General features: G+C 66.5%; 48 protein-coding genes (1 of these 48 running past the window's edge). 13 read left to right on the forward strand and 35 right to left on the reverse strand.

Annotation, left to right across the window (positions count from 1 at the left end; translation table 11 throughout):
- The 10 genes from QW881_RS27840 to QW881_RS27885 all read right to left on the reverse strand — a co-directional run.
- Positions 1-1,252 (reverse strand): flagellar protein (locus tag QW881_RS27840; protein ID WP_316173021.1); only part of this gene is annotated, 1,252 nt, incomplete at its 3' end.
- A 347-nt stretch (positions 1,253-1,599) separates the two neighbouring features.
- The gene (locus QW881_RS27845; RefSeq protein ID WP_315758421.1) at positions 1,600-3,036 is read right to left on the reverse strand and encodes an aspartate aminotransferase family protein; all 1,437 of its coding nucleotides are present in this window, start codon (positions 3,034-3,036) and stop codon (positions 1,600-1,602) included.
- A gap of 68 nt (positions 3,037-3,104) precedes the next feature.
- Positions 3,105-4,295 carry a hypothetical protein gene (locus tag QW881_RS27850; protein WP_315758423.1) on the reverse strand — a complete coding sequence of 397 codons (1,191 nt, stop codon included), beginning with the start codon at positions 4,293-4,295 and terminating at the stop codon, positions 3,105-3,107.
- 52 nt (positions 4,296-4,347) lie between these two features.
- Positions 4,348-5,976, reverse strand: coding sequence for a hypothetical protein (locus QW881_RS27855; RefSeq protein WP_315758319.1), 1,629 nt, complete (start codon positions 5,974-5,976; stop codon positions 4,348-4,350).
- An 11-nt stretch (positions 5,977-5,987) separates the two neighbouring features.
- Complete coding sequence (locus QW881_RS27860) at positions 5,988-6,794, reverse strand: hypothetical protein (protein ID WP_315738799.1); 807 nt, start codon at positions 6,792-6,794, stop codon at positions 5,988-5,990.
- Between the two features lie 92 nt (positions 6,795-6,886).
- The gene (locus QW881_RS27865) at positions 6,887-8,758 is read right to left on the reverse strand and encodes a flagellar protein (RefSeq protein WP_315758321.1); all 1,872 of its coding nucleotides are present in this window, start codon (positions 8,756-8,758) and stop codon (positions 6,887-6,889) included.
- A gap of 15 nt (positions 8,759-8,773) precedes the next feature.
- Complete coding sequence (flgK, locus tag QW881_RS27870) at positions 8,774-10,636, reverse strand: flagellar hook-associated protein FlgK (RefSeq protein WP_315758322.1); 1,863 nt, start codon at positions 10,634-10,636, stop codon at positions 8,774-8,776.
- A gap of 44 nt (positions 10,637-10,680) precedes the next feature.
- Positions 10,681-12,483: a flagellar hook-basal body complex protein gene (locus QW881_RS27875; protein WP_315758323.1), complete on the reverse strand. Its 1,803-nt coding sequence runs from the start codon at positions 12,481-12,483 to the stop codon at positions 10,681-10,683.
- A gap of 296 nt (positions 12,484-12,779) precedes the next feature.
- Positions 12,780-13,283: a peptide-methionine (R)-S-oxide reductase MsrB gene (gene msrB, locus QW881_RS27880; RefSeq protein ID WP_315758324.1), complete on the reverse strand. Its 504-nt coding sequence runs from the start codon at positions 13,281-13,283 to the stop codon at positions 12,780-12,782.
- 97 nt (positions 13,284-13,380) lie between these two features.
- The gene (locus QW881_RS27885) at positions 13,381-14,811 is read right to left on the reverse strand and encodes an FAD-binding oxidoreductase (protein ID WP_315758325.1); all 1,431 of its coding nucleotides are present in this window, start codon (positions 14,809-14,811) and stop codon (positions 13,381-13,383) included.
- A gap of 105 nt (positions 14,812-14,916) precedes the next feature.
- On the opposite strand from QW881_RS27885, the gene QW881_RS27890 reads away from it, so the two are divergent.
- Together QW881_RS27890 and QW881_RS27895 are read left to right on the forward strand one after the other, a co-directional pair.
- Positions 14,917-15,459 carry a histidine phosphatase family protein gene (locus tag QW881_RS27890; RefSeq protein ID WP_315738806.1) on the forward strand — a complete coding sequence of 181 codons (543 nt, stop codon included), beginning with the start codon at positions 14,917-14,919 and terminating at the stop codon, positions 15,457-15,459.
- 53 nt (positions 15,460-15,512) lie between these two features.
- Entirely contained in the window at positions 15,513-15,938 is a 426-nt protein-coding gene (locus QW881_RS27895; RefSeq protein ID WP_315712676.1) for a universal stress protein, read from the forward strand.
- A gap of 53 nt (positions 15,939-15,991) precedes the next feature.
- Here the strand turns inward: QW881_RS27895 and QW881_RS27900 are convergent, their stop codons facing one another.
- The 3 genes from QW881_RS27900 to QW881_RS27910 form a co-directional block, all read right to left on the reverse strand.
- Positions 15,992-16,615 (reverse strand): class I SAM-dependent methyltransferase, encoded by a 624-nt coding sequence (locus QW881_RS27900; protein ID WP_315758326.1) that lies wholly within the window; start codon positions 16,613-16,615, stop codon positions 15,992-15,994.
- Between the two features lie 109 nt (positions 16,616-16,724).
- The gene (locus QW881_RS27905) at positions 16,725-17,312 is read right to left on the reverse strand and encodes a YdcF family protein (protein WP_315758327.1); all 588 of its coding nucleotides are present in this window, start codon (positions 17,310-17,312) and stop codon (positions 16,725-16,727) included.
- Positions 17,313-17,398: 86 nt separating this feature from the next.
- Complete coding sequence (locus QW881_RS27910; protein ID WP_409999031.1) at positions 17,399-17,989, reverse strand: hypothetical protein; 591 nt, start codon at positions 17,987-17,989, stop codon at positions 17,399-17,401.
- A 48-nt stretch (positions 17,990-18,037) separates the two neighbouring features.
- Here QW881_RS27910 and QW881_RS27915 point away from each other — a divergent pair, with 48 nt between their 5' ends.
- Positions 18,038-18,472, forward strand: a complete 435-nt coding sequence (locus QW881_RS27915) for a hypothetical protein (RefSeq protein WP_315738812.1) — start codon at positions 18,038-18,040, stop codon at positions 18,470-18,472.
- 74 nt (positions 18,473-18,546) lie between these two features.
- Here the strand turns inward: QW881_RS27915 and QW881_RS27920 are convergent, their stop codons facing one another.
- A complete protein-coding gene (locus QW881_RS27920; protein ID WP_315758328.1) occupies positions 18,547-19,053 on the reverse strand; it encodes a ferritin-like domain-containing protein in 507 nt (168 codons plus the stop codon).
- Between the two features lie 384 nt (positions 19,054-19,437).
- Between QW881_RS27920 and QW881_RS27925 the strand changes: the two genes are divergently transcribed.
- Both QW881_RS27925 and QW881_RS27930 read left to right on the forward strand, forming a co-directional pair.
- Positions 19,438-20,529, forward strand: a complete 1,092-nt coding sequence (locus tag QW881_RS27925; protein ID WP_315758329.1) for a YbhN family protein — start codon at positions 19,438-19,440, stop codon at positions 20,527-20,529.
- A gap of 103 nt (positions 20,530-20,632) precedes the next feature.
- Positions 20,633-22,579, forward strand: a complete 1,947-nt coding sequence (locus tag QW881_RS27930; RefSeq protein ID WP_315758330.1) for a hypothetical protein — start codon at positions 20,633-20,635, stop codon at positions 22,577-22,579.
- Between the two features lie 667 nt (positions 22,580-23,246).
- On the opposite strand, the gene QW881_RS27935 is transcribed toward QW881_RS27930, so the two are convergent.
- Both QW881_RS27935 and QW881_RS27940 read right to left on the reverse strand, forming a co-directional pair.
- Entirely contained in the window at positions 23,247-23,858 is a 612-nt protein-coding gene (locus QW881_RS27935; RefSeq protein WP_315758331.1) for a DUF2147 domain-containing protein, read from the reverse strand.
- A 171-nt stretch (positions 23,859-24,029) separates the two neighbouring features.
- Positions 24,030-25,058, reverse strand: a complete 1,029-nt coding sequence (locus QW881_RS27940; RefSeq protein ID WP_315758332.1) for an NAD(P)/FAD-dependent oxidoreductase — start codon at positions 25,056-25,058, stop codon at positions 24,030-24,032.
- 174 nt (positions 25,059-25,232) lie between these two features.
- On the opposite strand from QW881_RS27940, the gene QW881_RS27945 reads away from it, so the two are divergent.
- Positions 25,233-25,697: a thioesterase family protein gene (locus QW881_RS27945; RefSeq protein ID WP_315738818.1), complete on the forward strand. Its 465-nt coding sequence runs from the start codon at positions 25,233-25,235 to the stop codon at positions 25,695-25,697.
- Positions 25,698-25,747: 50 nt separating this feature from the next.
- On the opposite strand, the gene QW881_RS27950 is transcribed toward QW881_RS27945, so the two are convergent.
- Positions 25,748-26,068 (reverse strand): 2Fe-2S iron-sulfur cluster-binding protein, encoded by a 321-nt coding sequence (locus QW881_RS27950; protein WP_315707114.1) that lies wholly within the window; start codon positions 26,066-26,068, stop codon positions 25,748-25,750.
- 83 nt (positions 26,069-26,151) lie between these two features.
- Positions 26,152-26,526, reverse strand: a complete 375-nt coding sequence (locus tag QW881_RS27955; RefSeq protein ID WP_315738819.1) for an Hpt domain-containing protein — start codon at positions 26,524-26,526, stop codon at positions 26,152-26,154.
- A gap of 384 nt (positions 26,527-26,910) precedes the next feature.
- On the opposite strand from QW881_RS27955, the gene QW881_RS27960 reads away from it, so the two are divergent.
- Entirely contained in the window at positions 26,911-32,523 is a 5,613-nt protein-coding gene (locus QW881_RS27960; RefSeq protein WP_315758333.1) for a methyl-accepting chemotaxis protein, read from the forward strand.
- A 267-nt stretch (positions 32,524-32,790) separates the two neighbouring features.
- On the opposite strand, the gene QW881_RS27965 is transcribed toward QW881_RS27960, so the two are convergent.
- The 3 genes from QW881_RS27965 to QW881_RS27975 all read right to left on the reverse strand — a co-directional run bounded on the left by QW881_RS27965 (position 32,791) and on the right by QW881_RS27975 (position 35,734).
- Positions 32,791-33,672: an MlaD family protein gene (locus QW881_RS27965; RefSeq protein WP_315758334.1), complete on the reverse strand. Its 882-nt coding sequence runs from the start codon at positions 33,670-33,672 to the stop codon at positions 32,791-32,793.
- Between the two features lie 156 nt (positions 33,673-33,828).
- The gene (locus QW881_RS27970; protein WP_315738822.1) at positions 33,829-34,599 is read right to left on the reverse strand and encodes an ABC transporter ATP-binding protein; all 771 of its coding nucleotides are present in this window, start codon (positions 34,597-34,599) and stop codon (positions 33,829-33,831) included.
- A 1-nt stretch (position 34,600) separates the two neighbouring features.
- Positions 34,601-35,734: an ABC transporter permease gene (locus QW881_RS27975; RefSeq protein ID WP_315758425.1), complete on the reverse strand. Its 1,134-nt coding sequence runs from the start codon at positions 35,732-35,734 to the stop codon at positions 34,601-34,603.
- 158 nt (positions 35,735-35,892) lie between these two features.
- Between QW881_RS27975 and dgcA the strand changes: the two genes are divergently transcribed.
- Complete coding sequence (dgcA, locus tag QW881_RS27980) at positions 35,893-36,888, forward strand: N-acetyl-D-Glu racemase DgcA (RefSeq protein WP_315758336.1); 996 nt, start codon at positions 35,893-35,895, stop codon at positions 36,886-36,888.
- Here the strand turns inward: dgcA and QW881_RS27985 are convergent.
- Positions 36,870-38,057: an MFS transporter gene (locus tag QW881_RS27985; RefSeq protein ID WP_315758338.1), complete on the reverse strand. Its 1,188-nt coding sequence runs from the start codon at positions 38,055-38,057 to the stop codon at positions 36,870-36,872. The genes dgcA and QW881_RS27985 overlap by 19 nt on opposite strands.
- Positions 38,058-38,132: 75 nt before the next feature.
- On the opposite strand from QW881_RS27985, the gene QW881_RS27990 reads away from it, so the two are divergent.
- Positions 38,133-39,743 (forward strand): hypothetical protein, encoded by a 1,611-nt coding sequence (locus QW881_RS27990; RefSeq protein WP_315758339.1) that lies wholly within the window; start codon positions 38,133-38,135, stop codon positions 39,741-39,743.
- 154 nt (positions 39,744-39,897) lie between these two features.
- Positions 39,898-41,631, forward strand: a complete 1,734-nt coding sequence (locus QW881_RS27995) for a caspase family protein (RefSeq protein ID WP_409999030.1) — start codon at positions 39,898-39,900, stop codon at positions 41,629-41,631.
- Positions 41,632-41,641: 10 nt separating this feature from the next.
- On the opposite strand, the gene QW881_RS28000 is transcribed toward QW881_RS27995, so the two are convergent.
- The 5 genes from QW881_RS28000 to QW881_RS28020 all read right to left on the reverse strand — a co-directional run bounded on the left by QW881_RS28000 (position 41,642) and on the right by QW881_RS28020 (position 47,648).
- Positions 41,642-42,631 carry a threonine/serine dehydratase gene (locus tag QW881_RS28000; RefSeq protein ID WP_315758341.1) on the reverse strand — a complete coding sequence of 330 codons (990 nt, stop codon included), beginning with the start codon at positions 42,629-42,631 and terminating at the stop codon, positions 41,642-41,644.
- Between the two features lie 47 nt (positions 42,632-42,678).
- Positions 42,679-43,491, reverse strand: a complete 813-nt coding sequence (locus QW881_RS28005; protein WP_315738828.1) for a UDP-2,3-diacylglucosamine diphosphatase — start codon at positions 43,489-43,491, stop codon at positions 42,679-42,681.
- 192 nt (positions 43,492-43,683) lie between these two features.
- Entirely contained in the window at positions 43,684-45,102 is a 1,419-nt protein-coding gene (gene pyk / locus QW881_RS28010) for a pyruvate kinase (RefSeq protein ID WP_315738829.1), read from the reverse strand.
- Between the two features lie 155 nt (positions 45,103-45,257).
- Positions 45,258-46,331, reverse strand: coding sequence for a tartrate dehydrogenase (locus tag QW881_RS28015; RefSeq protein ID WP_315758342.1), 1,074 nt, complete (start codon positions 46,329-46,331; stop codon positions 45,258-45,260).
- Positions 46,332-46,352: 21 nt separating this feature from the next.
- The gene (locus tag QW881_RS28020; RefSeq protein WP_315758343.1) at positions 46,353-47,648 is read right to left on the reverse strand and encodes an MFS transporter; all 1,296 of its coding nucleotides are present in this window, start codon (positions 47,646-47,648) and stop codon (positions 46,353-46,355) included.
- 129 nt (positions 47,649-47,777) lie between these two features.
- Here QW881_RS28020 and QW881_RS28025 point away from each other — a divergent pair, with 129 nt between their 5' ends.
- The gene (locus tag QW881_RS28025; protein WP_315758344.1) at positions 47,778-48,695 is read left to right on the forward strand and encodes a LysR family transcriptional regulator; all 918 of its coding nucleotides are present in this window, start codon (positions 47,778-47,780) and stop codon (positions 48,693-48,695) included.
- Positions 48,696-48,716: 21 nt separating this feature from the next.
- Here QW881_RS28025 and glgX read toward each other — a convergent pair whose 3' ends face one another.
- The 3 genes from glgX to QW881_RS28040 form a co-directional block, all read right to left on the reverse strand.
- A complete protein-coding gene (glgX, locus tag QW881_RS28030) occupies positions 48,717-50,951 on the reverse strand; it encodes a glycogen debranching protein GlgX (protein WP_315758345.1) in 2,235 nt (744 codons plus the stop codon).
- A 65-nt stretch (positions 50,952-51,016) separates the two neighbouring features.
- A complete protein-coding gene (locus tag QW881_RS28035; protein WP_315758346.1) occupies positions 51,017-51,289 on the reverse strand; it encodes a DUF3606 domain-containing protein in 273 nt (90 codons plus the stop codon).
- Positions 51,290-51,938: 649 nt separating this feature from the next.
- Positions 51,939-52,193, reverse strand: a complete 255-nt coding sequence (locus QW881_RS28040) for a DUF3551 domain-containing protein (protein ID WP_315758347.1) — start codon at positions 52,191-52,193, stop codon at positions 51,939-51,941.
- Positions 52,194-52,524: 331 nt separating this feature from the next.
- On the opposite strand from QW881_RS28040, the gene QW881_RS28045 reads away from it, so the two are divergent.
- Positions 52,525-53,007, forward strand: a complete 483-nt coding sequence (locus tag QW881_RS28045) for a hypothetical protein (protein ID WP_315758348.1) — start codon at positions 52,525-52,527, stop codon at positions 53,005-53,007.
- A gap of 399 nt (positions 53,008-53,406) precedes the next feature.
- Here the strand turns inward: QW881_RS28045 and QW881_RS28050 are convergent, their stop codons facing one another.
- From QW881_RS28050 to QW881_RS28070, 5 genes are all read right to left on the reverse strand, one after another.
- Positions 53,407-54,102, reverse strand: a complete 696-nt coding sequence (locus QW881_RS28050; RefSeq protein WP_315758349.1) for a VIT1/CCC1 transporter family protein — start codon at positions 54,100-54,102, stop codon at positions 53,407-53,409.
- Between the two features lie 60 nt (positions 54,103-54,162).
- The gene (locus tag QW881_RS28055) at positions 54,163-54,711 is read right to left on the reverse strand and encodes a cytochrome b (RefSeq protein WP_315758350.1); all 549 of its coding nucleotides are present in this window, start codon (positions 54,709-54,711) and stop codon (positions 54,163-54,165) included.
- A gap of 107 nt (positions 54,712-54,818) precedes the next feature.
- Positions 54,819-56,237: a HAMP domain-containing sensor histidine kinase gene (locus QW881_RS28060; protein WP_315758351.1), complete on the reverse strand. Its 1,419-nt coding sequence runs from the start codon at positions 56,235-56,237 to the stop codon at positions 54,819-54,821.
- A complete protein-coding gene (locus QW881_RS28065) occupies positions 56,234-56,899 on the reverse strand; it encodes a response regulator transcription factor (RefSeq protein WP_315758352.1) in 666 nt (221 codons plus the stop codon). Before QW881_RS28065 ends, QW881_RS28060 begins: the two co-directional genes overlap by 4 nt.
- Positions 56,900-57,205, reverse strand: a complete 306-nt coding sequence (locus tag QW881_RS28070; RefSeq protein ID WP_315738841.1) for a PepSY domain-containing protein — start codon at positions 57,203-57,205, stop codon at positions 56,900-56,902.
- 344 nt (positions 57,206-57,549) lie between these two features.
- Here QW881_RS28070 and QW881_RS28075 point away from each other — a divergent pair, with 344 nt between their 5' ends.
- Positions 57,550-57,671, forward strand: partial view of a hypothetical protein gene (locus QW881_RS28075; protein ID WP_315758353.1) — the 5' end (the start) only. The gene runs 148 nt beyond the window's last position; the window shows 122 of its 270 coding nt (coding positions 1-122); the start codon lies at positions 57,550-57,552; its stop codon lies beyond the right edge, outside the window.

Below are 57,671 nucleotides of genomic sequence, written 5' to 3' on the forward strand. Positions count from 1 at the left end.
TGCCCGAGGTCAACGTCGAGAGGCCGAGGCCCGCCGAGTTGAACGTGACACCAGTGATCGACAGCGTCGACTTGCCGTTCTCGTTGAAGGTCAGCTTCAGCGTGTCGCCGTTGAGCAGGTTGACGCCGTTGAACGACGCATCGCTCGCGGTCGTGTTGATCTGCGCCAACACGTTGTTGTACTGCGAGACCAGGCTCGCGCGCTGCGTCTGCGCGGTCGCGTCCGCCACCGGAGCCGCCGCCGTCAGGCCGTTGAAGGCCTGGCTGGATGCGGCCGACGTACCACCGATCGCGCCGATCGTCGCCGAAGCCGCGTCGTTGGTCGTGCTGAGGGTGATCTTGCCGGTCGATGAATCGATCGAGGCCTGCAGGTTGTTGGCTGCGAGCTTGGCGTTGAGATCGTTCAGCGACTTGACCTGCCCTGTCCCTAGACCGAACGTGATGCTGGTCGCGGTGCCACCTCCTGTGGCGCCGACCGTCAAGGTCTGACCCGACAAGCCGTCGCCGACAGCAGTTAGCCCGAGCTTGCCCAAGGTGCCGGTGCTGCCCGAGAGCGTCAATCCCGCCGCCGGAGGCGTCAGGGTGATCGCACCCGCGGTGATCGACGCGGTCACGCCGGTCTGGGTCTGGATCGCCGACAGCAGGTTGCTGACGCTGTCGCCGATGCCGATGTTGGTGCCGGACGAGGACGTGCCGGTGACGAAGGTGAAGGTGGTGCCGTTGACGACCAGCGTCTCACCCGAGGTGATGCCGGTGGCGAGGTTGTTCGACGCGGTGCCCGCCGTGCCCGACAGCTTGGTCGAGCCGGTGATCGCCACAGCGCTCGAGGTATTGTCGTTGTTCACAACCGAGCCGGTCACAGCCGTCGAGCTGCAGCCGAGCAGGTCGGTCGCGCTCGCCCCGGTCAGAGCCGCCGAGGTGACATTCGACTTGGTGGAGTAACCCACCGCGCTCTGCAGCACCTGGTTGGCGATCGACTTGGCACTGTCGACGAGCTTCTGCAGCGAGGTGATGCCGGTGTTGGCGGCCTGCAGCACCTGCACGCCGTTGCCGATGCCGTCGAGCAGATTGGAGATGTCGGAAGCGCGGTTGTCGAGACCCTGGGCGGTGAAGAAGTTGGTCGGATTGTCGAGCGCCGAGTTGACCTTCTTGCCCGTGGAGAGGTTGTTCTGCGTGGTGGCGAGGAGCTGAGCCGTCGACTGAAGCGACAGCAAATTCTGGCGCACCGACGCCGAGAGGACGATACCTGACATTTTCATACCCTTCTGGTGTGAAATAAACCCCGATCCCTTCGAGATCAGGGTGCAGCCCAGGTCGATTTGAACGACCCCGGACGACGGGCGTCACGGTGAATGGCAGTGGCTAACAAACGCTGAAGGGTTGTGGTGCGCAGCCGCCTCAATCAGCGGAACAGGCGCATCGGCGCGGCTCATTGCCGCGTCATCGCGCAAGAACGCCCTTTGAAAAGGCTCGTTGATTCAACAAACGCGCCCGTCGTTCACAACGCGTCAACCACCTTTGGAAAGGTTTCGACACGCGCGGCGACATTCTGCCGGCGGTCGTCATCGACCAGCGGACGACGCCGAGATGCGGCTTGCGCTCAGAGCGCCAGCGGCGGCGCATCGACCTCGATCAACGGCGCGAGACCGGCCGCGCGCTGGCGGCCGAACATGAGGACCGCCGCAATCAGCCGGTCGATGTCGCTCGTCCCGGTGCGATGATTGACGATCGCGGCACGGATCGCCAGCCGTCCGTCGAGCATCGTGGTCGACGGCGCGGCCAGGCCGGATTCGTGGATGTCGGCGACGATCTCGCCGTTGAGCGCATCGGCATCGTCGGCACGATAGCGGAAGCAGACGATGTTGAGATTGACCGGCGCCAGCAGCTCGAGCTCGGGCTCGGCGCGCACCCGCGCCTCCAGATGGCGCGCGAGTTCGCAGCTTCGCGCGATCACGGCGCCGAGCGCGTCCGCGCCGAACGTCCTCAGCGTGAACCAGGTCTTCAACGCCCGGAAGCCGCGCGACAGATCAGGACCGAGATCGCAGGGCCACTCGGCGCCCGCCGCGAGACCACGGGTTTCCCGGCGCAGATAGGCGGCCGGCGAGGCGAAGGCGTCGCGATGCCTGGTGCCATCGCGCACCAGCAGGAAGCCCGCATCGTAGGGCACCTGCCCCCATTTGTGAAAATCCAGCGCAATCGAATCCGCCTGCTCGATGCCGGCGAGCTTCGGTGCGAGCTCCGCTGACAGCATCGCGAGCGCACCGAAGGCGCCGTCGACGTGAAACCAGAGCCCCTCGGCACGGCAGAGCTCGGCAATATCAGCGAGGTCGTCGATGGCGCCGATATCGACGGTGCCCGCCGAGGCGACGACGAGAAACGGATGCAGTCCCGCGGCGCGATCGCGCGCGATCGCGGTCCGCAGCTCGCCGACGTTGACGCGATGTGCGGCATCCACCGCGATGCAGCCGAGCGCGTCGCTGCCCAGTCCGCAGATGTCCATCGCCTTGGCGATGCAGCCATGCGCGGCCCTCGAGGTGTAGGCGCGCAAGCGCCGGCCGTCGTCACCGAGGCCCAGCGTGCGAACCGACGCGCCGAGCGTGGAGCGGCGCGCCACCAGCACCGCCATCAGGTTCGCCATCGACGTGCCGGTGACGAAGATGCCGCTCGCGCTTGCCGGAAAGCCGAACAGCTGGCGCATCCAATCGACGACCTGCCGCTCGATCTCGATCGGCGCGTGGTCGCGGCCGCCGAGATTGGCGTTCAGTCCGGCAGCCAGCATCTCGGCGAGCATGCCGACCACGGTGCCGCCGCCATGCACCCAGCCCATGAAGCCGGGATGCACGTTGCCGGTCGCGTAGGGAACGACGAGCTCGCCGAAATCCCGATAGACCTCGGCGAGATCCGTCGGTGCATGCGGCAGCGCGCTGCGAAAGCTCTGCCGCGTCGCAGGCGACATCGGCTGCCACACCGGCCGGTCGCGGATATCGGCGACATAGTCGATCATGTCATCGAGCATGCGATGACCGAGCGCGCGCATCTCGTCCCAATGTTGCGGATCGAGCGTCTCCGCCGTCCGCGATGCTGGATCGATGCGCAGCCCGGCGGTCACGCCGCCTGCTCCGCCCGCGACGCGGCGCGCTTCTCGATCATGGCCGCGAAGGCCGCGAAGATCTTCTGCATCTGCGGCGGCTTGTAGGGGAAGACCTCCGGCGAATCCATGTTGTGGACGACGGCCGTGTTGTCGGCCTCGAACACCAGCAGCGCGCCGTCCCTGGTCTCGGCGCAGTCGATGATGAAATAATCGAGGCCGACGCGCGCCGCGATCGCATCGAGCACGCTGCGGTGACGGCGGCCGAAGCCGATATCGAAGGTCTGCATGAAGGTCGCCTCTTCGAGGCGCTTGCTCTCGCTGCCGGCCATGTTGGCGTTGAGGTACCAGATGTCCCAGCGCCGCGCGATCGCCATGTGGCAGGCGTAGGCCGTGCCGTCGACGAACACGATGCGGTACTTGCGGAACTGGCCGTCCTCGCTGGCATAGTCGACGAAGCGCGAGACGAAGAATTCCTGCTCGTCGCGCTCGTCGAGATAGAGCGACAGCTCGAGCGGCTCGTCGATCTTCTCAAGGCCGACGCCGGCATGCGAGCCGCGCGGCCGGACAATGACCGGGAAGGCGAGCGAGTGGTCGACGTCCGTGATCCATTCGCGCTCGTCGGCGATCTCGATCAGACGCTCGCGGTCGACGGGGATGGTCGCCGGAATGGTGAGCCCGTCGATGCCGGCCAGCAGCGCATGCAGCTTGTCGCGATCGAGATGCCAGATCCGCTCCGGCGGATTCAGCAGCGGACGCGGCCAGCGCGCCGCGACGGCATCGATCTCGCGCAGCGCGTGCTGACAATCCTCGGAATCGGAGGCGATGACGATGGCGACGTCATGAGCGGGCAAAGGCGCCAGCAGGTCCGCGCCCGGAACGACATAGAGCAGCAGCAGCTCGATGTCGGTATCCTCGAGCAGGAACTCGATCGGCGTGTTGCTGCCCATGTCGGTGGCCGCAGCGAGCGCGAGCACGCGCAGCCGCGGCGTCGCACTGTTGCAGGCAACGCGGTAGAGCTGCTGCGACTGCAGAACGTCGTACTGGATCGCGAGCCCGGACGATTTCTCGCCGATGAGCTGCGCGATCAGCGCGAGATCGAGCCCCTCGCCCGGCTGCGCGCGGCCGTCGAGCAGCTTGGCGAGCAAGGCGGCCCACATCGGTTTCAGGTCCTGGCCGTCGAAGGCGGCCTTGGCGAGCTTGGCCATACCGACCCGGTCGGCATATCCTGCGCCGCTGGCCTCGGCCAGCGCGAGCAAATCAGTCGGCATTGCAGATGTCCCTGAGATCCTGGCTGCTCAGATCCGATACGAGCAGCTCTGTTTTGGCGACGATGTCGGCGACGCGGTCGATGTCGGAATCGAGATTGACCCGGGCGACGGTGACGTCGGCGCACCACGCGTCCGTCACCTGGCGCGCGCCGATGCACAGCCGCAGCGCGGCCGTCGGCGCCTCGCCCGCGCGTTCGATCCGCACCGGCTGGCCGATCAGGCACTGGCGCGCGGCAACCTCGGCCGCGCGTCCGCTGAAGCCGTTGCCGAGGTCGCGCTGCAGCGCGCGATACACCGCCTGCGTCTCACCGAGGCCGAGCGGTCCGCCATCGCGCTGGAGCGCGAACGGGAAGATGGTGGGAAAGCCGAATTCGCCATCGCTCCCACCCTGCGCGGGGGCGCGGGTGGTGATCGGACGCAGCACCGGCGACAGCATCAGCAGGCTTTCGATCGACTCGCCGAGCTGCCGGATCGCCATCCGACGGAACGTCTCGGGCACGGCGTGATACGCCGCGATCTCCGCCAGCGCGGCTTCCCAGCGCAGCCATTGGCCGATATTGGCGCGCGGCGCGGTGCGCGCGCGCAGATCCGTCCAGGCGAACGGCCAATCGCTGCGATTGACGTAGTCGAACAGGCCGGGCGCGATCGGATGCCCGCTGCGCAGCGCAGCCGCTGCGGCCGCGGGCACCAGCAGCGCGCCGCTGAAGGCGGGGCCGCCGAAGAACTTCGAGCCCGTGACGAGCACCAAGTGGCCGCGCTCGAGATGATCGCGCAGCCGCGCCGCGCCGAGCCGCATCTGGCAGGCATCGACGACGACCTGGACGCGCCCCGGCCAGCGCCGCGCCACCTCGTCCAGGCAGGCCATGTCCGGCGCGCGCCAGCCGAGCTTGGAGGAATCCATGACCTGCAGCAGGACGCTACGGCCGTTGCGCACCAACGCCTCGACGCTGTCGAGCACCTCGGCGTCGATATCAGCGCGCGGCTGCATCGATGCGCCGTCGAGCAGCGGCAGCGACACGGCGTCGCCCGAAAGCCCTTCGATCGGAGTGTTCATTCGCACCGTCAGGCCGTTGGCCGTCCGCGTGCTGAAATGGTGTCCCCGGGCGCTCGTGGCGGTGCCGCTGCCGGTCTGGTCGCCGCCGACGACGATGCTCGTGACGGCCTCACCCAGCACCGCCCGCACCAGCGCCAGCGCATGCAGTTGCGAGTCGGTGCCGGACGGCGAGAACACGATGTCGACCTCGTCGGCAAGGCCGAGATATCCACGCAATTCGCAGCGCATCTCCTCGGTGCGCCGGTCGAGCGCCGCGTCGAGGCCGAGCGAGATCGCCGCATGCATCAGTTGCTCGCGCGCCAGCTCGACACGCGCATAGGCGCGTTCCGAAATCGGCGAGGCCGTGCTCGATGCGAAGCACAGCACATCGGGTTCGGGCGACGGCCCGCAGCCATAGACGTTGCGGCCCCAGGGGCGATCGAGCGCCAGGCGGGTGTCGCCGCCGTCGATCAGGAGATCGCCGAGCAAGGCAAACAGATCACGCAGTCCGGTCGCGGCGCCCTGCTCGCGCCGGTTGATCGGGGATGGCTGAGAGATGTGCGACTGGGTTGCCGCCGGGGTCATCGCGCGGATCATCAGGCTGCGTCGGCCGCGGCAGCGGTGGGAACCGCCACCGCCGACGCGAATTGCGAGGCGACATTGCCGTGGAACACGGACGGACCAACATGATCGAGCCGGCTGTCGAGATCGGCCCAGATCTCGCCGCCGAGATCGGTCCATCGCCTGCAGAACGCAAAATCCTCGCTGAGATAGGTGCCCGTCTCAGGATCGATCATGCATTCGAACAGCGCGAAGCGGTTCGGGCAGCCGGCCAGCGCGTCCTGCGAATGCTCGCGGAAGAACTGCAGCGGCGCGTAGGCCGGGTGCGCGATCATTGCCTCGACGACGCGGCGGCGGATCATCAGGAAGCCGGTGCCGGCATAGCGCACGCGGGTGAAGCCGTTGACCACCGCGACGTGGTCCGGATTGTCGATCTCCAGCACGTAATCGAGCGACGCCGCCGGCACGTCCATCCGGTTGTCGTTGATGGCGCGGCGTGCCTTGTTCCAATTGACCTTCTTGACCGGATAGACACCGGCGACCATGTCGCCGCCGGACTCGATCAGCCGGAACACCTGCCTTGGCGTGAAGCCGATGTCCGCATCGACGAACAACAGATGCGTGGCCGAGGGATCATTGAGGAACAGGGTGACCAGATTCGCCCTCGCCCGGGTGATCAGCGCATCACCGTCGCGCATGTGGACGGTCAGGTCGACGTTCGAGGTGGCGCGCAACTCGCGCTGCAGGGCGAAGATCGAGCTCGCATAGATGCTCGACACCTGGCCGCCGAAGCATGGTGTCGCGATCACCAGGTGAATGCGCTCGTCGGTTCCGTCACTCACGTCCGCCTCCAGACAAAGAGGCTCTCGCCCCAGATCTGAACAAAAGCTAAAGAGACGTGGTTAACGAAAACCTAACCGCCGCCCCCGGGGCGCTACAGATATTTCACGAGCGTGAGCTGGGCCAGCATCGCCGTCGTCTGGTAGGACGCCTGGAGGTTGGTCTGCAGCTGCAGGATCTGGCTCGCCACCTCCTGCTGCGAGATGCCCTCGGTCTGGTCGACCATGCTCTGCATCGCGGCCTTGGCCTGGGTCTGACGCGCCGTGGCGTCTTTCATCGTGGTCTGGGCGTTGGCGAAATCGGTCTGGATGTCCGAGATCGACTGCTGACCGAGCTGCGCCGTCAGGTTGGCGGCGATGCGCTGGCTGAGCGCGCCGATCTGCTGCGGCGCATTCGCTCCCGCCGGCGGCGTGTTGACGGCGGCGTAGACCGCGGTCTGCTGCACGAGGTTGCGGATCGCGAACTCGTTGCCCTGGGCACCGAACTGAATGCTCTGCGCGGTGTCGATGCGGATGGTCGCGCTCGACCGCGCCGAGCCGGGACCGCTGTTGCCGGTGTACCAGGCCACGGTGTTGGCCGAACCGTTGACGAGGCTGGTCGCCGACCCCAGCGGCGAGCCGGAGACACGCAAGGGCGGCGTCGCCGCCGTCACCGTGCCCGAGAAGCCCAGCGCCGCGAAGGCACCCGCGTTCGAGCTCGACACCGAGAAGCTGGCGGCGTCGTCGGTGCGCAAGGTGATCACGCCGCCGCTGACCGTCGACGGCTTCGACGTGCCACTGAGCGTGTCGATCTTAGACAGCAGCGTCTGCACGCTGTCGCCGACGTTGATCTGGTTGTTGCCGTTGGCACCGGAGGCGACGAAGGTCAGCGTCTGCCCGTTCACGGTGATGGTATCGCCGGCGGTGAAATTGGTCGCGATCGAATCGCTGCTGAGCGGTCCCGACAGCAGCGTCGCACCGGTGATCGGCGCGGGCGTCCCCGCCTTGTTGTTGACGACCGTTCCCGACACGGAGCTCGCCGTGTTGAAGAAGTTGTCACCGGCGACGACCGCTGAGGCAGCGGTCAGCGAGGTGTTGGCCAGCGTCGACAGCGCCGTGTTGAGCGCCGCGTTGAGATTGGCGGAGGTGGCCGCCGGCGTCGCACCGATGGCGAACGTATTGGTCGGCGCCGGCGTCGTGGTGGACGCCGTCAGCTTGATCGATTCCGAGGTGCCGTCGGGCAGCTTGAAGGTGAAGCTGATCTGGTCGCCCGCATTCGGATTGCCGGCGGTGAGATCGACCGAGATGCCCGCGGGCGAGCCGGACGGACCGGTCACCGTGGCATTGGTCAGCGACGAGGTGACGCCGCTCAGCTTGAAGCCGAACGGCGAGCCGGCGACGTCCTCCGCCAGCGTGATCGGCACGGTGGCCGACGCCGAAAGGTTGAGACGCCCGAGACCGTTGAGCCCGAGATCCGCCTGCTGCCGCTCGGCGATGACCTGCTTCAGGCCAGCCTGCGTCGTGGTGCCGTTCAGGATGTCGTCGGCGGACGCGATCGCCGGCCGGTCGGTGGCGCTGCCGGAGAAGATGTAGCGATCGCCGACCTGGGTGTTGAGGATGCCGGTGATGGCCGACAGGTTGGACAGCGCCGTCAACTGGCCCGTGGTCTGGCCGGTGCTGGTCAGGTTCTGCGGCGTCGCCGAGGCGCCACTCTGGACCTGGTCATGAATCTTGGACAGCGACTGCAGCGAGGTATTGACCGCGCCGATCACGGTATTGACGTGGGTCATCGTCAGCGTGAAGGCCGAGATGTTCGAGAGCTGCGCCCGCGCCGCGATCGCGAACCCCTCGTCGGGCCCCATGCCGGCGTAGTTGTTCGCCTTGACGCCGCTCGAGAGCTGCGTGGAAAGGTCCGCGAGCTGGTTCGAGATGTTCCGCACGGACAGGCCGAGCAGGGAATTTCCGTAATTGACACTGCTGATCGACATCTTACACGCGCCTCACTAAAATGCCTGGAGCAGGCTCTGCATCATGCTTTGCACGACCGACATGATATGGGCGTTGGCCGCATAGGTGTTCTGGACCTGGATCAGGTTGGACATCTCGCTGTCCATGTTGACCCCCGCCGTGCTCTGGAACTTCTCCTTCAGCGTGCTGACCACGACGCTCTGGCCCTGGCTGAGCTGGGTCGCCAGCGTCGAGGCACTGCCCTGCTGGCTGACGAACTGCTGCAGATAGCCGGACACCGTGCCCTGGAACGGCTGCGCCGCCGAGCCGAGGCCGGTGGTCGGCGAGTAGCTGAAGGTCGCCGAGGTGAGCTGCGCGAACAGGAAGTCCGGCCGCGTCGAGTCGCCGGCTGCGGTCTGCGGCGAGGTCGAATAGGTCGACAGCTTGGTCGGATCGTTCAGCAGCGCCGGATTGACGTTGAGCCGCCCGGCGAGACCCGTCATCTGCGAGCCGGTCGAGGTGATCGCACCGGTGTAGAGCGCGCCGCCGTCGGTGAAGACCGGCAGTTGCGCGTTGCCGCTGGCGAGCGTCTGCACCGTGGTGGTGGCCGAGGCCGCCTTGACCGTCGCCTGGCTTGTGCCGTCATCGGTGATGCGCAGCGTGGTGCCGGATGGATTGGCAAACTGCAGATGCGCGCCACCGAGCGCGCTGTTGAGCTGCGACACCACCGAGGCCATGCCGAGCGAGAAGTCGACGCCGACATAGGACGGGTTGGCACCGGTGGCATTCCGCAGCGGCAGCGCCGCGGGATCGTTGACGTTGACGATCTTGACCTGGCGCTGGACGTTGCTCGAATCCGTATAGGTCAGGTTGATGGTGTTGCCCGCCAGCAGCCCGCTGGTCGAGACGTCGAAGCCGGCCGGCGGACCGGTCACCGCGGTGCCCGCCGTGGTCTTGTCGGACAGCGCCGAGGCCATCGTTGCCGCGAGCTGGTCGACCTGGGTCTGCGCCTGCACCAGGGTCTGGTCGCGCAGCTTGAGATCGGCCGCGATCTGCCCCGAGTTCAGGAGATTGTTCGACACGACGTCGAGCGATACGCCGTTCGACAGCTTGATGTTGAGCTGCCCGACGCCGGTCTTGGTCGGATCGCTGCTGTAGAGCGAGGTGGCGTCGAGCGTCCCCGGCGACGAGAAGGTGAACTCCGAGCTGAGGCCTGCGCCGACCAGCTGGATGCCGGAATTGGTGAACACGCTGGTGCCGTTGGTCGCATCCGAGACGACACGGATGTCGACGTATTTGGACAGCGTGTCGATGGCGTTGTCACGCTGGTCCTGCAACGTCGCCGACAGCGGGTCGGATGGGCTGAGCCCCTGCAGCTGCATGTTCAACGTCGCGATCTGCTTGATCGCGGCATTCGCCTGCGTGACCGAATTGCCGATGTCCTGCTCCACATTGGTGCGCAGGGTCTGGATGCCCTTGGTGGTCGCGTTGAGCTGCAGCGCCACGCCCTGCGCCGCCGACAGCGCCACCGACTGCGCCGACTGGTTGCTCGGATTGTTCGACAGCGACTGCAGCGCCGTGGTGAAATTGTTCAGCGCCGTCTCGAGCGTGCCGCTGCCGCCGGGCGTACCGTACACTGTCTGCAGCTGGCCCAGGATGTTGGCCATCTGATTGGCATAAGTCCCACCCGAGGTCTCGGTGCGGAGCTGGTTCTGGACGAACAAATCGAGCTGACGGTTGACGCCCGTCGTCGTCACCGTCGAGCCGAAGCCGCCGCTGGCGACCTCGATCTGGTTCGGGTTCTGCGCGACATAGCCGGGCGTGTTCGCGTTGGCGACGTTCGAGGAGATGATCGAGAGCGCGGCCTGCGTCGAACGCAGGCCGGACATCGCGGTGGCGAGGGCAGAACTCAAACCCATGTTCGGTAGCCTTGTGTCAATTCAACTGCCACGTCTCAGCGCGATCAGCGCAGCACGTTCAGAAGATCCTGCACCATCGAATTGGCCGTCGTGATCACCTTGGTGTTGGCCGAATAGGCCTGCTGGGTCACGATCAGCTTGGTGAACTCGTCGGCGATGTCGGTGTTGGAGCCTTCCAGCGAGCCGCCCGAGATCTTGCCGGTCGCGCCGATGATGGCCTGGCCGGACTGGTCGGTCGCCTCATAGGCGCCGCCGTCGAGCGCCTTCAGGTAGTTGGTGCCGTTGAAGTGCGACAGCGTGACCTGCGCCAGGTTGATGGTCTGGCCGTTGGAGAAGGTGCCTGTGACGACGCCGCTGTTGTTGACGGCGACCGACTGCAGCTGGCCGGCGGCGAAGCCGTTCTGATTGATCTGGTTGATGGTCGCCGAGCCGATCGTGCTCGCATATTGCGTCAGCGCGCCCGAGGAGATGTTGAGGCTGACGGTGCCGAGCGTGGTGCCGTCGACCACGACGTTGGGAATGGAGATGTTGGAGGTCGTCGGCGACACCAGCGAGCCGTCGGAGGCGAACACGAAATTGGTGCCGACGTTCTGCCACGCCACCGTCGAGCCGGTCGCGTTCGAGTCGGTCTGGTAGAACAGGTTCCAGGTGTCCTTGTGGCCCGTGCCGAGCGTCGAGCTGTCGACCTTGCCCCAGCGCAGCTGCACGTTCACCGGCGTGCCCGACGAGTTGTAGGCCGTGACCGCGCCGCCCGAGATCGTCTCGTTGTTGAAGTTGGTGAGATCGTTGCCGATCACGATGCCGGTGCCGGGACTCGCCGTGCGCGTCAGCGCCACAGGTGACGTGAGGCCGAGCGCGGTGAAACCCGGGGAGGCACTGCTCAAGTTCCAGTCCTCGCCGCTGCCAGAATGCAGCGTGATCTTGCCGGCGGTGATGGTCGGCTGCACGCCGGTGACGGCCGCGATCTTCGCCAGCAGCGTGCCGACCGAGTCGCCGACATTGATCTGGGTACCCGAGGCGCCGGAGGCGACGAAGGTGAAGGTGACGACGTCGCCGGCGCTGCCGGTCAGGGTGATGGTGTCGCCGGCGGTGAAGTTGCTCGAGATCGAGTCGCCGCTGGCTCCGCTCAACAATGTCGAGGTCGTGATCTGCGCCGGGACCTTGTTCATGGCGGTGGCGCCGGTCACGGTGGAGTCGGCATAGAAGTTGGTGCCGACTGGCAGCGGCACGTTGGAGAGATCGGCCGAGTTGAGGCCGCCGGCCGCGACCAGCGTGCCGGTCGCAGCGTTGCCGCTCGCGGCGGTCTTCGGCTGCGTCGGCAAGTTGGCGGCGTACTGGATCGCGGTGGTCGCCTGCGCCGGCACGAAGTTGTTGGCGAACTGCAGCACGGTCGGCACGTTGCCGGTGGCGTTGCCGGTCTTCGGATCGACCGCGACGCCCATCAGGTAATAGCCGGCGCCGTTGATCAGGTTGCCGTTGGCGTTGAGCTGGAAGTCGCCGCGGCGGGTGTAGTTGGTGACGCCGGTGAAGACCGGCACGTTGTCGACGACCGAGGAGGCCTTCTGCACGTTGAAGAAGCCGTCGCCGTTGATCGCCATGTTGGTGGCGACGGAGGACGTCGAGACGGTGCCCTGGGTGGTGATGGTGGCCTTGGCGAAGGCGGTGACGCCGCCGGCGTTTTGTCGGGTCGGGTTGGTGGCGTTGGGGATGAGGTCTTCGAAGCTGGTGCCGATGCCCTTGTAGCCCACGGTCGACGCGTTCGCGATGTTACCGGAAATGTTCTGCAGCGCGAATGATTGAGCGGACAGACCGCTCACCGAGGTGTTCATCGCGTCGAAGATACCCATACCAATCTCTCCACTGTGATGCCGGTGGCGGGTCGGCCCGCACCGCGTTTCGTGGAGAGCTGTCGCAATCGCTGTGCCAGATGTGAAAATGCTGTGAAATCAGCGGGTTGGAAAACAACAACGTAAAAAGAGCGGCGTCAAAACTGGTGAACAATTGCCGAGCCGGCAGTTCTTGCCGGGCCGGACGCGCCAAATCGCGCTCCGGCTCGACCGCTCGTCGCGGCTGCCGACGCGTCCTGAAGACCCCCATCTGAGCCTTGAACGGACGGGCCGGACAATCCGGGCGCAAATTCCTGTCAGGTCGATGACGGATTTGCCGGATGGAACGTGAGCGACAGCCCGTCCATGCAGTAGCGCAGGCCGGTCGGCTTGGGGCCGTCGTCGAACACGTGGCCGAGATGGCCGCCGCAGCGGCGGCAATGCACCTCGGTGCGGACCATGCCGTAGGTCTTGTCCTGGCGCGTCGCCACGGCATTGTCGAGCGGCTTGAAGAAGCTCGGCCAGCCGGTGCCGCTGTCGAACTTGGTCTCGGAGGAGAACAGCGGCAGGTCGCAGCCGGCGCAGGCGAAGGTGCCCTTGCGATGCTCCTTCAGCAGCGGGCTGGTCCAGGGCCGCTCGGTGCCCTCCTCGCGCAGGATCTCGTATTGCTGCGGCGTCAATTGCGCGCGCCACTCGGCCTCGGTCTTCTCGATCTCGAACTTCTCGGCGGCGCGGGCCGGCGCGGAACCGCCGAGCCAGCGCAAGGCAGCGAAGCCGAACAGGCCGGCGGCGGTGGTGAACATCAGACGGCGGTCGATCATGGACGTCTCCGTGCGGCGATGGGTTACCGGATCTACGGATGGGATCCCGCGAAGTTACGTCAGGCGCCGGCGCGACGGCTCACTTTCTTGCGAGGGGTCAGCCCTCCCCGGCGTCGGGACGGCGGTTCAGATCGGATGGCTGCGGCCGCAACGGCAGCCGCGAGCCGGGACGCTCAGCTGCCCGGCGCCGCGCTTCGGCCGCCCTGATCTCGCGCACACGCTCCTGCGCGCGCACGCGCTCGCGGTGCCGCGCCAGCGTCCCGGCCGCGGCGGCGCGGCCGCGGATCCAGAGATTGACCACGTGGCCGGCGACCCGGCCGCTGACGCCGCCGGCCCAGACCAGCTCGAACGGCGAGAACAGCTTCCAGCGGTCGTCGCCGGCGAGGATCGCCTGCGCGATCAGCTGCCCGGCCATCGCCGAGGTGTTGAGCCCCTGCCGGCCGAAGCCGCTCGCGACCCACAGCCCTTTGCGAAGCTGGCCGATCTGCGGCATGCCATGCACGGTCTGGCCGGTCACGCCGCCGAAGGTCTCGGCGATCTCGACGCGGCCGAGCTGCGGGAACACCGTCCGGATCCGGCGCTGCAACGCCGCGGCAAATCCGCTGGGCCGGGCGTCCCAGGTCGTTTCCGGACTCGCCCACATCAGGCGGTCACCGTCGACGATGCGAAAATGATCGATGCCGTCGGTATCGCTGACCGATCCCTGGAAGGCGACCGCCTCGGCGAGCCGCTCGCCGAGCGGCGCGGTGACGCCACCATAGCGCCACACTGGCAACAGCGTATCGGACAGCTTCTGCAGCGGCGCGCCGAGATGGATGTTGCCGGCCAGCACGATATGCGAGGCCCGCATCCGCGCCGACGGCGTCACGATGCGCTTGCGCACGCCTGACGCGTCGATGCTGACCACCGGCGTATCCTCGAAGATCCGCGCCCCGGCCCTGTGCGCAAGCCGCGCCAGGGCATGAACATACTTCCGGCCATCGAGCTGGAACGCCCGGGGGTAATGGACGCCATGGAAGTAGCGGTCGGTCTTGAGCTTGGTCCTGACGCGCTCGACCTGCCAGCCCTCAACCTCGGTGTCGAAATCCTCGTGCAGCATCTGCAGGCGGCGGATCAAGGCGTCGCCGGCATCGACATTGGAGACTTCGAGCGCGCCTTCGCTGAGCCCGATGCCCGGCATCGCAGCCTCGGTGGCCTGGGCGCGGATGAACTCGGCGCCGGACCAGGACAACGCCCACAGCGCCCGCGCATGCGCGAGCCCGACGCGCTCGATCAGGTCCGGCAGCGGCAGGTCGAACCCGGGCATGACCGTACCGATCATGTGACCGGATGCGTTCCATCCGACTTGGCGGCCTTCCAGCACCGCGACGCTCGCCCCCTGCCGGGCCGCGCACAACGCCACCGTCAAGCCGGCCAATCCCGCCCCGACGACGCAGACGTCGACATCGAGGTCGAAATTCAACCTGGTGCGGCCGTGTGCACCTGCGGCATCGGCGTCATCGTTCATGCTTGTGGAAGTCTCGCTCATGGCGTTTTCTTAGCGAACCCTGCGCCGGACGTCATGACGCTTTTAATGGCGATAAAGAGACGTGGTAGAGGCTGACCCAGCCTGAACGATTCGAGACGGAATTCCATGCGCCGATTGATGCTGCTGCGCCACGCCAAGACCGAGACTGACGCGCCAACCGGCCGCGACCAGGACCGCCGTCTCGACGAGCGCGGGCACCAGGATGCCGCCATGATCGGTGATTTCATCGCCAGCCACCCGCCGGTGCCGGAGCTGGTGCTGGTCTCGACCGCGGTTCGGGCGCAGCAGACCTGGGATCTCGCGCTTGCGGCGATGAAGGACCGTGTCCCGGCCCCGCAGGTCGAGTCCGTTCCCGAGCTCTACGGCGCCGAGCCGATGCAGATCCTGTATCACATCCGCCTTGCGGCAGCGCATGATCCGAAGCAGCTCCTGCTCGTCGGGCACAATCCCGGCATGCACGAGCTGGCGCTGGCGCTGACCGGCGAGGGCGATTCCGAGGCCCGCCACGAGCTGATGCGCAACATGCCGACCGCGGGACTCGCGGTGCTCGATTTCGACACCGACGATTGGGGCGATGTGAGCTTCGCCCGCGGCAACCTGCTGAGGTTCATCACGCCGAAACTGCTCAAGCATGGCTCGGTCGATTGACAGGCAGGTCGGGGCCGGCGCGTAATGCCGGCGGAGAGAGAGGAGGACCTTCGATGTTCAACTCGATTCTGGTGCCGATCGATCTGGCCGACACCGACCTCGCCAAGCCGGCCATCGCCACCGCGGCCACGCTGGCGCAGACCTGGAGCGGCACGGTGCATCTGCTCAACGTGATGCCGATGACGCCAGTGATGCTCGCCGAATACGTCCCGGCCGATTTCGATGCGCAGCAGCGCGAGACCGCCGAGGAAGCGCTGTCGATCGTGGCGCGCGAATCCGGCATCCCGGCCGAGCGCATCAGCTACACGGTACGCCAGGGCGGCATCTATCACGAGATCCTCGAGGAGGCGGCCAAGGTCAACGCCGACCTGATCGTGATGACCTCGCACCGCCCGGCGATGCGCACCTACTTCCTCGGCAGCAACGCGGGGCACGTGGTGCGCTACGCCAAGTGCTCGGTGCTGGTGGTGAGGCCGTGAGGCGGCAGATCACCGCATCTTCGCATGTCGGACCGCTTTGACCGAGCCGTGAGTCAGACGGTCGGACCAGCCTCAGCCGCGCGAGCAAGCCAGAAGCTACGCTCGCCGTTCGCTGGCTCGCCAACCGAATGTGCGATCAATTCGAAACCATTGTCGCGAAGCAGCGCCGCGTACTCGGATGGATCGAGAGACGCATGATAAAGCGGATCGCCGCGATAGCACCCGATGGCTTCACCATGTGCGGGGCCTGCGTTGAACATCAGAATGCCGCCCGAAGCCGTGCAGGCCGCGAAGACTGGAAACATTCGTCGCTGGTCGTCGTGTCCGAGATGGAAGAAGCTGTCCCACGCCAGCACCCCGTCAAATCGCCGCCCTGAGGTCCACGACCGCATGTCGGCGACGATCCATTCCTGATCCGGCATCCTCGTTCGGCAAAGTGCGATCATCGTCGGCGAGCTGTCCACGCCGGTGACGGAAAACCCCTGTCCGGAAATGTGCGCTGCGACGGGCGCACCGCCCCCGCAGCCCAGATCGAGCACGGCCGCGCCCGGTCGGAGACACGCAAGGAAGCGTTCGATGGGAGGCTTGTCAGTCCAGGCAGCCGCGCGACGGTCGGCGTCCCACGACAGCGCATGGTGCTCGTAGTGGGCGACAATACGGCTTGCACCTTGGTTCATGGAAACTCCGTCGCAGGGGCCAGATGCCCCATCTGGAATGACCACCAAAGTCTGCCATGAGACCCGATGGACGCTGTTGTCATCGAAGTGCGAGCACGCGCCGAGTCGATCACGGCCACTCCGCGATGAAGCCCTTCGCCTTATAAGGTTCGATCTTGTCCCATTCGCTCAGCACGCGGCGGCGGAACTCCGGATCGGTGTGCCACAACTGCCGCGGTACGCCGAAGCTATCGACCGTCAGCAGCATCTTCTCGACTTCGGGCCAGTGCCGCTGCAGGGTCATCGCGTAGCGCCGCGCGGTCCAGCTGTTGCCGAGGCAGATCACGCTGCCGACATTGGCGAGGCCGAGTGCGGCGTCGATCACCGGCAGCGCGAGCGCGACGTTCTCGCCGGTATTCGTGGCGTGGTGCTCTTCGAGGATGCGCTCGGCCGGAATGCCGCGCCTCACCATGGCGGCCTTGATCAGCGTACACTCCGAAAGATCAGCGCCCGGCGTGATCCCGCCGCTGACGATGGCGTGGCGGAAGTAGCCCTGCTGCCACAGCTTCACCGCCGTCTCGGCACGCAGCTCCTCGTCGACGCGGGTCCCGAACACGAACAGGAGATCGGCCGGCCGCAGCGGCGTATCGGCGAAATGCCGCGCGTTGACCGCGGCGATCTCGGCGTCATCCGGTCTGCGCAGCGCGCGATCCTGCATCGTTCTTCTCCCAACGTCGGCTCATCCTGGCATGACGCGGCGCTGTCGCGCGCTCACATTCGATGACCGGCGATGACGCCGCGTGATCACGGCAGCAGCGCGTCGGGGATCTCGGCGAACGTGTAGCTGCGCGGCCTGTTGCGGGTGATGAAGCCGCCGACATACCAGGCGAACAGCGCGGCGAAGCCGATCAGGAACAACGCGCCCGACCATTCGGCGATGACGAGCGCACGCACCAGAAGCCCGGTCATCGCCACGGTGAGCAGCGCAATCGCGGCGAGCGCCGCGCCGTAGGTGAAGCGGCCGAGGCCGGCCGTGAGCCGCGCGTTGCTGCCGCTGGAGGCGAGCCGCGCATGCAGGCCGAGGATGAAAGCACGATAGGCCTCGCTCTGCGGCGCCATCAGCGCCGCCGTCTGCCAGGAAGTCGAGATGATGCTCAGCCTGCGGCCATCGCGATGGGTGATGTCGACACGAAAACGCTTCGCCTGCATCGACACCGGCCGGTAGGACAGCCGGATCGCGGCGATGTCGGCGTACGGCCACAGGCCGGTCCGGCCGGCGAACCGCCACGACAGCCCCTGCCCGGTCAGCTCGAACTGGTGCGCGGCCCCGACCAGCGACGCCTTGTAGGCGTAGCGGATCGCATCATCGCCGGCCGTGGTGGTGCGCTCGGAAATGGATCGGTCCTGTTGCGTGTGGCGCGCGCCTTATCCTACAAACGGAGCATGAGCGAAACGATCTATTTTCCGCGCCACCTGATCCTGGCCGGAGCGATGGCCGCCGGCGTGCTGCTGGCGCTGGCCGTGCACATGCTCGGCGCCCGCTACGGGCTCGATCTCGGCGGCCTGTGGCAGACCGAGAGCGGCGCCTTCATGCCGGCGGGATCGGCAATCGCCTGGTGGCTGATCGCCACCGTCGGCTTCTCCTCGGGCTATTTCATCGCCAACATCATGCACAGCGCGGTGTCGGGCGAGATCCCGCAGCGGATGCGCAACTTCCTGGTCGTGGTCGGCGTACTGATGCTGGCCGGCATCGGCCAGGCGATCTCCGGCCCGAGCCCGGTGCCGTCGGCCTCAGGTGTGCTGGCCGGCCTCGCCGCGCTCTGCCTCGGCGCCCTGATGGCGTTCTGCGGCGCCAATTTCGCGTTGCGTAAGAGCTGACGCGCGGCATCCGGATGCGACGACGCCGCGCGGGATGTCCGCGCGGCGTTTTGTCTCATCGACTGGTGACGCGATCAGCTCGCGGCGCGCAGGTTGACGCCGCTCTCGGCGAGCTTGGTCAGCTTCATGTCGGTCGCCTTCTCCTCGTCGAGCGTCTTCTGCAGCACGGCGGCGCAGTCGCTGCGGCCGAGCTGCTTGGCCCAGGCGATCAGGCTGCCGTAGCGCGTGATCTCGTAGTGCTCGGCCGCCTGGGCGGCGTTGATCAGCGCTGCGTCCAGCACGGCCTTGTCGGCGACCTCGCCCGCGACCTCCTCGGCCTCCTCGATGATGCCGTCGATCGCCGGACAGTCGACCGCCTTGGCCGCGATGCCGTGCATCTTGAACACCTGCTCGAGACGCGTCACATGCGTCTTCGTCTCATCGAGATGGGTCAGAAAGCCCTGCTTGAGCTTCCGATCCGTCGCCTTGTCCGCCATCTTTGGCAGCGCTTTGACGAGCTGGTTCTCGGCGTAATAGATGTCCTGCAGCTGATGAACGAACAGATCGTTCATCGTCTTGATGTCCTTGGTGAACAGTCCCATTTGCCTCATGTCCTCTTGGTTCGGGAACATGGCAGGTCCCTCCCCGACCGATCGTCGCCATGTTCGCTGTGCCCGCGGGGCGCTAACCGACGGCCACGGCGGTTGTTCCGGCGCAACCGGCCCTGCCGGCCGGAACCGGTCGCAGAGGGCCAGGTTTGCTCGTGAACCGCGCGCGTAACCAATTGGACCGAACTGAGGCGGCCGCCAGCCATGTGACTGAAGTGTGACAGACCCGCGCCGCATGGGTCGGAGCTGAGCTGTGTCAAGGACTGCACAAGGCGCGCATTTTAGCATAAGGAACAGGCTGTCACGAATTGCCCGCCTCCATCGACCAATGGTTTCGCCTCTTTTCCAAGAACTAGTACCGCCCCGCCGGGAGGATGAATGCAGCGCCTGCTGACCACGCTCTCGCGTGGCTTCAAGAAATGGATCGGCTGGAAGCGGCTGGGGATTGCAGCGAGCCTTGCGATCATCGCCTTCGCGATCACGACGCTCGTGCGCACGCTCAAGGGCGTCGATGCCGGCGTCATCCTGACGGCGCTCACCGAAATCCCGCTCGGTCACATCGCGCTCGCGGCCTTGTGTGTGATCGGCGCGTTCTGCACGCTGACCTTCTATGACTATTTTGCACTGCGAACGATTGGCAAGAAACACGTCCCCTATCGCATCGCAGCGATGAGCGCCTTCACCAGCTATTCGATCGGCCACAACATCGGCGCCACCGTCTTCACCGGGGGCGCGATCCGGTTCCGGATCTATTCGGACTACGGCCTGTCCGCGATCGACGTCGCCAAGATCTGCTTCCTGTCGGGCCTGACCTTCTGGCTCGGCAACCTGTTCGTGCTCGGCATCGGCATGACCCTGCATCCGGCCGCGGCCACCGCGATGGACCAGTTGCCCCCGGCGATGAACCAGCTGATCGCGATCGGCATCCTCGGCGCGATCTTCGCCTATCTCGGCTGGCTGACCGCCGGCAAGAACCGCCGGCAGCTCGGCCAGAACGGCTGGAAGGTGGTGCTGCCTTCCGCGCAGCTCACGCTGGTGCAGATCCTGATCGGCGTCGTCGACCTCGGCTTCTGCGCGCTGGCGATGTACCTGCTCGTCCCCGCCGATCCTCCGATCGACTTCCTGTCGCTGTCGGTGGTGTTCATCCTCGCCACCCTGCTCGGCTTTGCCAGCCATGCGCCTGGCAGCATCGGCGTGTTCGATGCCGCCATGCTGGTGGCACTGCCGCAGTTCGGCCGCGAGCAGCTCTTGGCCACCCTGCTCGTCTTCCGCGTGCTCTATTTCGTGATCCCCTTCGCCATCGCGATCTCGATCATGGGCATCAGGGAGCTCTGGATGAACGTCGTCAAGCCGTGGCAGGAGCGGCGCCGGCTGAACGCCGCCTGCGAGGACGAGGTCGCGGCCAAGCGCGCCGCCGCCACGGCCCCTGCCGCGGTTCCCCAGCGCATCAAGCGCCACTCCCAGCGCTGAGCAGCAATTCTCTCGCGGACGATGCGACGGTTCGATCCTCGACCGGTTGAACTCGCGTGCGGTCCTCTTATTTCCGCCCCATCGCTGACGTGAATCCTTGCGCATGACCCGAATTCCCCCTCGTCCGCTGCTCGCCGCCTGCGTCCTGGCCAGCCTGCTCGCCCCTCTCGCCGCCACCGAGGCGGCCGCGCAGTTCGGCGCAGCGCCGCTGCAGATCAGCTGGGAGGTGCGCAACCGCTTCCGTCTCTTCCGCGAGGAGCGCGACTTCCTGCTGCATACCGAGAGCACGCGCGACCGCTCCATCCTCGCCGCCGAGCAGGCGTTGGGGGTGCAGAGCGACGGCCGCGGCTGGGCCCGCAACGTCGTCAACCGGCTCTGCATCGACCTCGCCGGCCGCGTCAACGAGCCGTGCACACGCGACAACGTCAAGGAAAGCTATCTCACACCCATCGACCATCCGGTCACCGTGCGCCTGACCGGCCCGGTGCCGGTCGGCGCCACCTGTGCCTGGTCGTTCGACGACGGCGACGGGCCGCAGACCTCGACCTTCGACTGCGCCGAGCCGGTCAATTTGCGCGTCCGCTACGGCCGCCAGACCGTGGCATCCGTCGATGTCGCCAGCCCGGAAGGGACGCGGCAGGTCTCGACCGGAATCCAGGTCCGCGACGTCCTGATCGCCGGCCTCGGCGACAGCATCGCCTCCGGCGAGGGCAATCCCGACCGCCCGATCGCGCTCGCCGACGACGGCTTCTGCTTCCGCTCCTATCTCGGCGGCCCGACCGCGCAATATTATCGGCCGAGCCGGGCCGGCTTCAAAGGCGGCCGCGCCTGCGAGGCGCCGGACACGCTGCAGAACTGGCAGAAGCACAGCGCGGTCTGGCTCAACGCTGCCTGCCATCGCTCGCTCTACAGCTACCAGACCCGCACGGCGCTGGCGCTCGCGGTGCGCTATCCGCACGTCGCGGTCACCTACCTGCCGCTCGCCTGCACCGGCGCCACCATCGCCGACGGCCTGTTCGGCAGCCAGCGCGCGCGCGAATGCACGCCCGGCCGCTCGGTCGCGACCTGCGCCGGCGGCGTCAACGGCCAGCTCGGCGAACTCCGCGAGGCGCTGACCGCGGCCAAGCGCCGCCAGCCGGACCGCAAGCTCGACCTGATTCTGCTGTCGATCGGCGCCAACGACATCAACTTCTCCGGCCTCGTCGCCGACGTCATCGTCGACACGCCGACCGAGCGCACCCTGTTCAAGCGCTCCGGCGTGATCGGCTCGGTGGAGGAATCGCGCAGCGAGCTGGCGAGCGACCTGCCGCAGGGCTTTGCCAAGCTGCGCGAGGCGCTGAAGCCGCTGGTCGGCGACCTCTCGCACGTCATCTACACCTCCTACGGCAATCCGGCGCTGAGCCGTGCCGGCACGCCCTGCCCGGGCGGCCCGGCCGGCTTCGAGGTCCATCCGTCGTTCAATGCCAATCCGCAGCGGCTCGCCAAGGTCGCGGGCTTCGTCGAGAACGAGTTCCTGCCGTCGCTGCGCGGGCTGGCGCAATGCACCGCGGGAGTTCTGTGCCGCGATCCGCAGGCCGACCGCATGACCTTCGTCGATGCTCATCAGGCCGCGTTTGCCGATCACGGCTTCTGCGCCCGCTCGACGCAGGATCCGCCGTTCGACCGCGAATGCTTTTCGACCGACGGCGCCAGCTTCGATCCGAACATCGTCAGCGCCGCCAACGAGCCGCTGCTGTGCGGCCGCGGCGCCAGCGAATATCGCCCCTATTTGCCGCGCGCGCGCTGGATCCGCGACGCCAATGACAGCTACTTCTCGGCGATGACCTATCCGCAAGGGCTGCCCGCGGCGATGCAGCCTTCCGACATCCACGATGCGAGCTGGGGCGTGCTCTCGGCCGTCTACGGCGGCGCCGTGCATCCGACCGCCGAGGGCCACGCCGCCATGGCCGATGCCGCGTTTCCAGCCGCAGCAGAGGTGCTCAACCTCGATGCGGCCGAGCCCAACGTCACGAGCCAGCCGCTGCCGCCGGCGGGAGTCGTGCGGCAGTAGCGCGCGGCCAACGATCGGCTCACCGCCGATGCACCGAGTCGCCCGTCGGCCCGACGTTGCGTCCCGGTCGCGAGCGGAGTCCGTCGATTGCGCCGAAACGGCCTGCCGCAAAAGGACGAAATTCGCCCGCCATTCCAGGTCGATGACTGCGTCCGGCCGCCTCGTGACAAAATTTCCTATTTCTTTTTTCCAGAAATCATGCTCTGATGAGCGCATCCCGTGCTCATGAGAGGGGCGGTTCGCGGTCGTCACGAACGTGGAGTGCGGGACGCGGTGGGCGCCACCGGTCGCAGCGTGATCCGATCATGCCGACGAACGAGCGGCGGCGCACGGTGAAGTCGTAGGGTCCTGGCATCCCGATGCTGATGCCAAGCGAGCGGTGGTGATGATCCGCTCGTGACGGGGGCAAGACAGCCGGTCCCCGGGGAGAGGACGTATAAGCCGTCAAACATCGCGCAGGGAATGCCGGTTGATCGGCTTTACCTGTGGTTCCTGCCGCCTGCATTTTTTTAGCAGGCGGGCCATGGGTGAGGCCCTCACCCGGCATTCCCTGCGCCCTCTCGCTCGAGAGGGTCGCGTTCAGCTTGAAAACTCGGACGCCATGCGCCGCGAGATCACGCTGGTGTGTCGCTTAACAACGACCACCAAGCTGCAGTTCGGCGGCGAACTACTTCGTCGGCGCCGGCTTCTTCATCATCGGCGGCGGCGTCTGCTTGGTCGCGGGGCCGGTTGCCGTGGTCGCCTGGGCCGGCAGATATTTGGCGAGGATCGCGGGGTCGATCTGGGCCATGTTGGTATCTGGAAGACGGGTCCAGGTCTCGTCCTTGCCAAACAGCGAGATGCCGAGATAGCCGTGCAGGATCAGCGTCTGCCCGTCCGGACTGACCCGCATATTGGCCTTCCAGATGTTGCCGTCGCGCGGATTGAGCACGTTGCCGCCTTCATATTTCAGGCCCTCGCGCTTCATGTCGCGCACGAAGGAGATGCCGAGCACCGGCGCATTCTTGCGGTCATCGCTGCACTTCGAACAGACCTCGTTCGGATTGTCGCCGGGGCGCGGAAACGTCTTGGCGATCACGCCCTCGAACACGCCGTCGTGGTCGATGAAGAGAAACCAGCCGACGGGCCTGCCATCCTCGACCTTCTGCCACAGACCGGCCGCGGTCGGCTCAGCCGCGAGCGCAGGCCGCGTCAGCAGAGCACCGGCAACGACGAGCGCGCCGATCGCGAGCTTCGTCACACCAGGCGCCAGCCGAAGTCGGGGAAACGCATTGCGCATCATCATCTCACCTTGACCAAGTCACAAAATGAATGGCCGCACAGTACGGCCGTTTCGTGCATCGTTCCAGCCCATAACAGGTCTGGCGCGCCGGTGAAACCGGCACGCGCAGGAAACATTTCTTCACATTTGAGTTGGTTGGACGGCGTTGGGTTCCACTCCGCGAAGGAATTAGTTGACGCCGAGCTTCTTCTGCAGGCTCGACGACGACGTCGTGTACTGGAACACCAGCCGCTTCTCCGGATACACGTAGCGGTGCGCCTTCTGCGCCATCAGCGCACCCTCGTGGAAGCCGCACAGGATCAGCTTGATCTTGCCGGGATAGGTATTGATGTCGCCGATCGCGAAGATGCCGGGCACCGAGGTCTCGAACGCCGAGGTCTCGACCGGAATGAGATTGTGCTCGAGCGCGAGGCCCCACTCGGCGACGGGGCCGAGCTTCATCGTCAGGCCGAAGAACGGCAGCATCATCTCGCACGGCACGGTCTCGACCGCATTGTCGTTGCTCTTGATGGTGGCCGCGGAAAGCTGACCGTTCGCACCTTCGAGCGCCGTCACCTGACCGATGCGCAGATCCATCTTGCCGCTCGCCACGAGCGCGCGCATCTGCTCGACGCTGTGCGGCGCCGCGCGGAAATCGTCGCGCCGATGCACCAGCGTGATGCGCTTGGCGAGGGGATGCAGATTGAGGGTCCAGTCGAGCGCGGAATCGCCGCCGCCGACGATGACGACATTCTTGTCGCGGAACTGCTCCATCTTGCGCACGGCATAAAACACCGAGGTGCCTTCGTATGCCTCGATGCCCGGCACCGGCGGACGCTTGGGCTGGAACGAGCCGCCGCCGGCCGCGATCACCACGACCTTGCACTCGAACACCTTGCCGGCGTCGGTGGTGACGCGAAAACCGGGATCGCCGATCTTCTCGACCTTCTCGACCATCTCGCCGAGATGGAAGGTCGGGCTGAACGGCTTGATCTGCTCCATCAGCTGCTCAGTGAGGCCCTGCCCCGTCACCATCGGCACGCCGGGAATGTCGTAGATCGGCTTCTCCGGATACAGCTCGGCGCATTGGCCGCCGACCTTATCGAGGATGTCGATCAGATGCGCCTTGATGTCGAGCAGCCCCAGTTCAAAAACGGCAAACAGTCCGCAAGGGCCCGCGCCAATGATCAGCACATCGGTCTTGATCGCTTCGCTCATGTCGCTCTTCTCGTTGGAGGCGCCGCTCGACGGATGGCGGCAGATGGCGGTTCCGAATTTGTAGCCAACGGGGTGGTCGCAGGGAAGGCACAAAAGCCGCCCCTCGCTCGCGCGCGGCTTGCAGCGGCGGGCTTAGCCGGGTTTGAAGGGGACATGAATGATGGAGATCAATCGGTGACAGAGACGGCCCGCCGCGACCACGCGCCACGCCTGGAGGACTTTCCCTATCGGCTGACGGACAATGTCCGCTTCGGCGACCTCGATCCCAACCAGCACGTCAACAACGCGGTCTATGCGACCTATTTCGAGACCGGCCGGGTGACCTTGATGAAGGACCCGCGCCATGGCCTCGGACAAGAGGGGCTGGCCTGGATCATGGTGCGGCTCGACATGCATTTCCGGGCCGAGCTGCGCTGGCCGGGCATGATCGAGCTGGGACTGGGGGTCGTGAGGCTGGGGCGCACGTCCGTGACCTGCGAGCAGGTCGTGTTCTCGGACGGGCGCTGCGTGGCGTCGGCCACCGCGGTCATGGTTCTGATCGACGAGGCGACGCGCAAGCCGGCGCCGCTGACGCCGAAGCTCATTGCTGCGCTACAGCCCTGGGTCCGCCGCGGCGTGACGATCGCGCTGCCGGCATAGGCCTGGCGGCGATCACCGGGGGCGCGGCGATGAGGACGCGAGGCGAACGGTCAGGCCTGACGCTCGGGGGTGGAGACGACGAGGCCGTCGAGCTCGTCGGAGACCTTGATCTGGCAGGAGAGACGGGAATTCGGCCGGACATCGTAGCCGAAATCGAGCATGTCCTCTTCCATCGGGGTCGGCGGGCCGACCTTCTCGCGCCAGGCTTCGTCGACATAGACATGGCAGGTCGCGCAGGCGCAGGCGCCGCCACATTCGGCCTCGATGCCGGGAATGGCGTTGCGGATCGCTGCTTCCATCACGGTCGCGCCGTTCTCGATCTCAACGGTTCTGGATTCGCCGGTATGGTCGACAAAGGTGATCTTGGCCATGTGTGCTCGTGCTGCGCAGGGAATGAGGTCGGGCTGTCCTATAACGGACCGCTCCGCTCCGCGCTAGTGCTGCCGCCGGCCGCTCAGGCCGCGCCGAGCATCTCCGAAATCGCCGCGCGGGCCTGCGCGATCGCCGTGCCCAGCCAGGCCAGCGCATCGGCCGGGTCGCCCGCCCGCAGCGCCGCTTCGAGCCCTTCCGCCGCGTCGGCGACGTCGAGCGCGCCGACGGCGCGGGCCGAGCCCTTCAGCGTGTGGGCGACGGTGGCCGCATCCTCGGGCATCACCTGCAACCGCTCCAGCAGGCGGACAGCCTGGTCCGAAAACATGGCGAGCACCTCGCGCTCGAGCGCGCTGTCGCCGAGAGTCATCCGTCGCAGCAGGTCCAGGCTGATCGGCCCGTCGTCGGGAACCAGCGGGGGCGAGGGCATCCATTCGATCCGTGAAAGGTCGGGAATCATGGCGGCAATCCGGTCCGGCGGGCGCGCCGCGCGCGCCTGTGGTAAGCCAAGCACGACAATGGTTAATGCATTGTTACCGGCCCAATTGCCGCGGGTTTGCCGCGATTTGGGCCCGGCTCTGCCCCAATCGCGGCAGAAACGGGAATTCGCAGAACTTCTAAAGTGTTAACGGCGGGTGCTGTTAACGATGATTAAGAATCTCTTAACCACGGCCATTTCTTTCAACAGGCACAGCCAATAGGATGATGCCCGGATGGAGTGGGTCACCTGGCGGAATTTGCCACCCCTGGTGCCTGCGAGGGATGACGTCCGGTTCGAGCGTTGCGAGAGGGCACTCGTACGCGGCTCGCCGGATCGAAATTAAGACGAGGGCTCGGACTCAACATGGCGAACACTCCGAAAAAGGTCAAAGACCCGACTGAAGTTGCGCTGTCCGCCATTCAGGAGGCTTTGAACATCAGCGATTCGTCCGCGCCCACGGACTCGCAGAGCTCGGTCCACGCCGAGGGGGCCCCGCCCGTCATGCCGAACGGCGTGTCCAGTCTGGATTCGTTCGACTCGCGTCCGGGCATCGACCGCAGCAGCCTTGACGAGATCGAGCCGCCGCCGCTCGCCGCGCGCCGCCCGGCCAATGACGACCGCGAGACCATCGGCCAGTTGCTGCAGGCGATCCAGAAGGGCCGCCCGTCACGCGGCGTCTACACGCTGGCAACCGCCTTTGCAGGCATCTGGATCGTCGGCTGCGTCCTGCTGACCATCGGTTTCCTGCCCGCTTTGCAGGCCTTGATCGGCCAGAGCGGCGGCGTGCTGGTGCTCGCCGGTCTCGCCGCCGTGTTCTTCGCACCGGTTCTGCTGTTCTACTTCCTGGCCAGTCTCGCCTGGCGCGGCCAGGAGCTGCGCATGATCGCGCAGTCGATGGCGCAGGTAGCGATCCGCTTCTCCGAGCCGGAAGGCGCCGTCAGCGATTCCATCGTGACCGTCGGCCAGGCCATCCGCCGCGAGGTCGCGGCGATGGGCGACGGCGTCGAGCGCGCGATCGCGCGCGCAGGCGAACTCGAGATGCTGGTCGCCAACGAGGTCGCGGCGCTCGAGCGCGCCTACAGCGACAACGAGGTGCGCATCCGCGCCCTGCTCCAGGACATCGCCCATCAGCGCGACAACCTCGTCGGCCAGGCCGAGCAGGTCCGCAGCGCCATCTCCGGCGTGCAGATCGACCTTCGCCACGACATCGCGCTGATCTCGGACGCGATCGCCTCGCGCGTCGACGAGGTCGCCAAGAGCATCACCGGCGCGCTGGAAGAGCGCGGCGCCCACATCACGGCCGCGCTCGGCAACGCCGGCGACAACATGATCCTCGCGCTCGGCGAGCGCGGCGGCGATCTGCTCGACCGGCTCGAAGAGGCCAGCGCCGAGACCACCCGCGCCGTGCTCGACGCCTCGGAGCGGCTCACCACCAGCCTCAATTTCAAGACCGGCCACGTCCACGACGAGTTCGCCGACCTGTCGGACCGAGTCCACGAGATGCTGAACGAGCGCATCGACCGCATCACCAGCGAGTTCGAGCAGCGCACGGCGGCCATCGTCGACGGCATCTCGGTGCGCACAGAGCAGGTTCACGACCAGCTCAAGGCGTCCGGCGAGTCCCTCCTGCTGGAGCTCGAGCTGCGCAGCGGCGATCTCGTGACCAAGATCGACGAGGCGAGCCAGCGCATGTCCGGCCACATCGTCACGTCAGGCGAGAAGGCGAGCGAGTCGCTCGATGCGACCGTCAATTCGCTGGTCGCCAAGGTCGTCAGCCAGACCGAGAGCACCCACGACACGCTGTCGATCCAGATCAGTGCCTTCGACGAGCTGGTGAAGAACCAGGGCACCGAGCTCGCCGAGCGCTTCGCACGCGACAGCTCGACGCTGGGCGCGCTGATCACCCGGCACATCACCGAGTTCGACCGCACGGTGAAGACCTATGGCGGCGAGATCGTCGAGCGTATGGGCCAGCGGACCCAGGAAATCTCCGACAATCTCAAGTCCTATGTCGATACGTTCGATACGCGGCTGTCGTCCAACAGCGGTGAGATCACGGCGACGCTGGATCAGCGGCTGAACCAGTTCGAGACCAATCTGCAGGCCCGCATCACCACCCTCGACACCTCGCTCGATGCGAAGATCAAGACCTTCGACGACAGCGTCGAGGGCCGCCTCAAGTCGCTCGAGGAGAACTTCGACAACCGCGCGACCTCGGTCACCTCGACGATCGAAGGCCGCCTCGGCACTCTGTCCAACTCGCTGACCGACGGCGCTGCCCAGGTGCTGCACGCGATCGACTCGCGGCTGACCGTGCTGACCTCCTCGCTGACCGATGGCTCGGCCCAGGCGATCCAGTCGATCGATTCCCGCCTCAACATTCTGACCTCCTCGCTGACCGACGGCACCGATAAGGCGCTCGAAGCGATCGATCAGCGCATCCACAGCCTGTCGAACATCATCGACGGCCGCAGCTACGAGCTGACCGAAGCCGTCACCGCGCGCTTCCAGGACATCCATCAGGGCATCGAGACCCGCGTCGGCTCGATCGCCAAGGACATCGACCAGCGCGTCTCGCAGTTCGAAGACCTGCTCGGCTCGCGCGTCGAGGCCGTGGCCGGCCGCATCGAGAGCAGCGGCCGCCAGGCGAGCGACGAGCTGATGACCCGCGCCGAGCTGCTGTCCGCCAGCATCAAGTCGCACGTGGAAGACGCGGAGCGGGCGCTGACCAATCTCGTGGTCAACACCAGCGAGACCATCCAGACCGGGGCCCGCTCGGCACAGCAGGCGCTGCTCAACGTCTCGACCGACGTCGGCTCGCAGTTGAAGAACACGTCCGCCGAGGTCGAGCGCGCCCTGTCGAACGCGGGCAGCGGCGCGGCCGAGGCCGTCCTGACCAGTGCGCGCGAGGCCCAGGCCACGCTGGTCGCGGCCTCCGGCGAGACCGCCGACCAGATCAAGTCGCTGTCGGCCGACGTCGAGCGCACGCTCACGGCGGCAGGCTCGACCACCGCAGCCTCGATCCTCGCCGGTGCGCGCGAGGCCCAGAACACGCTGGTGTCCGCCTCCTCCGATGCCGCCACCCACGTCAAGTCGCTCGCCGTCGACGTCGAGCAGGCGCTGACGGCCGCAGGCTCGGCCACGGCAGCCTCGATCCTCGCCGGTGCGCGCGAGGTTCAGAATACGCTGGTGTCCGCCTCCTCCAACGCGGCCGAGCACGTGAAGTCGCTCGCAGCCGACGTGCAGCGCTCGCTGACCAGTGCCGGGACGGGAACCGCCGAAGCCATCACGGCGAGCGCTCGCGATGCCCAGCATGCCCTGCTCGCGGCATCGAGCGAAGCGGCCGAACAGGTCAAGGCGCTGACCGTCGACGTCCAGCGCTCGCTGTCGATCGCAGGAACCACGACCGCGGAAGCGATCACCGGCGGAGCTCGGGAAGCGCAGACCACGCTGATCAGCGCGTCGTCCGAAGCGGCCAATCACGTCAAGTCGTTGGCAGCCGACGTCGAGCGTACGCTCGCCGCGGTCGGAACCAGCACGGCTGCGGCAATCGTCGACAGCGCCCGCGACGTCCAGACGAAGCTCGTCACCGCCTCGACGGAAGCAACCGAGCACGTCAAGTCGCTGGCCGTCGATGTCGAGCGGACGCTGTCGTCGGTCGGCGCCGATACCGCGGCCTCGATCCTCAACAGCGCGCGCCAGGCGCAGATGTCGCTGACCGCCACGTCGGCCGACACCGCGGCCACCCTGGTCGGCAGCGCACGCGAAGCCCAGGCGGTGCTGACGACGACCACGACCGAGACGGTCGCGGTGATCGTCGGCGGCGCGCGCGAGGCACAGAACCTGCTGACGGCCACCTCCACCGACACCGCGGGCCAGCTCAAGGCGATGTCGTCGGAGATCGAGCGCGTCATCAATTCCGTCGCGGCGAACACCACCGATGCGATCCAGAGCAGCGCGCTCAATGCGCAGAGCGCACTCGTCGCCGCCTCCAACGAGGTCTCCACGCGGGTCAAATCGACCTCGACCGAGATCGAGCGCTCGGTGCTTGCCGCCGGCAACTCGTTCGGCTCGGCCATGACCGGCAAGACCGACGAGATCGTCACCTATGTGCAGCAGCAGAGCGAGCGACTGTCGCAGATGCTCGACGGCAAGCGCGGCACGCTGGTCGAGACGCTGAACTCGAAGACCAACCAGCTCACGATCGAGATCGATCGCGTCACCACCGATGCGCTGAAGGCGATCGAGGTCCGCGGCCAGAACTTCGCCCAGAGCGTCAATGGCAACGGCTCCGAGGTCGCCCGCACCATCACCTCCGCGGGCGAGCTCGCGACCACTGCGATCACCAAGTCGCTCAAGGAGCTGGAGCAGGCCTCGCGCGCGGCGATCGAGCAGTCGCGCCAGGTCTCGGTGGCTGCGGTCACCGAGATGCAGGAGACGAGCAAGATCCTGCGCACCGACACGGTCGCCCTGTTCGAACGTCTGCGCGAGGGCAACATCCTGCTGCAGGAGGTCCTGACCGGCGCCCACGACAACCTCAATTCGCTGGAGCGGGCGCTGGTCACCCGGGTGGCCGACTTCGTCACCGCGATGAACGACGTCACCGCACGCAACGGCACCGCGACGCAGACGCTCGAGGACCAGCTCAACGTGTTCAACTCCAAGACGTCGCGGGCGCTGGAGGATCTCAACTCGCTGTCCGGCCAGTTCGACGCGCATGGCAAGGCGCTGATCGAGGCGGCGGCCATTGTCGAGCAGAGCAACCGCGATGCGACCGTCTCGATCTCGGATCGCAAGACAACGCTGGAATCGCTGGTCACCACCATCGATCTGCGCACCGCCGATCTCGACCAGCGTCTGACGCGCTTCACCACCCTGCTCGACGAGTCCTTGGCGGCCGCCGAGGAGCGCGCCCGCGACATCGCCCGGGTCGTGGCGGAAACGGCGGGTGCCGGCTCGACCGCGCTCAGCCGCCAGTTCGAGGCCATCCGCGCCAACGCCGAGGAGGAACGCCGCCTCACCACGTCGCAGATGCAGGAGATCTACCAGCAGAGCACGCAGGAAGCCGATGCGATGTTCAAGCAGTCGGCGGAGAAGTTCGCCACGCTGGTGTCGAGCATGAAGCAGATGACCGCCGAGATGCATCGCGAGCTCGAGGCGACGCGCAACGAGCTGCGCCGCGGCGTGCTGGAGATGCCGCAGGAGGCCGCCGAGAGCACGGCGCAGATGCGCAAGGTCATCGTCGACCAGATCGAGGCGCTGGCCGAGCTCAACCGAATCGTCGCGCATCACGGCCGCGGTCTCGACGTGGTCAGCGCGTCGCGTCCCGCCGCGGTCGCCGCGCCCGCAGCCGTGATCCGTCAGGAAGAGCCGATCGTCGCCGCAGCCGTCGGCGGCCGGCCGGACATGCGCCTGCGCGAGCCGGCTGCGACCAGCGTCGCCAACCTGCCGCCGCCGGATCTCGGCATGCAGCCGCCGGCCCCGCCGCCGCAGCCACGCCGTGTCGAGGCGCCGCCGATGGGTCCGGTCGCCGATCAGCGCAGCGACAACTGGCTGTCCGACCTGCTCAACCGGGCCGACAACAGCACCGCCGGCCAGACTGCGCCGCGCGGCCGCGGACCGGCCCAGCAGCAGCCGGGCAATCCGCTGGAGTCGCTGTCGCTCGACATCGCACGGCTGATGGACCGCAATCTCGCGGCCGAGATGTGGGACCGTTACCAGCGCGGCGAGACCAAGGCGTTCTCCAAGCGTCTCTACACCCCGGCCGGTCAGAAGGCGTTCGACGAGGTCGCCCGCAAGTACCGCGCCGACCGCACCTTCAAGCAGACGGTGGACCGCTACATCACCGAGTTCGAACGGCTGCTCGACGAGGTCGCCCGCGACGACCGCAACCCGCAGGCGCTGCGCGCCCAGCTCACCTCGGAGACCGGGCTGGTCTACACCCTGCTCGCCCACGCCGCCGGCCGGCTGGCGTGATGGGAGCGAATGGTAGCGAGTAGCGAAGGGTTCAGTAGAACCAGCGCTGCGACAAGAAGAAAAAGCGGAGGCCACGAGGCCTCCGCTTCGCGTTTGGAGATGCAATGAAGGCGCTTTCGGCCTTGGCCGTTCGGGCCCCGCATCGCCGGCACAACGGTGTGCGACGTGCTCCGTAGCCAGCCAGCAGCGGTGGATAGCGACAGCGATGGAGCGCAGTCCGCTGCCGCGCGCCCCTATTCGCTACTCCCTATTCGCAACTCGCTCGCGTCACCGCCGCCCCGTCGCCGCCGGCGGTGCGGGCGCGGGCGCGGGCTGCGAGGCCTGGGCGTTGCTCGGGCTGGCGTTGCTGGCCCCGAACAGGACCCGGGTCGGATTGCGATCGAAATTGTTCACGGCGCGGCTGATGTCGGACAGCGTGCGCCGTCCATCGGCCATCAGCGCGCCGGAGCGCTTGTCCAGATCCTCGGCGAGCTCCCGGATCGATTTCACCGTCAGGAACAGCTCGCCGCCATCCTTGCCGCCGGCCAGCGTGTTGAGACCGAGCATCAGGGTATCGGCCTTGCCCATGATGCCGTCGACACGGCTCATGACGCCATCGATGCGCTCGGAATTGCGGGCCAGCGACTGGGTGAAGACCTCGAGGTTCTTGATCGAGTTCTTCACGGCGTCCTGGTTGTCCGCGACCACCTTGTTGATGTTCTGCAAGGTGGCGCGGATCGCTTCGGTCACGTCCTGCAGCCGGGTCGGATCGGCACGCAGCACCGGCACGCCATCCTCGTCGAGCGGCGGCGGCGGCGCAGCCTCCTCGCCGCCCTTCAGCGAGATCGCGGCGACGCCGGTCAGTCCCTGGAACTCGAGCCCGACCAGGGTATCCTTGCGGATCGGCGCGTTGTTCTCGACCATCGCCAGCGCCACGACGCGGCGCGGATTGTCGAGCTTGACCGAGATGACCTCACCGACCCGGATACCATTGAAGTTGACGCTGCCGCCGTTGCGCAGACCCGCGGCCGGCCCCTCGAACACGACCCGCAGCGGGCTGCGCTGCTTGGTCGTGTGCAGGCTCTGAAACCAGAGGACAAACCCGACCGCCGCGGCAATCACTGCCAGCGTGAACGATCCGATCAGGACGTAATTCGCCCGCGTTTCCATTACCAACTCCGGTACCGGCACGTCGCAGCGGAGATCCCAGCCGCCGCTCCCATGCGCTCTCGGTTGGCGCCGGACTGCGGCACCCACCCCATCAGCTATGTCGCAGGAGTCCCCACTCCCGCTCACAAAAATAATCGCCCCGAGGGGCGCTACGCACTAACCCATCACGGCTCGAGCACGCTTGCCGTGGAAATACTGCCGGAGCCACGGATGTTCCGAGGCCTGCATGTCGGCCATCGATCCCGCAGCGATAATCTTGCCGTTGCCCAGCACGGCGATGCGGTCGCACGCCGTATACAGGCTGTCGAGATCATGGGTTACCATGAAAACGGTCAGTCCCAAAGTGCGCTGCAGGGTACGGACAAGCTCGTCGAAATCGCCGGCGCCGATCGGGTCGAGCCCCGAGGTCGGCTCATCGAGGAACACCAGCTCCGGATCGAGCGCGAGCGCGCGGGCCAGCGCGACGCGCTTGATCATGCCCCCCGACAGCTCGCTCGGGAAACGATCAGCAACATCGGGCCGCAATCCGACCATCACCAGCTTGGCGACCATGATCTCGTCGAGCAGACGCTGCGAGACCTTGAGATATTCCCGGACCGGGAACTGGATGTTCTGCCGCACCGTGAGCGAGGAGAACAACGCGCCCTGCTGGAACAGCACGCCCCAGCGCCGCTCGACGGCGCGGCGGCCGGCACGATCGGCGGCGTCGAGATCGACGCCGAACACCTCGATGTTACCCGACAGCTTGGGCACCAGGCCGATGATGGTGCGCGTCAGCACCGACTTGCCCGCACCGGAGGGACCGACGAAGCCCAGGATCTCGCCGCGCTTGACGTCGAGGTCGAGGCCGTCGAGCACGCGCGTCTTGCCGAACTGCACGGTGACGTCACGCACGCGGATGATCGGATCGGACATCTCCTGCGTCATCTCACATCCCGACCGCGGCGAAGAAGATCGCGAACACGCCGTCCATCACGATGACGAAGAAGATACCCTTCACCACCGATGAGGTGGTGTGGCGTCCCAGCGACTCGGCGCTGCCCTGCACGGCCAGTCCTTCGACGCAGGCGACGATCCCGATCACCGCCGCCATCACCGGCGCCTTGAGCAGCCCGACCGTGAAATGATCGATCGAGATCGCATCGCGCAGGCGCAGCAGGAAGGCCTCGGGATCGACGCCGCCATAGAACCACGCCACCAGCCCGCCGCCATAGAGCGCGGCGATGTCGCCGAGGAAGGCCAGGATCGGCAGCGCGATCACCAGCGCCAGCATGCGCGGCAGGATCAGGACCTCGATCGGATCGAAGCCCATGGTGCGCAGCGCATCGATCTCCTCGCGCATCTTCATCGAGCCGAGCTCGGCCGTGTAGGCGCTGCCCGAGCGTCCGGCGATCATGATCGCCACAAGCAGCACGCCGATCTCGCGCAGCACCAGCACGCCGAGCATGTCGACCACGAAGATGTCGGCGCCGAACCTGCGGAAATGGAAGATGCCCTGCTGGGCAATGATGCAGCCGATCAGGAAGGTGATCAGCACGATGATCGGCACCGCGCGCCAGCACACCTGCTCGAGATGATGGATGGTCGAGGTCAGCCGGAAGCTGCGGGGATGGATGAACACCCGGCCGCTGGCGACGATCACGGCGCCGAGCATGTCGATCAGCGCGGCGACCGTGCCGAAGATGCCGGCGACACTGAGGCCGATCTGGCCGAGCATGCCGGTGATGGTCACCATCGTCGCGTCGCCATTGGGCGCGGTGCTGACGCGGCGAACCTCATCGACCAGGCTGGCGTAGTTCGCAGAGAGCCCATCGATCCGGACCTCGACGGTTCCGGTCGTGAAGCTGCGGCGCAGCCGCTCGATCAGCCAGGCGCCGAACGTGTCGAGCTTGGACACCTGGGAGACGTCGATCGAGACATCGATCTTCTTGCCGGCGAGCTTTTCGGCATCGGCGACAAGCCGTTCGAGCGACGGCGCAAAAGGCGCAGTCCAGGCGCCGGTCGCGCGCAGCGACAGCGCGTTGCCATCGCCACTGCGCTGCAAATCAGGGCCGCCCTTCACGACGGCCATCCTCGGAGCCTCGGACGTCCGCTCCTTGACGAGAAAAATCCCACCGCGTCGCTACCACCTTGCCGGAGACCACTATCAACAGCCATAGTCGGTCAGCTCGCGCAAGCCCCAAGCGCCTCATTCCGGTTCACAAATCGCCAGACTTTCAAATGACTTCCAACGGTTTTCCAATACTGGACGCCCGGATCGGCCACTGGCCGATCGCCGGCAGCTTCACGATCAGCCGCGGCGCCAAGACCGAAGCGGTCACGGTGATCGCGGAAGTGCGACACGGCACGATCGTCGGCCGCGGCGAATGCGTGCCCTATGCGCGCTATGGCGAGACCCCCGAGGCATCGTTGAGCGCGCTGCTCGCGATGCGCGATGCGATCGCCTCTGGTCTCGACCGCAACGCCCTGCAGACGGCGATGCCACCGGGGGCGGCGCGCAATGCGCTCGACTGCGCGCTGCTCGACCTTGAAGCCAAGCGGAGCGGCCGGCGCATCTGGGACCTGCTCGGACGCCGCGCGCCGGGGCCATGCGTGACCGCCTACACGATTTCGCTCGGGACCCCCGACGTGATGGCCAAAGCTGCGGCCAAGGCCGCGCACCGCCCGCTGCTCAAGATCAAGCTCGGCGGCGACGGCGATCCGGCGCGGATTGCAGCCGTGCGCGAGGCAGCTCCGCAGTCACAACTGATCGTCGATGCCAACGAGGCCTGGACCGAGGCGAATTTGGAGTCCAATCTGGCGGCCTGCGCCGCCGCCGGCGTCACGCTGGTCGAGCAGCCGCTTCCCGCAGGAAACGACGAAGCGCTCGCCAACATCGCGCGCCCGCTCGCGGTGTGCGCCGACGAGAGCGTGCACGACCGCAACTCGCTCGAAGCGCTGCGCGGACGCTACGACGCCGTCAACATCAAGCTCGACAAGACCGGAGGGCTCACCGAGGCGCTTGCCATGGCCGATGCCGCGCGCTCGCTCGGCTTCGACATCATGGTCGGCTGCATGGTGGCGACATCGCTCTCGATGGCACCGGCCATGCTGCTGACGCCGCTCGCCCGTTTCGTCGATCTGGACGGACCGCTGCTGCTCGCCGAGGATTGCGAGCACGGCCTGCACTACGAGGACAGCCTGGTCTATCCGCCCGATCAGGCGTTGTGGGGCTGAAGCGACAGGCTTCGGTGCGCGATCCACATCAGGACGCCACCCGCTCCGGCCATCGCGGCCATCACGTAGTAGACACCGGGTCCATAGGCCGCATAGACCGGCCCCGAGAGGGCCGATGCCGCCGAGCCGACCACACCGCTCGCAGCCGCATAATAGCCCTGCCCGCGCGCCGTCAGTTGCGCCGGCACATGGCGGACCAGCAGCCCCATGGTTCCGACCAGGGTCAGTCCGAAGGTGAAGCCGTGACTGATCTGGACCGCGGCGAGCCCGGCCGCATGCGGCTCCTGAGCCGTGAGGCTCCAGCGCAGCACGGCCGCCACTGCACCGATCATGACCAGGCTGGCGGGCGCCAACGTGAAGCGTGGTGACAGGGCGAACACGACGATCTCGGCCAGCACGCCCATGGTCCAGAGCCAAGCGATGGTCATCCCGCTGAAGCCCTGCGCCTTCCACGCGATGGCGGAGAACGTGTAGTAGGCCGCGTGGCTGGCCTGGATCAGCGCCGAAGCCGCGATGATGCAGAGGAAGCTCGGATGGCCCAGCAGACTGCGCCCGTCCCGGGCCAGGCCGGCGCCATGCGGCAGGGGCGGCAGCGCCTGCAGCAGCAGGCTGCTTGCCGCACCGCACAGCGCGACCAAGAGGATGATCCAGATCAGCTCGGACGACGGCGCGAGGTCGGCCACCCCGCCGCACAGCAGCGTTCCGGCGATGAATGCGGCCGATCCCCACAGCCGCAGGCGACCGTAGTTCAGGCCATAGCTCATCACGCCACGGAGCGCATAAGCGTCCGTCAGCGGGACAACGGGTGTCCATAGACAGCAGGTTGCCACGTAGACCAGGAATACCAGCCAGGGTTCGCGCTGGAAGGCGAGAACCACAAAGCCCGATGCCGTTGCGAAGGTGGTCAGCCGCATCGCGGCGCGCAGGGCCTGCCGGCGTTCGGCAACCGCGGTGATCAGCGGCAGAACGGTGAAGCGGGTCACGGCGGGAACCGCGATGATCACGCCGATCCACGAGGCGTCCAGCCCGATCGCCCGTAGCCACACGGGGAAAAACGGCAGATGCGTCCCCGACAGCATGAACACCGCGCCATAGAACAGCCCCAACCTGTCCGCGAATCGGCGCGACAATACCGGCGATGTGGTGGAGATTTGTCGGGACAGTGGCATCAATTCAATTGCGATTCGGTCAATATCATGGTGATCGTTATGCCAACGCGCAGCAATGTGCGCGATAGGTTTGCCATGGTCGATGAAGTCTTCGCCCTCTCGCCGATATCCGCCCGCGCGGCTCAGCCGAACGAGGCCGATTACGAGGCGATCCGCGACGCCTTCATGGAGACGTCCCGAGGCCGCTGGTTCCTCGGCGAATACGCCAAACGCAACCGCAATGCCGACACCAGCATGGTGCTCGACGCCGTGGCCCGCATCGAGCACGCGCTGGCCTCGCAGCGTCAGCAGCAGCAGGAGTTCGAGCAGGCCGACAGCAAGGCGCTGCCCGAAGCGCTGGCCGCGATCCGCGCCTCGGTCGAAGACGCTGCACTGGTCGCAGCCTCTGCGGTCGACAGCATGGCCCTTGAGCAGAACCTGGCGCCGGTGCGCAAGGGCATCCGAATCATCAAGGAAATTTCCTGGCGCTGGCGCGAGATCGGCGCCGATTCCCGGATCTGCGACCTGATCGATGCACAGGTCACATCGATCGAGGCCGCGTGCGACCAGCTTGCGAGTGCCGACCCTAAGGTCGCGCTGCTTGCGGCCTTCGAGATCATCAAGACGCGGCTGAAGGAGCTCGACGCGGCGGAAGCAAGCGTTCCGCCCGCGGCTGACGAGATCAAGCCGGCGACCGAGTCCGCCGCCCCGCCAGTACCTGATGTCGCATCGGGTCCGGCTGCGGAGGCGACGGTCTCGGCTGAGCCGCAGGCGGCTCCGGAGCCGGAGCCCGTGCCGGAACAGATGGAGGCGGCCCAAGCCGGGCCCGAGATGACCATTCCGCTCGTTGCAGCGGTGGCCGCGATCGAATCGGTCGAGACATCCTCCGGCGCTGACACTGTGATCATGGCGGCCGCAGCGGTTGAAGCCAGGATGGTTGACACCGACGCTGCGGCGGTGGTGCAGCCCCCCGGAATTGCGACCGAGCCGTCGGTGGACGCAACCCTTCTCGAAATCGAGCAGCACGCCGCGGCGGCCCTGGATGACGCCGTCGCCGCAGAAGCCCACGACGAAGCCATCCTGGAATTGGTCGCGGCGGAGATGGGTGCTCCCGATCCGATCGACGATGAGGAGTTCAGCCGGGCCAGGACGCTTGGCTTCGACATTGAGGAGCCAACCTCGGTCGACGACGACATCGTCGCGAGCTTCAGCGAGCCGGCGCCGTCGGAGCCGGATCTCGCGCTGACCACGGCAGAAGCCTCGGTTGCCACGGCGGCGCCGGCTCCCGCTGCGCCCACGATGTCTGCCCCGCCAATGTATGCCCCGCCGATGCCGGCCCCGCCCGCGGCGACCCCGCGCATGGCCTCGCCTCCAGCCCCGGCGCCAGTCCCTAGCGTGCCCGTATCGGCACCGCTTCCGGAGGCGATCACCATCGAGACCCTGGCCGCCGTGGCGGCTGCGGTTGCAGCTCAATCTCCCGCGGCGGCCCCGCAGGCCGATGTTGCGCCGAGCCAGCAGGTCCGCCCGACCGCCGCCGCGGCTCACAGCACCAGCGCATCCGCGATGCCCAGGCCTGCCTACGAGCCGTCGCTGGGATCGACGCTCCTGTCGAACGGCCTTCTGCAGCGGCCACAGGCGCCCGCCAATGACTTGCTGGCACCGATCCGTCGCATGACCCAGCCTGAGAAGATCGCATTCTTCTCGTAGGGCGAGAGCGTCTCGGCCACCTCCTATCGAACCCCGATCACTGAGCACCGAAAGGTGCTGCGTTGATAGGTGACGCGGATCACGTACGCTGCTGCGTAATCTGCGTAGCCTGGTCCTCAAGCCATTCGCTTGGCGCATGCTCGAGGAGAACGCCGTGTCCGTTCCGAAATTTCGCGCTGTAACATCCGCCTGGAAATCCCTGCTCATGTCCGCGCTGCTGGGCCTGATGGCCTGGGTCGGCCCGGACTCGGCGTTCGCCGCCGGCAGTGAGATCGACAACCTTCACACGCCACCGCGCGCGCTGGCAGCTCCCTCACCTGCAAGGGAGAGCAACACCCCCGCAGCGATCCCTCAAGGAGCCGAGCCACGCGTCGCACTCGTGATCGGCAATGCGAGCTATCAGAACGCGCCACCGCTGGAGAACCCGGACAACGACGCCCATGCTGTTGCCAAGCTGTTGAACTCGGCCGGCTTCGAGGTGATCACGGCGACCGACCTGACGCAGAACGAGATGCTCAAGGTCGTCCAGGATTTTTCGAGCCGGGTGGCAGCAAACGGCCCGAACACAGTGGCAATGGTCTACTACGCCGGCCACGGGGTTCAGCTCGCGGGCGAGAACTATCTGATCCCGATCGATGCCCGTATCTCAGCGCCCTCCGACCTGACGACGGGGACGATCCGTCTGGTGGACCTGATGGCAACGCTCGACGCCATCCCGAGCCGCATGCGGATCGTCGTGCTGGACGCCTGCCGCAACAATCCATTCCCTGCCATCAACGATGCCGGACGCGGACTTGCCATCGTCGACGCACCGAACGGCTCCATCCTCGGATATTCGACCTCGCCTGGCGAGGAGGCGCTCGACGGGCGTGGCGAGAACAGCCCGTACGCGCAGGCGTTCCTGAACCTGGCGCGGCAGCCGAACCTGCCGATCGAGCAATTGTTCAAGCGCATTCGCCTGCAGGTGAACCAGAGCACCGATGGTCGACAGACGCCGTGGGAGAGCTCTTCGTTGATCAGTGATTTCACCTTCTTCGGCGAATCCCTGGTTGCCGCAGCGCGCGCGCCGGAGAACGCGCCCGTGGTGCAGATGGCCGCCAACCTGCCGAGCCGTTCCGTGCGGCAGGCCTATGACTACGTGCTGTCGGAGAACCGTCCGCAATATTATCGCGAGTTCATCGCGATGTACCCGCGCGATCCGCTCGCCGACCGCATCCGCGCACTGCTCGCCGGCCTCGTGCAGGCCGCGGCGTGGCACCAGGCCGTGCTGGCGAATTCGCCGGCCGCCTATCAGAGCTTCCGAGAATCCTATGCCGACAGCCCATATGCGCCGGTCGCGCTGCGGCTGCAGGGACAGCCTCGGCCCATCCCCGTGCTGCAACCGAGCCGTCTCATCATGCCACCGCAACTGGCACCGATCGCTCGGCCGTTCAATCCCGGCGCCCAGATCCAGAGCCATCCAGGCCCGCAACCGAAGCTGCCGACCACCAGCGTGCCGCCGCGCGGACCGATGCCGCCAACGGTGGTCACGAAAGGCAATGCCATCAACAACGCGGGTCCCAACAAGGTCGTCGATCCCAGGCCAATCGCTCAGACCAGGTTGCGCGACAGGATCATGCCGCCGGCAAATCCGCCTGTCGCCGCGAAGATCCAGCGCGATCCACTGAAGCGCAGTCCTGGGCGGCCATTCGACACCCGCGAGGTCCGGCGTCCCTTCCCCGGCAATTCCGGACCGTTCAAGCCGAACATCAACGCGTCGCGTCCGTCGATGGCGCGTGGCCAAGGCGGGATGCAGGGCGGCCCGACGCGGGGCACGCCGCACATCGCGCAGTCCGGACTGCGGATCGGCGGTGGGGGATCTGCAAAAGGCGGCCTCAGCTTTCACTGAGGCTTGATCGTCAGGCGATCAGCCTGGCGTAGAGCTCAGCATCGACATTGCCGCCGGACAAAACGATCACCACCGTCTTGCCCGCCACATCCAGCCGGCCGGCCAGCAATGCCGCAAGCCCGACCGAACCACCGGGCTCGACGACGAGCTTCAGCTCCCGGAAGGCAAAGCCGACCGCGCGCCCCACCTCCTCATCCGAGGCCTCGACCGCAGCCGATAGCAGTTGGCTGTTGATCGCGAAGGTGATCTCGCCCGGAATCGCCGCCATCAGCGCGTCGCAGATGGTGCGTCCCTTCGCATCATGGGCCTCGCGGTGGCCGGCCCGCAGCGAGCGCGCATGGTCGTCAAAGCCCTTCGGCTCAGCCACGACCATCTGGGTGCTCGGAAAATGCGCCTTCACCGCGGTCGAGACGCCGGCAAGCAGACCACCGCCCGAAGCCGGGACGATCACCAGATCCGGCGACAGGCCCAGCGCCGCGAGGTCTTCGGCGATCTCGCGGCCGACGGTGCCCTGCCCTGCGATGACGTGGGGATCGTCATAGGGCGGCACCACCGTAGAGCCGCGCTTTGCAGCGATGTCGCGCGCGATCGCTTCACGGTCCTCGCGATCGCGATCATAGAGCACGACCTCGGCGCCGAACGCCTTGGTGCGCTCGCGCTTGGCCGCCGGCGCATCCGAGGGCATCACGATCGTGGCGTCCATGCCCAGCAATGTGGCGGCATGGGCGACGCCCTGCGCATGATTGCCGGAGGAGAATGCGACGACGCCGTTGCCGCGCGCTGCCTGCGGGATCGACGCCAGTTTGTTGTAGGCGCCGCGGAACTTGAACGAGCCGGTCCGCTGCAGCACCTCCGGCTTCACGAAGACGTTCGCCTTGAACTGCTCGCTCAGCACGGGAGCCGGCAGCAGCGGAGTCCGCACGGCCACGGGCGCGAGCACGCGTGCCGCCGCATCGATGTCGGCGGCGGTCACGGGCAGGATTGGGGAATGAGTTGTCATGCCCCTATTTTACCGCGCCCGATTGCCGAGAGGCAAGGGAGCCGGTGTCAGGCGGCGCGGGCGGCCAGTTGGGGAACCGGCGCGCGCTGCCGCAGCGGATCGGTCCAGGTGAGGATCTCGAAGCGGCCGTCCTCGTGCTCGACCAGCGCCGTGCAGCTCTCGACCCAGTCGCCGCAATTCATGTAGCGAATGTCGTCCTGATCGCGGATGACAGCGCAATGGATATGGCCGCAGATCACGCCGTCAGCGCCATGCCTTCGCGCCTCGGAGGCCAGCGCCGTCTCGAACGCGCCGATGTAGTTCACCGCGTTCTTGACCTTCTGCTTGGCCCATTGCGACAGCGACCAATAGGGAACGCCGAACATGCGACGGAAGAAGTTGACCAGACGGTTCATCTGGATCGCGAAGTCATAGGCCTTGTCGCCGAGATGGGCGAGCCAGCGCGCGTTCTGCACGACCAGATCAAAGATGTCGCCGTGGATCACCAGATAGCGTTTGCCGTCAGCGCCGGTGTGGACGATGTTCTCGACGACGTCGATGCCGCCGAAATGCGTGCCGTAATAACCGCGCAGGAACTCGTCGTGATTGCCGGGGACGTAGACGATCTTGGCGCCCTTGCGCGCCTTGCGCAGCATCTTCTGCACCAGGTCGTTATGCGACTGCGGCCAATGCCAGCTCGATTTGAGCGCCCAGCCGTCGATGATGTCGCCGACCAGATAGATCGTATCTGCATCATGGTGGCGCAGGAAATCGACGAGGAGATTGGCCTGCGAGCCGCGGGCTCCGAGATGAACGTCCGAGATGAACAACGTCCGAAAGCGCCGAGCCGGGCTTTCTTCACCAGCAGTCTCAAGTCCCATGCGCGCCCACCTAACAGTCCCTGATGACACCGCGATGACGAAACGCCGCACCGGCAGAACCCATCCTGCCGGACCGCGACCGGACACCGCTCGTTCGACGACTCGCGACGTCCTTCGTCACTGCCCCGCGATACCAGCGGGGTGCGACAATCAGGCGACAGGCGGGCGGCGCGAACAGGGAAAAACAGCCTCCTATCTCGGCACGGTGACGACGCGCAGATTGTTGGTGGTGCCGGCCCGCGCGAACGGGATGCCGGCGACGACGACGAGCAGATCGCCGGCTTCAGCGAACTCCTCCTGCACGGCGAAGAAGGTCGCGCGCTCGACCATCTCCTCGTAGCTCTGCACGTCCTGCGACAGCACGCTGTGCGCGCCCCACAGCAGGCACATGCGCCGCGAGGTGTCCTCGTTCGGAGTGATCGCCAGAATCGGCAGGCTCGGCCGCTTGCGCGCAACGCGCGAGGCCGAGGTTCCGCTCGACGTATAGGCCACGATCGCCCTGGCGTGGATTGCCGAGGCGAGATCGGCCGCCGCGGTTGCCACCGCATGCGGCGGCGTCTGCTCCTCGCCCGGCTGCGTCGCCTCGACGATCGAGCGATACATCTTGTGGCCTTCGGTGGCCTTGATGATGCTGTCCATCATCGCCACCGCCTCGCGCGGGTATTGGCCGCTGGCGGATTCGGCCGACAGCATCACCGCGTCGGCGCCGTCATAGATCGCAGTGGCGACGTCCGAGACCTCGGCGCGCGTCGGCGTCGGCGTCGCCACCATCGAATCCAGCATCTGCGTCGCGACGATCACCGGCTTCACCGCGAGCCGGCAGGCGCGCACCAGCTCCTTCTGCTTGCCCGGCACGTCCTCGTTGGGAATCTCGACGCCGAGATCGCCGCGCGCGACCATGATCGCATCCGACAGCTGGATGATGTCGTCGATCCGCTCCAGCGCCGCCGGCTTCTCGATCTTGGACATGATGCCGGCGCGGCCGTTGATGAGGCCCCTCGCCTCAAGCACGTCCGACGGCTTCTGCACGAACGACAGCGCCACCCAGTCGACGCCGAGCTCGAGCCCGAAGGCGAGATCGGAGCGGTCCTTGGCCGTCAGCGGCGACAGCTCCAGAATGGTGCCCGGCAGATTGACGCCCTTGTGATTGGAAATCGCGCCGCTGACGATCACCTTGGCCTCGATCCAGTCGTCGCCGAGGCCGGTGACGCGGACGCGCACGCGGCCGTCATCGATCAGAAGATCGTGACCGGGCGAGACCGCCGCAAAGATCTCCGGATGCGGCAACGGAATCGACGTCTTGTCGCCCTCGGTGCCGTTGAGGACAAATCGAATCGTCTCGCCGACTTCGACCTGGATCTTCTTGTCGCGCAGAGTGCCGACGCGAATCTTAGGACCCTGCAGATCCATCAAGATGCCGATCGGCCGCTGCACTTCCTTCTCGAGCGCGCGGATCGCGGCATGGACCTTGGCGTGATCGGCCTGGGTGCCGTGGCTGAAGTTGAGACGAAAGGTGTCCACACCGGCGAGGAACAGCGCTTTCAGCATCTCCGGAGAATTGCTCGCGGGACCGACAGTCGCAACGATCTTGGCTCGACGGTGACGACGCATGATGTGTCCTTTCTCCTTAAGCCGTGTCTCGCGTCTCTATGACACGCATGTGATTGGCATGCGCGGACGCAGCGGAAGCGCTGATATACGCCCCGCAGCGTCCATTGCAAGCGCGACACGGAACACGCCAAAATTGTGCAAGAGAACAGCACGCCTCAGACGTTGGAGCCTTGGATCGCGTCGATGACGGCGTCGGTCACCTCCCTGGTCGTCGCCTTGCCGCCCACATCGGGCGTGAGGATGCCGGCTGCACACACCTTCTCCACCGCCGCCATCAGCCGCGCGGCCGCGTCCCGCTCACCGAGATGCTCGAGCATCTGCGCGCCGGTCCAGAATGTTGCGACCGGATTGGCGATGCCCTTGCCGGTGATGTCGAACGCCGAGCCGTGGATCGGCTCGAACATCGACGGGAAGCGGCGCTCCGGATCGATGTTGCCGGTCGGCGCCACGCCGAGGCTGCCGGCCAGCGCGCCGGCGAGATCGGACAGAATGTCGGCATGCAGATTGGTCGCCACGATGGTGTCGAGGCTCTTCGGCTGCAGGGTCATGCGCACGGTCATCGCATCGACCAGCATCTTGTCCCAGGTCACATCGGGGAATTCCCGCGCCACTTCGGCGGCGATCTCGTCCCACATCACCATGCCGTGGCGCTGCGCATTCGACTTGGTGACGACGGTGAGGAACTTGCGCGGCCGCGACTGCGCCAGCTTGAACGCGTAGCGCATGATGCGGGTGACGCCGACGCGGGTGAAGACGGCAACCTCCGTGCCGACCTCCTCCGGCAGGCCGCGGTGCGCGCGACCGCCCATGCCGGCATATTCGCCTTCGGAATTCTCGCGCACGATCACCCAATCGAGATCGCCGACGCCGACGTTGCGCAAGGGCGAGGCCACGCCAGGCAGGATCTTGGTCGGCCGCACATTGGCGTACTGATCAAATCCCTGGCAGATCGGCAGCCGCAGCCCCCACAGCGTGATGTGGTCGGGCACGTCGGGAGCACCGACCGCGCCGAAATAGATCGCGTCGAACTTCTTCAGCTCGGCGAGGCCGTCGGCCGGCATCATCACGCCGTGCTTCTTGTAATAGTCCGAGCCCCAGTCGAAGGTCTTGACGTTGAAGCTGATGTCGCCTGAGCGCTTGGCGAGCGCCTCGAGCACACGGACACCTTCGGAGATGACCTCGGGGCCGATGCCGTCGGCGGGAATCGCGGCGATGGAATGGGTGCGCATGAAAGGGCTCCGTGTAATGGGTCAGGATTGCGTGGCCGCAGCGGCCTTTGCACGTTGTGAACGTGACAGCAACAGGGTCAGCACCGCCGATACCACCAGCAGCCCGGCGACGAAATAGAGCCCGCCATTGAAGCTGCCGGTCTGGTCCTTGATCCAGCCGATCATCGCGGGACCGACGAAGCCACCGAGATTGCCGATCGAGTTGATGGTCGCGATGCCCGCCGCGGCGGCCGAGCCGGACAGGAACGTGGTCGGCATGCTCCACAGCGGCGGCTTCGAGGAGGAGATGCCGACATTGACCAGCGTGAGTGCCGCGAGCACGGCGGCGACACTGGTCGACAGCCCGGCCAGCCAGAGCCCGACGGCGGCGACGACGCAGGCCAGCACGACGTGCCAGGTGCGCTCGGCGGTGCGGTCGGAATGGCGCGCCCACAGGATCATGACGACCACGGCCACGGTCGGTGGCACCGCGTTGAGGAAGCCGACGGCGAAGGACGACAGGCCGAACTGCTTGATGATCTGCGGCGCCCAGACGCCGAGCGTGTAGAGGCCGGCCGAGGTGCCGAAATAGACCAGCGCGAGCGCGAGCACGCGGATGTCGGCCAACCCGCGCCAGATGCTGTGGCTGGCGGTGGCGGCCTTGCTCGCCAGCTCGGCATTCATGGTGCGCACCAGCCAGTCGCGCTCGTCGTCGGCGAGCCAGCGCGCCTGCTCCGGACGATCGGTCATGTAGGCGAGCACGACGAAGCCGAGTAGCACCGCCGGCAGCGCCTCGATCAGGAACAGCCACTGCCAGCCCTTGAAGCCGAGAATGCCGTCCATCTCCAGCAGCGCGCCGGAAACCGGAGAGCCGAGAACCGTGGAGAGCGGCGCGGCGGCCATGAACAGCGCGGTGACGGCTGCGCGCTGGCGGGCCGGGAACCAGTAGGAGAGATAGAGGATGATTCCGGGGAAGAAGCCTGCTTCCGCAGCACCAAGCAGGAAGCGCAGCACATAGAAGCTCGTCGGTCCCTGCACGAACGCCATCGCGCCGGAGACGATGCCCCAGGTGATCATGACCCGCGCGATCCAGATGCGGGCGCCGAACTTGTCCAGCGCGAGGTTGGAGGGGACCTCGAACAGGAAATAGCCCCAGAAGAAGATGCCGGCGCCGAACCCATAGGCCGAGGCTGACAGCCCGATGTCCTTGTTCATGGTCAGCGCTGCGAAGCCGACGTTGACGCGGTCGATGAAGGCTACGAAATAGAGCAGCATGATGAAGGGCACGATGCGCAACGTGATCCTGCGCAGCACGCGCGTTTCCAGCTCTCCGGCCATCGTCACCTCCCTGTCCCGTCTTGTCGTTGATCTGACAAGCGTAGGCGGCGAACCAGGCCGGCTTCAATGCTCGCATCATTATACAAAAAAATGATATAATCCGGCCCATCGCCTCTTCAGGACCCCACCATGGAATTGCACCAGCTCCGCTGCTTCGTGGCCGCCGCCGAGGAGCTGCATTTCGGCAAGGCGGCGCAGCGGCTGCAGATGCTGCCCTCGGCGCTCGGACGCCAGATCAAGCTGCTGGAGGAGGATCTCGCGACGCCGCTGTTCGCTCGCACCACGCGCGCGGTGTCGCTGACCGAGCACGGCACGACCTTGCTGCGCGATGCCCGGGCGATCCTGGCCCGTGTCGAGGCGGTCGAAACCGGCTTCCGCCGCCGTACCCGAAGCACGAAGGCGCAGCGGCTGCGTGTCGGCGCCATCGACAGCGCGGCCGCCGGGCTGCTGCCGCAATTGCTGCACGATTTTCGCGCGCGGCATCCCGACATCGCGGTGCAGCTCACGGAGGAGAAGACGATCCGGCTGCTGCCCAAGATCCTGTCCGGCGCGCTCGACCTCGCCTTTGTCAGGCCGCCCGAGCGCACCGATATCAGGCTCGAATTCCGCGCGCTGCTCAGCGAGAGCGCCGTGGTGGCACTGCCGCAGCGGCACCGGCTGGCCTCGCGCGCCGCGGTCTCGCTCGCCGACATCGCCGACCAGCCGCTGATCGTCCCGGACCGCCGGTCGCGGCCGCACAGCCACGACCTCACCATGAAGCTGTTCACACAGGCCGGGCTGTCGCCGGGTATCGCGCAGTTCGCCGATGAGAAGCAGACCATCGTGCATCTCGTCGCCGCGCGACTCGGCATTGCCATCGTGCCGCGCTGGACCTTGCGGCTCGCGGTCTCCGGCGTCCGCTTCGTGCCGCTGCGGATGACACGCGGCAGCACCGCCGGACGGCTTCCGCTCGCGGCCGTCTGGCTGCGCGGCTCGCGCGATCCGGCGCGCGAGGCCATGCTCGGCGTGCTCGACGCGCGGCTTGCGAAATACGCCCGCGGTGCCTGACCGCAAAATCCGCCGAACATCCTACCCCAGCGGCGCCTCCGCGATGTCGAGCAGAGCACCGAGGCCATGGCGCAGGCCGCGCATCGGCTGCTGCTCCGACGACAGGCCGAAGGCCAGCAGCGATCGCCCGGTCACCGCGTAGACGTGGCCGAACGGGAACGACTGCGGCTGTGCATCCGGCTGGTTGGTGTCGAGCAGCGCCAGCCAATTATGGCCTTCGGGCACGGATGGAAGCGTGAAGTTCACGACGTCGAAATGCGCGTTGTAGACCAGCAGGAGCGTCGCATCCGAGCCACGCCGCTTGACGCCGGTCTCCTGGGCGCGGCCGTCGAGCAGCATGCCGAAGCAACGCGCGTGATCGTCAGTCCACTGCTCCGTCGTCATCTCCTCGCCCGACGGGTCGAGCCAGGTCACGTCGTTGACGCCGAGGTCCTCATTGTGCGAGCCGATCAGGAAGCGGCTGCGATAGAGGATCGGAAACGCCTTGCGCATGGCGATCAGCTTGCGCGTGAATTCGCGCAACGCCCGCCCCTGCGGCGTGATGCCCATCCAGTCGAGCCAGGTGGTCTCATTGTCCTGCGCATAGGCGTTGTTGGTGCCGTTCTGGGTATGGCCGAACTCGTCGCCGGCCAGCAGCATCGGCGTGCCATGCGACAGCAGCATCGTGGCCAGCAGATTGCGCTTCTGGCGCTCGCGCAACGCGGTGATCTCGGGGTCGTCGGTCGGTCCCTCGACGCCGCAATTCCAGGAGTGGTTGCTGCTGTGGCCGTCGCGATTGTCCTCGCCATTGGCCTCGTTGTGTTTGTCGTTGTAGGAGACGAGGTCGTTGAGGTTGAAGCCGTCATGCGCGGTGATGAAGTTCACACTCGCCCAAGGGCGGCGGCCGCGCTTGTTGAACAGATCGCCCGAGCCGGAGATGCGCTTGGCGAAATCGGCGAGCGTGCCGCCATCGCCCTTCCAGAACGCACGCGCGGTGTCGCGGAACTTGTCGTTCCATTCCGCCCAGCCCGGTGGAAACTGGCCGACCTGATAGCCGCCCGGACCGATGTCCCAGGGCTCGGCGATCAGCTTGACGCTCGACAGCACTGGGTCCTGACGACAGGCATCCAGGAAGCTGCCGCCCTCGTCGAAGCCATAGGGCTCGCGCGCCAGGATGGTGGCGAGGTCAAAGCGGAAGCCGTCCACCCGCATCTCGGTCGCCCAATAGCGCAGCGAGTCCGCGACGAGCTGCAGCACGCGCTGGTGCGACAGGTTCACCGTATTGCCGGTGCCGGTGTCGTTGATGTAGTACCGTTTCTGGTCCGGCATCAGCCGGTAGTAGCTGGCATTGTCGATGCCTTTGAACGACAAGGTCGGCCCGAGCTCGTTGCCTTCGGCGGTGTGGTTGTAGACCACGTCGAGGATCACCTCGATGCCGTTGGCGTGGAACTGGTTGACCATGGTCTTGAATTCGGTCGCGAACGGCGTCTTGAGATAGCGCGGCTCCGGTGCGAAGAAGCCGATCGAATTATAGCCCCAGTAGTTGCGTAAGCCCTTCTCGACCAGATAGCTGTCGTCGATGAAGGCGTGGATCGGCAACAGCTCGGCCGAGGTGATGCCCAGGGAGCGCAGATAGGCCGGAATGTCCTGATGCGCGAGACCGGCGAAGGTGCCGCGGTCGGCCTCGGGCACCAGCGGATGCAGCTTGGTGAAGCCCTTGACGTGCATCTCGTAGAAGATCGTCCGCTCCCACGGAATTTCCGGCTTGCGTGAGGTGCCCCAGGTGAAGGCGGGATCGATGACCCGGCACTTCAGCATCAAGGGCGCACTGTCGCGGTCGTCGAACGACAGGTCCTTGTCGGCATGATCGAGCCGATAGCCGAACAGTTCCGGCCCCCAGCGCAGGTTGCCGACGAGCTGCTTGGCATAGGGGTCGATCACGAGCTTGTTCGGATTGAACCTGTGACCGGCGTCCGGCTCGTAGGGTCCATGCACGCGATAGCCATACACCGTGCCGGGCCGCGCGGCCGGCAGGTAGCCGTGCCAGACCTCATCGGTGTATTCGGGCAGCTCGATGCGTTCGAGCTCGAACTCGCCGGTGTCGTCGAACAGGCACAGCTCGATCTTGGTCGCATGGGCGGAAAAGATCGCAAAGTTGACGCCGAGCCCGTCCCAGGTCGCGCCGAGAGGAAACGGACGGCCTTCGCTGATCCTAGTCTTGCGCAGATTGAACGCCGCCTGCGTCAAAGCGTCACCGAGGTCGGTGCGTTGGTCCATCCTTTGCCCCCTTCGTCCAATTCCCCAGATCGATTGCCGGGGGTCTCGATGATCAGCGTCGATTGCTAGGTTGCCGCTGGCGTCTCGTCCGGCACGATCACTTCCGCCTTGGTCTCGGTCACCGTCACCGACGCGATCACGGCTCCTTCCGGCGCTGCCCTCGCGGCTCGCTGCTGCGCGACTTCCTTGGTGATGGCTGCGATGGAGTTGCCGATGCGTTCGACCATCTCGGACAATTCGCCAGGCGACATCTTCAGCCGCTTGGTCACCACGCGGACCTGAGCCTGATCGGTCATGTCGAGCTTGTTGCGGGACGGCTGAATCTTCGGACGGCGCATCGGGAGTCCTCCTGCATGCCAGCTAACCTTGAGTGCGGAATTTGGTTCCCGCGCTCCCTCCCCCTGGGCATCGCCGTGAAGACGTGCGTCACTGCTCTCGCGGCGCCATGCGCCCGAGTGATGTCATCGGTGTTGCCCCCCGATCAGGCAGAGGGCGCAGGGAATGCCGGGAGCTGGCCGCCCCCATGGCCCGCCTACAGAAAAAAAGCAGGCGGCAGTCACCACAGGTTCAGCCGAGACATCCCGGCATTCCCCGCGCGATGGTTTTCACGCTTACTTCGCGATCTCCTCGGTGTACCGGCTTGTTAGTCACCGTCGCCCCCGGGGTCATCGCCCGAAGACTTGGCGCCAGCATCGGGGCGCCAGGACCACGCGACTTCGCGTCCGCAAGCTGCCGTTCGTCCGCGCGAGTCGCCCCACGCTGCGGCATCCTACAGCCACCGCATCCCGCGCCCAACGTTCCGTGACGATCGCGAAGCGCCCCTCTCGAGGAGCACGGGATGGAGACAATCAAGCACGATTTCCGAAAAATGGCAATAGATTTATTTTTCTCAGAAATACAGGCTGGTTCCGATCAGCCCGAGCAAGCATCGGGCGGCGCGTGCCCGCTCCGTTGACGATTGGGGTCTTGTCAGATCGCAATCGGCGCCTACCGGGGAGGCCGACGGCGGCTTGGCTCAGACGGGCGTTGTGCATAGGGGTTCGGCAAGCACATGGCCGAAATGCCCGCAGCCCCCGCTCTACACGCCTCCCACGACCTGTACTGGCACGAGATTGTGCTGGAACCGCCCCACTCCCATGTCTGGAGGCACACCGGATCAATGCCATCGAACCGTTGAGCTGCGGCCGGAGCGGTTGCAAGCACTGTGATCGAAGTCATGAGGAGAAGCGCGCGCATCATCATACATCATGGCATGAGGCTGACCAATCCGAAAGGGTCTGCCGGCGCGGCGACGTCCACGCGGGCTTGATCTGCAGGCGCGGCGGGTTTCGGTATCCGCGTCGTCAGGCGACCATCTCTTGCTCCGGTGCATAAGCCCGCCGATGGCCCGAAGCTGATGGGGGGCCTCCGCCGACCAGCCTTCCTCGACAGCTAGAGGGCGGCTTTTTGACCCCAAGGCGACATCGTTAGCGTTCAGTAACGGCTGCGCGAAAAATGTTCTCCTTTGATTTCCGCTTCCTTGTTCAGAGCAGTGTAGAGTGCCGCGTGGGCAATATCGGCAACGACCAGGAAGATGAGAACAAAGCTCGTAATCGCAGCGCTTCTGATTTTCGGTGTGGTCGTTCTGGGCCAGGCGTACCTTCGTGGCTACCCACCCTTCACGTCACGATTTGTGCAGACATGTGATAGAGCAATTAAGGAGCGGCTGGTTGTTCCGTCCACATATGAACGGATTAGTGTAGACGAATCTCGGAAGACAATCACGTTCGACGAATTCTTCGAGGACCCGATACGGCCTGCGTCTGAAGCAGCCAGAAAAGCCATGGTCCAAGTCGCGCGAGCGTCGCCGGTTCAGTATGTCGCGCTCATCGATTACCAAGCTCAGGACCCCATCGGCGCCATCATTCGCGAAAGGGCAACATGCACTTTCAACTCACTTGATGGGAGCGACATGCCTGAACGTACAGGTTGGGTGCAGATCGACGGCGAACATAATATGGCGTGGGCCGCGAAGCAGCCGAACGCGGCCGCGCTCCTGTCGCGCCTGGGACGGTGACTGGGGTTCGGTGGCCCAAAGCCGCCGCATCCCGACCAAGACGATCGGCTGTCTGGCCTAAAGCTGAGCTATGCAAGGCTGACGAATGGTCTCAACCCAACGCCGTCGTCAGGACGCTACGGCAGAGCGTCTTCATATCCGCAGGGCACCAACGATCTCGAACTCGGGCAAAGCCCTTTGCCGCAGACGACGCTGCCGTAGGCTGGGCAAAGCGACGCCAAAGGCGGCGCGTGCCCACCATCGGCGGCGCTGGGTGCGGGCGGTGGGCACGGCGCGCGCGAAAGCTCGCCCGACAAGGCCTCGCCCCGGCGCGCCTTTGCCCACCCTACGGTCCCTCGTCAATCATGACCGGCCCGGTGACCTTCTTCCGAATGGCCTCGACCGCAATCCTGTCCCGCCCTACCCGAACAGATGCGCCAGCCAGAACGCCGCGCCGGCGGCGAGGCCGCCGACCAGCGCCGTCTGCAGCGCCGACTTGATCTTGTTGACGCCGGTGAAGTGGCCCTTGATGGCGCCGAAGATCAAGAGCGCGATGCCGGTTGCGACCACGGAGATCCGGAGTGCGGACGAGATGTCAGGCGCCAGCATGTAGGGGATCAGCGGGATCAGGCCGCCGATCACGTAGGAGCCGCCGATGGTCACGGCGCTGACCGGCGCGCGCTTCGGATCCGGGCGTTCGAGACCGAGCTCGAAGCGCATCATGAAGTCGACCCAGCGCTTGCGATCGGACGCGATGGCGTCGACCACGGTCGTCAAGGCCTGGCCTTCGAGACCATAGCCGCGGAAGATCGCCGCGACCTCCTCGACCTCGCGGCCGCGGAGGTGCTCGATCTCGTCGTGCTCCCGCTTCTCCTCGGCGGCATAATGCTCGGCGTCGGAGCGGGCGGCGAGATAACCGCCGAGCCCCATCGCGATCGCGCCGGCGACGACCTCGGCAAGGCCGGCGGTGACGATCACGTCGGTCTTGGCGACCGCAGCCGACAAACCGGCGGCGAGCGCGAACGGCACGGTGAGCCCGTCGGCCATGCCGATCACGACGTCGCGGACGACTTCCGACGCGGTGAAGTGCTTTTCGATGTGCGGCGTTGCCGGCATGGCGGCCTCCGATGGCGCGATCGACGGAGGCCTCTTAGCAGGCCCGGATGACAGGACCGATCACCGCAGTCCCGGCACCATCCGCCGCAGGGTGCGATCGTGCAGCCAGTAATGGTGCAGCAGCGCGGCGCCTGCGTGCAGGCCGATCAGGATCATCAGGCCGTTGGCCAGCGCCTCGTGCATCTCCTTCATGTCGTGGGCGAAGCCGCGGTCGCCGACCCAGGGTGAGGCGATCTCGAACAGGCCGAACACCGGCAAGCCGTAGCCGCGGGCAAACTGGGTGACGATGCCGAGGACCGGAATGGCGAACATGATGCCGTAGATCAGCAGATGCGTGATCTCGCCGACGTGAACGGTCCACGCGCCGAATTTGGCCGCTTCAGGGGCCGGCGGCGGATCGGCCAGACGCCAGGCCAGGCGCGCGAGCGCAAAGCCCAGCATCGCCAGTCCGAGCGAGACGTGCATGAACAGGCCCGTGTCATGAGAGCCGCGTGGCAGGATGTCGCCGAGATGACCCGAGATCCAGGCCGCCGGCACCAGCACGGCGACGATCCAGTGCAGCCCGATCGCGACGGACCCATACGCCTTGGCGGAATTTCGAATACGCATGATCAGCTTCCTTCGACCATTGGGCACCCCCGCGGTGCCAAGCCGCGCGGGGCGTCATGACCTGAGGCAATAGCTGACCGGGGGCGTCGTGCCGCTGACGCGGGATGTCAGCCTGCTGTCAGAATGGACGGCGCCGGGGTCGCCTGGGACGTCGCGGGCTGCGGCCAGCGGAGCGCCGAGACGATGGCCGGCGCGATCGTGATCCTGGCGCCGCCCAGCTCGGAACGGCCGATCTGCAGCCGCCAGCCATAGGCTTCGAGCACGTCCTGCACGATCGCGAGCCCCAGCCCGCTGCCCGGCCCCTGCTCGTCGAGGCGGCCGCCGCGCTCGAGCACGCGGCCGATCTTCGCGTCCGGAATGCCCGGACCGTCATCCTCGACGGTGACGATCAGAGGGGTCGCACTGGCGACGATGCGAACCGTGCTCGCCGCATGACGCGCGGCGTTCTCCAGCAGATTGCCGAGCACCTCGGCGAGATCCGTCCGATCCATGGCGACGCGCAGGCTTGGGGGCACCTCGCCATCGAAGCTGACATGGGCGGCCGCCGGCGTGCGGCCGAGCGTCCCGAGCAGCGCATTCACCAGGGGCGCGAGCTCGGTCGCGGCCTCCGGCCCGCCGCGGGCCTTGCCGCGCAGCCGCGCCAGCGCCAGCTCGCGATCGACCTGCCGGCTCATCGCCTCGGCGACATCCTCGACGTTGCGCGCCAGCTCGAGCTGGCCGAGCTCCCTCAAGCGCGCGGCGTCGGCCGTGAGGGCGGCGAGCGGCGTCTTGAAGCCGTGGGCGAGATCGGCCGCACGGCTGCGCGAGCGCATGATCTCGCGCTGCTGCGCATCGAGCAACGCGTTGACCTCCTCGACCAGCGGCGCCACCTCGGTCGGCACGTCCACGGGAAGATGCTGGCGCCGACCGCTGCGGATCTCGGCGACGCCACGGCGCAGCACGCCGAGCGGACGCAGGCCGAGAGTGACCTGAACCGACGTGCCGACGGCGAGGATGACGGCCAGCACGGCGAGCGCGATCGACAGATCCTTGGCGAAGGTCAGCACCGCGCTGGTAGCACCGTCGAGGTCGTAGGCCACGGCCGCGCGGACGCGGATCTGGCTTTCCGGATTCATCAGGATGCCGCGCTCGGCGACCAGCACGTGTTCGCCATCCGGCCCGGCGAGCTCATGCTGATGCACGTCGCTCGGTCCGGGCTCGTCGATCGGCAGCGGCAGGATGGTGTCCCACAGCGAGCGCGAGCGCAGCAACTGGCCATGATCGTCCGAGATCTGCCAGTACAGCCCCGACAGCGGCACCACGAAGCGCGGATCGGCCGGCGGCCGCGCGACCACGATGCGCCCTTCCGCATCGACCTCGAGGCCGTTCAGCAATTGGCGCAGGTGAATGTCGAGATCGGAGGCGAGCGTCCGCGCGACGTGGCGCTTGAACAGCACGACCATGCCGAAGCCGGCGACGCCGAGCGCGACCAGCAGCGCGATGGTGCCCGCCGCCACCAGCCGCAGCCGCAGCGAGCCGAGCCTCATTCCGCCGTCTCCGGGATCATGTAGCCGAAGCCGCGGCGGGTCTCGATGATGTCGGCGCCGAGCTTCTTGCGGACGCGCCGGATCAGCACCTCGAGCGCGTTGGAGTCGTGCTCGTGGCCGAGGCCGTAGACGTTCTCCTCCAGCTCATGCTGCGGCACGACGCGGCCGCTCTGCCGCAGCAGATAGGCGATCAGCCGGTATTCGAGCTGCGACAGCGTCACCGGCACGCCGGACAGGCTGACCTTCATCTGGCGCTCGTCGAGCGTCAGGTCGCCGGACGAGAGCACCGGCGCCGCATGGCCGGCGGACCGCCGCACGATCGCGCGCAGTCGCGCCAGCAGCTCCTCGTTGCGAAACGGCTTCGGCAGATAGTCATCGGCGCCGGCATCGATGCCGTCGACCCGCTCCGCCCAGCTCGCGCGCGCCGTCAGGATCAGCACCGGCATGTGCCGCCCCGCACCGCGCCAGCGCTTCAGCACCGACAGGCCGTCCATGCCGGGGAGACCGAGATCGAGGATCACGGCGCCATAATCCTCGGTGTCGCCGAGAAACCAGGCCTGCTCGCCGTTGTCGGACGTTTCGACCAGATAGCCCGCCGCCTGCAGCGTCCGCGCCAGGTCGGACGCCAGCCGCGGATCATCCTCGACCAGCAGCACACGCATCTACTTTTCCTCGATCCGTTCGATCTCGCCGCTGCGCGCATCGACATAGACCTCACGCACCCGGCCGTCGCGGCCGATCACCCGAAACTCATAGCGCCAGCGGCCACGCAGGCGCTCGACATCGATCCCCATCACGTCGCCGGCGACCCGGCCACGCAATCTCGGCAGGATCTGCGACAGCGGCAAGACGTCGCCCGCCTCCACGGCATGACGCATGGCATCACGGCGCTCACGATCATCCTCGCGCGCCACCGTCGCCGCGGACGCAGCCGTAGAGATCAGCATCGCAGATGCCGTGATGCGCATGAACCGTCCAATTTGAGGCAAATGCATGATCCTTCCGGGGCCTGACGCCGTCATCTTCAGAGATCGTCGTCAATCGTTGCGCTCTCGCCACTGGTTCGAATTGCGGGGCACGAATTGCGGAGCATTCGCAAATGCTAACGAGCTGGTGCGGATGATAGTTTGAACTTCCGATGTCGGAATTGCGCATCAGACAGATGCGGGGGTGGAAACTCGCACAGGATCGGCATCCTGCCCGAGGCAAGCTGACTCCCCGCTGACACGACCCGACAGGATGCCGTCAGTCTCGTTGCAACATGATCGCGTCGGGACGGAGCGAGCCGGGGGCGGTGAGTTCGGAGACGAGCATGCGTAAGACGATGACATTGGCAGCCGTGCTGGCGGGGCTGGGCGGCATCTTGGCCATGTCACAAGCCAGCCGGGAGACGGCGCCCACGCTGGTGCCGGTGGCCCGCGCCGTTGACGGCGG

The organism is Bradyrhizobium sp. SZCCHNS3016, assembly GCF_032484535.1.
Lineage (GTDB): Bacteria > Pseudomonadota > Alphaproteobacteria > Rhizobiales > Xanthobacteraceae > Bradyrhizobium.

Bases quoted from the DNA above. Each gene is read 5' to 3' on its own strand.
- QW881_RS28035 (WP_315758346.1), bottom strand. From the start codon at position 51,289: ATGCGCCGTCCGAAGATTCAGCCGTCCCGCAACAAGCTCGACATGACC.
- QW881_RS28000 (WP_315758341.1), bottom strand. From the start codon at position 42,631: ATGACAACTCATTCCCCAATCCTGCCCGTGACCGCCGCCGACATCGAT.
- QW881_RS27970 (WP_315738822.1), bottom strand. From the start codon at position 34,599: ATGACGCAGGAGATGTCCGATCCGATCATCCGCGTGCGTGACGTCACC.
- dgcA (WP_315758336.1), top strand. From the start codon at position 35,893: ATGACTTCCAACGGTTTTCCAATACTGGACGCCCGGATCGGCCACTGG.
- QW881_RS27960 (WP_315758333.1), top strand. From the start codon at position 26,911: ATGGCGAACACTCCGAAAAAGGTCAAAGACCCGACTGAAGTTGCGCTG.
- QW881_RS27935 (WP_315758331.1), bottom strand. From the start codon at position 23,858: ATGCGCAATGCGTTTCCCCGACTTCGGCTGGCGCCTGGTGTGACGAAG.
- QW881_RS27905 (WP_315758327.1), bottom strand. From the start codon at position 17,312: ATGCAGGATCGCGCGCTGCGCAGACCGGATGACGCCGAGATCGCCGCG.
- QW881_RS27865 (WP_315758321.1), bottom strand. From the start codon at position 8,758: ATGTCGATCAGCAGTGTCAATTACGGAAATTCCCTGCTCGGCCTGTCC.
- msrB (WP_315758324.1), bottom strand. From the start codon at position 13,283: ATGATCGACCGCCGTCTGATGTTCACCACCGCCGCCGGCCTGTTCGGC.
- QW881_RS28005 (WP_315738828.1), bottom strand. From the start codon at position 43,491: ATGGGACTTGAGACTGCTGGTGAAGAAAGCCCGGCTCGGCGCTTTCGG.
- QW881_RS28020 (WP_315758343.1), bottom strand. From the start codon at position 47,648: ATGGCCGGAGAGCTGGAAACGCGCGTGCTGCGCAGGATCACGTTGCGC.
- QW881_RS27920 (WP_315758328.1), bottom strand. From the start codon at position 19,053: ATGGGACTGTTCACCAAGGACATCAAGACGATGAACGATCTGTTCGTT.
- QW881_RS27855 (WP_315758319.1), bottom strand. From the start codon at position 5,976: ATGACCCCGGCGGCAACCCAGTCGCACATCTCTCAGCCATCCCCGATC.
- QW881_RS27940 (WP_315758332.1), bottom strand. From the start codon at position 25,058: ATGAGCGAAGCGATCAAGACCGATGTGCTGATCATTGGCGCGGGCCCT.
- flgK (WP_315758322.1), bottom strand. From the start codon at position 10,636: ATGGGTTTGAGTTCTGCCCTCGCCACCGCGATGTCCGGCCTGCGTTCG.
- QW881_RS28055 (WP_315758350.1), bottom strand. From the start codon at position 54,711: ATGCGTATTCGAAATTCCGCCAAGGCGTATGGGTCCGTCGCGATCGGG.
- QW881_RS28040 (WP_315758347.1), bottom strand. From the start codon at position 52,193: ATGATGATGCGCGCGCTTCTCCTCATGACTTCGATCACAGTGCTTGCA.
- QW881_RS27950 (WP_315707114.1), bottom strand. From the start codon at position 26,068: ATGGCCAAGATCACCTTTGTCGACCATACCGGCGAATCCAGAACCGTT.
- QW881_RS27955 (WP_315738819.1), bottom strand. From the start codon at position 26,526: ATGATTCCCGACCTTTCACGGATCGAATGGATGCCCTCGCCCCCGCTG.
- QW881_RS28065 (WP_315758352.1), bottom strand. From the start codon at position 56,899: ATGCGTGTGCTGCTGGTCGAGGATGATCCGCGGCTGGCGTCCGACCTG.
- QW881_RS27885 (WP_315758325.1), bottom strand. From the start codon at position 14,811: ATGAGCGAGACTTCCACAAGCATGAACGATGACGCCGATGCCGCAGGT.
- QW881_RS28015 (WP_315758342.1), bottom strand. From the start codon at position 46,331: ATGCGCACCCATTCCATCGCCGCGATTCCCGCCGACGGCATCGGCCCC.
- QW881_RS28045 (WP_315758348.1), top strand. From the start codon at position 52,525: ATGAGAACAAAGCTCGTAATCGCAGCGCTTCTGATTTTCGGTGTGGTC.
- QW881_RS27895 (WP_315712676.1), top strand. From the start codon at position 15,513: ATGTTCAACTCGATTCTGGTGCCGATCGATCTGGCCGACACCGACCTC.
- QW881_RS27845 (WP_315758421.1), bottom strand. From the start codon at position 3,036: ATGCGCGCGCTCGGTCATCGCATGCTCGATGACATGATCGACTATGTC.
- QW881_RS27985 (WP_315758338.1), bottom strand. From the start codon at position 38,057: ATGCCACTGTCCCGACAAATCTCCACCACATCGCCGGTATTGTCGCGC.
- QW881_RS27850 (WP_315758423.1), bottom strand. From the start codon at position 4,295: ATGGCCAAGCTCGCCAAGGCCGCCTTCGACGGCCAGGACCTGAAACCG.
- QW881_RS27900 (WP_315758326.1), bottom strand. From the start codon at position 16,615: ATGAACCAAGGTGCAAGCCGTATTGTCGCCCACTACGAGCACCATGCG.
- QW881_RS28070 (WP_315738841.1), bottom strand. From the start codon at position 57,205: ATGCGCATCACGGCATCTGCGATGCTGATCTCTACGGCTGCGTCCGCG.
- QW881_RS28050 (WP_315758349.1), bottom strand. From the start codon at position 54,102: ATGCCGGCAACGCCGCACATCGAAAAGCACTTCACCGCGTCGGAAGTC.
- pyk (WP_315738829.1), bottom strand. From the start codon at position 45,102: ATGCGTCGTCACCGTCGAGCCAAGATCGTTGCGACTGTCGGTCCCGCG.
- QW881_RS28060 (WP_315758351.1), bottom strand. From the start codon at position 56,237: ATGAGGCTCGGCTCGCTGCGGCTGCGGCTGGTGGCGGCGGGCACCATC.
- QW881_RS27930 (WP_315758330.1), top strand. From the start codon at position 20,633: ATGACCCGAATTCCCCCTCGTCCGCTGCTCGCCGCCTGCGTCCTGGCC.
- QW881_RS27925 (WP_315758329.1), top strand. From the start codon at position 19,438: ATGCAGCGCCTGCTGACCACGCTCTCGCGTGGCTTCAAGAAATGGATC.
- QW881_RS27915 (WP_315738812.1), top strand. From the start codon at position 18,038: ATGAGCGAAACGATCTATTTTCCGCGCCACCTGATCCTGGCCGGAGCG.
- QW881_RS27990 (WP_315758339.1), top strand. From the start codon at position 38,133: ATGGTCGATGAAGTCTTCGCCCTCTCGCCGATATCCGCCCGCGCGGCT.
- QW881_RS28025 (WP_315758344.1), top strand. From the start codon at position 47,778: ATGGAATTGCACCAGCTCCGCTGCTTCGTGGCCGCCGCCGAGGAGCTG.
- QW881_RS27965 (WP_315758334.1), bottom strand. From the start codon at position 33,672: ATGGAAACGCGGGCGAATTACGTCCTGATCGGATCGTTCACGCTGGCA.
- QW881_RS27875 (WP_315758323.1), bottom strand. From the start codon at position 12,483: ATGGGTATCTTCGACGCGATGAACACCTCGGTGAGCGGTCTGTCCGCT.
- glgX (WP_315758345.1), bottom strand. From the start codon at position 50,951: ATGGACCAACGCACCGACCTCGGTGACGCTTTGACGCAGGCGGCGTTC.
- QW881_RS27890 (WP_315738806.1), top strand. From the start codon at position 14,917: ATGCGCCGATTGATGCTGCTGCGCCACGCCAAGACCGAGACTGACGCG.